We start from the raw sequence: 57,671 nt of genomic DNA, 5'->3' as shown, positions 1-57,671 counted from the left end.
TGGTTTCTTTTTCCATATTGATTTAATTGCTTCTAACACGATATCACCTCTATAGGAATATTATCGCATAAATATCACAAGAATTAAATTTTTACGATTTTTTTGTGATAATGGTTGACAACTTTGAAAATAATGGTTATTATTTAGCCATAAATTAAAAACGATGAAGAGAAGAGTAGATTTACCAAAACCTTCGTAGAGAGTCCAGTCTGGTGAAAATGGATAAGGTCAGTAGTTTATTGAAAATGGTCTTGGAGTTACATAATCGAATGAGTTATCTTTAGGTTATGTCGGTTTCACCCGTTACTGTGATAGAGTATGATAGTACTTGAAGAGGCTGCTATAGCGATATAGTGGTAAAATAAGGTGGTAACACGATGCATTCGTCCTTTGGGAGAATGTTTTTTTTATTTTATGGGGGTTAACTATGAATAAGATTGAATTAAAAAACATCACCAAAATCTTCAAAACTAAAGAACAAGACGTTCATGCAGTGAAAGACGTTTCACTGCATGTAGAAGAACGAGATATCTTTGGGGTAATAGGATTTAGTGGTGCAGGTAAAAGTACTCTGATTCGTTGTATTAATTTATTGGAACGACCAACAAACGGAGAAGTTTGGGTCAATGGAAAAAATCTTTTAGAATTAAAGCCAAAAGAGTTAAGAGAAGAAAGAAAGAAGATTGGAATGATTTTCCAGCACTTCAATTTAATGAGATCACGTACGGTAGCTCAAAATATTGCTTTTCCTTTAAAGGGAAGTGGATTAAGTAAAACTGAAATCCAAGCAAAAGTGAAAGAGTTATTGAATCTGGTTGAGTTAACTGACAAGGAACATGCATATCCTTCTCAGTTATCTGGAGGTCAGAAACAAAGAGTTGCAATTGCAAGAGCTTTGGCAAATGATCCAACGATTCTGCTGTGTGATGAGGCAACAAGTGCACTGGACCCTCAGACAACACAATCGATTTTAGCTTTATTGAAAGATTTAAATGAAAAGTTAAAGATTACGATTGTAATCATTACGCATGAGATGGCTGTTGTGAAGGCAATCTGTAATAAGGTTGCGATTATGGAAAATGGTCATGTGGTTGAAGAAGGTGGTATTATTGATATCTTTGCAAATCCAAAAAGTGAAGTCACAAAGAATTTCATCAATACAACAACTTCGATTCATCAGATTTATGAAATGATTGAAGAAGGGAATCCTTTGGTACAGTTAGAGAGTGATGAAGTAATGCTTCGATTAGTATATTCATCATCAAATACAAAAGAGGCTCTAATGGCGAATCTGGTAAAGAAGTTCAATGTTGAATTTAATATTATTTTTGGAAATGTTGAAGTACTGTCAAACCAGCCACTTGGTAATTTGGTTATAAAAGTAAAAGGTAATAAAGATGATGTAAATGCTTCAATCAATTACGTGAAAGAGCAAGGTGTAAAAGTGGAGGTGTTGAAATGATAGATACAATTGGATCAGCAATTTCAAATTTCTTCCAAACAGTACTGATGCAGGTGTTTGGGTTTATCAATCAATTCCTATCAATGGACAACATGTACAATGAAGCCATGGTAAAAGAGTTTGTTGAAGCAGTGTATGCTACATTACAGATGACGATTGTTCCAGGTATCTTTGCTCTAATCTTTGGAATGATCTTGGGAGTTGTAAGTATGGTGACTAGAAAAGGTGGAATTATGGAGAATCGAATTGTTTACTTTATTGTAGATAAATTCATTAACTTCTTTCGTTCAGTTCCATTCATCATTCTGATTGCATTACTTATTGCAGTCTCAAGACTTGTAGTAGGAACAATTATTGGAATTGAAGGAATGTATATTCCGTTAATCTTTGGAACGGTACCATTCTTTGCTCGCCAGATAGAGTCAGCAATGAGTGAAGTAGACAAAGGGTTAATTGAAGCAAGTGAAGCGATGGGGAACAGTCCATTGCAAATTATAGTTAGAGTATATTTAAAAGAAAGTATCCCTGGAATCGTAAGAGGAATTACCATTACTCTTATCTCGCTACTTGGATTAACAGCAATGGCTGGTCAAGTTGGTGGGGGAGGATTAGGTAACTTCGCAATCCGCTATGGATGGAGCAGACAAATGGGAGATGCTACATGGGTAACCGTAATCGTTATATTGATTATTGTAACTCTAATACAAGTAATCGGTAATTATATAGAAAAGAAAACAACACATTAGGAGGATATAGACATGAAAAAGTTATTTAGTTTAGTGTTAGTTTGTGGTTTGGTATTAACAGGTTGTGGATCAAGTGATGATGAAACAGCAAAAGATAATGATGAAAAAGAATTAGAAGTAATAAAAGTGGCAGCATCAGAAGTGCCACATGCGGAAATCTTAAATAGTTTAAAAGATCAATTAGAAGAAGAAGGATACAAGATAGAAGTAACTGTATTTGATGACTATATCTTACCAAATACTACTGTTGATGAAGGTGAATATGATGCTAACTTCTTCCAACATATTACATATTTAAATGAATTTAATGCAAGCAATGGAACTGATTTAACAGATGTAGCTGATATTCATTTTGAACCATTAGGAATTTATAGTAATGATACAACCGAAAAGAATGATGATTTCTCAATTGATGATGTAAAAGAAGGCGCAGTTATTGCTGTACCAGATGACGCTACAAATGAAGCACGTGCACTTCAGTTATTAGCAGCAAAGGGAATCATTGAATTAAAAGAAGATGCAGGAATAAATGCTACTACAGCTGATATTACTAGTAATCCTAAAAATATTGAAATTAAAGAAATTGTGGCTTCAGGAATTCCAACAGCATTACCAGATGTTGATTATGCAGTAATTAATGGAAACTATGCTCTTACATTTGAAGTGACTGATAAAGTCATCACAACAGAAGCTACTGATAGTGATATGGCAGAAGCATATAAAAATGTATTAGTTGTAAAAGTAGGTAATGAAGATAGTGATAAAACAAAAGCATTAGTAAAAGCATTAACAAGTAAAGAAACAAAAGAATTTATTGAAGAAACATATAAGGGAACTGTAGTACCTGTATTTGAATAATTGAAAAAAAGCGTGAAGACGCTTTTTTTGTGTTTGAGGATTTCGTAGAAATCCTCATCTTGTGATATAATGGTGGTCAAGGAGTGATAGCGGTGGAGTATTTTAAGAAAAATAAAGTGTTTATATTCTTAGTCGGTATTCTTGCCGTTAGTATTATAGCACTGGGGTTACAATTAATGAACAACAATGATAGCAGTAGTGCATATCAGCCCAATCAGACAGAAAAAGGAAGTACCAGTATTAACAGTTTTAATGTCGATTTGAATTCTTCTTTGGATCTTACCTTCAGTTGGAATATCAAAAGAGGTAGTGAAGTAATTGAGAAGGTAGAAATCTACCATGGTGATACATTGCTGCAAGATGTAACGGATAAAGCAATTTATTCATTGTCATTATTTCATAGTGGTATTCATACTGGAAATAATGAATTTACATTTAAAGTGTATTTGGATACTGGAACGGTATTACAGAAGAGTCAATATCATTATATTGATGAAGTACAAGACTTTGATATGTCGAAAGATATTGTAGATAATAAAATAAGATATACAGTTACGTATTATGATGATAAGGAACGTAAGGCTGGAACATTGATGGTGAATTTATCTCATAATCGTACAGGTAACATTCCAATTAACTTCGTGAGCACAAATGTACTTAGTGAAGAAGGTGGGTATGAAAAAGTTCAAGTTATTTATGAAATAGATATAAATGCATTAACTGAGACGAGTTATCAGATAAATTATACGTTTAGTTTCGATGACTATAATTTAACATTTAATCGAAGTGATACAATTGAGTTATAAGAAAATCCTCTGAATTTAGATTCAGAGGATTGCTTTATTATATAGATACTGAGTATAACAGATCTCCATATGAAGGGAATGGCCAGTATTCTTTTGAACAGTTTTGTTCAATTTCATCGGCTATTGCTCTTAAGTCTACCATTTTAACTAGTACACTTTGACAGTAGTAAGTTGCATTCTCAATTAAATCATCAATACCACCAGCTTTGATGATATCTTCAGCTAAGGCTTCTGTCTTGCGATATAAATCGCTTGCCAGGCGGCTTAGTTTTTTAATAAGAGCATCTTCTACACCATATTCCATATCTGCTGAGATTGATTTCTTAGTTGCAATACTTTCACTTAAGTCTTTAATATAAGCAAGTGTCGAAGGAATAATATTCTTTTTAGACATATTAACCATTGTTTCAGCTTCGATGTTGATTGCTTTAGAATATTCTTCTAATAAGATATCAATTCTTGATTGCATTTCATGTTTAGAATAAATGTTGTGTTTTGTAAATAGAGTCACATTCTTTTCATCCATGTAATGAGGTAATGCTTCTGGTGTAGTTCTGAAGTTATATAATCCACGTTTTTCAGCTTCAGTTACCCATGCTTCGTCATATCCATTACCATTGAAGATAATGCGTTGGTGATCAGTGAATGTCTCTTTGATTAAGTCATGTAGTTCAGAAGTAAAGTCTTCTGCTTTTTCTAAACGATCTGCAAACATTGCCAATGTATCAGCGACAATGGTATTAATCATAATGTTTGGACAAGAGATTGATAATTGAGATCCCAACATACGGAACTCAAACTTATTTCCAGTAAATGCAAATGGAGAAGTACGGTTACGGTCTGTTGTATCTTTAGGGAATGGAGGCAATGCATCCACACCAATGACCATTTTATTTTCACATGCTTTTTCACATGGACGATCTTCAATAATTGCATTAATAATTTCTTCTAATTCACTACCTGTGAATATTGATATAATTGCAGGAGGTGCTTCATTAGCGCCAAGACGGTGGTCATTTCCAGCACTTGCAACAGAGATTCGCAGTAAGTCTTGATAGTCATCTACAGCCTTTACAAGAGCTGCCAGTACTAACAAGAATTGCGCGTTTTCACTAGGAGTGTCTCCAGGTTCTAACAAGTTTTCTCCAGTATCTGTAGCCAATGACCAGTTGTTGTGTTTACCACTACCATTGATTCCAGCAAATGGTTTTTCATGTAGTAGGCAGACAAGGTTATTACGTAATGCAACTTTCTTCATAATTTCCATTGTTAATTGGTTATGATCAGTTGCAATGTTCGTAATGGTAAAGATTGGTGCAAGCTCATGTTGAGCAGGTGCAACTTCATTATGTTGCGTTTTTGCCAAGATTCCTAACTTCCAAAGTTCATCATTTAATTCTCTCATGAATTTTGCTACTTTTGGTTTTAACACACCAAAGTAGTGATCATCAAGTTCTTGTGTTTTTGGAGGTCTTGCTCCATATAGCGTACGACCTGTGTAAATTAAATCCTTACGCTTGTCCCAAAGTGATTTCTCAATTAAGAAATATTCTTGTTCTGGACCTACTGTAGTATTTACACGTTTTACATCTGTTTTTCCAAATAACTTTAAGATTCTTAATGCTTGTACATTTAATACTTCCTGAGATTTTAGAAGTGGGGTCTTCTTATCAAGTGCTTCACCTGTGTATGACATAAATACACTTGGAATACATAAGATTCCTTCTTTGATAAATGCATATGAAGTAGGATCCCAACCAGTGTAACCACGAGCTTCAAAGGTAGCTCTTAATCCACCATTAGGGAAACTAGATGCATCAGGTTCACCCTTGATCAGTTCCTTGCCAGAGAATTCCATGATGATACTTCCATCTCCACTAGGTGAAATGAATGCATCATGTTTTTCAGCAGTTATTCCTGTCATTGGTTGAAACCAGTGAGTATAGTGAGTAGCACCATTTTCTATTGCCCAGTCTTTCATGGCAGTTGCAATCGTGTTCGCACATTCTGGATCCAATGTCTTACCTTCTATAATCGTTGCCTTGTACTTTTTGTAGATATCTTTGGGCAACTTCGCTTTCATACAGCGATCATCGAATACTAAAGAACCAAAAATTTCTGTTACATTCGTCTTCATAATTCTCCTCCTGATAGTTCATTTTGATATAAACAAAAAAAGGAGCAGTAGGTGAAAAAACCTACAGCTCCTTTGCTGTTCATACAAAGAGTTTATACTGGTTTTGAGTTGTTGTCAAGACTAAGTTTGAAAATCATGAGGATTTTGGTTTATAGCGATAACTTGGATGAAAACGCTGGGTTGGGGGATAGAAAGAATCTTTGAAATATACAAACCCCAACTTTTCTAATAACTTCTTAGATGCAATATTATCAGGGGAATGTCCTGCATAAATTTGCTTGTCAGGAAACATTGAATGTATGTGATTTAAAATTGTTGAACTAGCCTCAAATGCATATCCTTTTCCCCAGAACTTTTCACGCAAATGGAAGCCCATTTCTAAATCATCTCCACCTTCAGCTGAGAATGGGCGAAACCCACAACAACCAATAAACTCATTATCTTCTAAGTTGAAGATAGGGTAGTACTGAATGCTATAATTCTTTTCATTGTTTATTTCTATTGTTAGTCGTTCACTAACTTCTTCATCACTTAAGGTTTTATCTGCATAGATAAATTTAGTGACATTAATATCCTGCCACAATTGTTTCGCTAATGGAAGATCATCTTCTTGCCACTTAGAAAAACCAATTCGTTTACTTGTAAGAAAATATGTATGCATAACTAGCCTCCTGTACTCTAAGTTTAATTATAAAAATTTATTACATTTTCGTAAAGAGATAATACACAAGAAAATTGAATTCCTGTAAAAAGAATTTATTCTTTTTAAAAACGACTAGTAAAAAGTTTTAAAATTTTCTTAGTTGACAGTATTGAATTTCGCATCTATAATTCACTCATAAGATTTTTATACGTGCTATAATGAAAATGAAATAAATAGGAGGTTACCATGAAAATCGATGAAATTTTGCACTATATTGAGTTTAATCATGTTAAATTTGTGCGGCTCGCATTCTGTGATATTTTCGGGACCCTCAAAAACTTGTCCATCAATGCAGAGGACTTCAAACAAGCGAATGAACAAGGGATTAACTTAGACGCGTCTGATGTTAGCGGTTTTATGAACTTTAAGAAAACGGATTTACTACTATTCCCAGATTTGGGAACGATGAGTGTTCTCCCATGGAGATCTTCTCATGAAAAAGTTGTTCGTTTTTTTTGTGATATCAAATACCTAGATGGAACACCGTTTGAAGGGGATGGAAGACAGTTTTTAAGACAGGCGATGGAAGCCTGTGAAGCATATGGATATACCCCTAAAATAGGGATTGAAAGTGAATTTTACCTGTTTGAAAATGATGATCGAGGAAAGCCTACCAATATTCCTTTTGATGATGCATCTTATTTGGATGTTACACCGTTAGATGGATGTGAAAATATACGTCGTGAAATCTGTTTGTCACTAGAGCAGATGAATGTAAAAACAACGATGAGTTATCATGAAAAAGGACCCGGTCAAAACGTTATCATATTCGAAGATGATTCAGCTTTAAAAGCTGCTGATAACATGGTGATTTTCAAGAACTGTGTAAAGAGTATTGCCTTGTTAAATGGCTTATATGCTTCGTTTTTACCAAGACCGTTAGAAGATGCGAGTGGTAGTGGACTACGTATAAAAGTGACCTTAAGTAAAAATGATCGAAATATCTTTAATGATGACTATGAAGTAGATATTGAAGAGCAACGTTGTTTTATTGCTGGAGTGTTGAATCGCGTGCATGAAATGAGCTTGATTTTGAATCCGATTAATAATTCCTATGAACGTTTAGGAAGAGAAAAAGCACCAAAATATATTACATGGGCAAAAGGGAACCAAAGTCAGCTTATCAGAGTAGATGAAAAGAAGGATGAATATTCTTATATTATGCTTCGTTCTGCGGATGCCAGTTGTAATCCATACTATGCATATGCGTTATTGTTATATGCGGGAATTGAAGGGATGAAAAATCATGAAAAACTGCCTGAGGATTACTCAAAAATTCCAGTGCAACAGTTACCAAAAGATTTAAAAGAAGCAATTGAAAGTTTAGAAAAATCAACGTTTATGAAAGATGTGATGAATCAGAAAATAATTGATAAATTCTGTGAAATCAAACAGCAGGAAGTGGATGACTATAATGAAGAAAAACGCTTTGAAAATGATCCGTATTTCAAGTTGATTTAATGAGGAAAGAGAGGAATGGTTATGGCAAGTTGTTTAATAATTTCCAGTTTAGATAAAAGTCTTGATGCACTATCGCAACTTTTAAAAGCCATTTCGGTCCAACAAATCGTTGCTTGTAAGAGTGGAAGTGAAGCAAGGCGTTTCCTTAGTAAACAACATTTTGATTTAGTACTGGTAAATACACCACTCTCGGATGAGTTTGGTCATGAAATAACTTTATATGCAGCGCAACATTCTACCAGTGGAGTTGTAATGCTGGTGAAAAAACAAATATTAGAAGAAGTCAGTAATAAACTGAATCCTTTTGGGGTGATGTGTATTGGTAAACCTTTGGATCGTCAGATGTTTACCCAGGCAATTTCACTTGCCATATCAACCAATAAGCGAATCAGTGGTTTTCATGATGAAAACGTACGATTGCATGAAAAGGTGGAGAATATTCAGTTAATCAGCAGGGCGAAGTATGCTTTGATGGAGTATTTGAATATGAGTGAACCTCAGGCACATCATTATATAGAGAAGAAAGCGATGGATAATCGTGTATCAAAAGAAGAAGTAGCAAAAGAAATACTAAAGACATATGGTTAGAAGGAGAACAGAATGAGAAAGTATATATTTGTAACTGGTGGGGTAGTAAGTGGTTTAGGTAAAGGTATCACAGCTGCTAGTTTAGGAAGATTATTGAAAGAACGTGGACTAAAGGTAATGGCACAAAAAATGGATCCCTACATCAATGTAGATTGTGGTACGATGTCACCTTACCAGCATGGAGAAGTTTTTGTAACTGAAGATGGTGCGGAAACCGATTTGGATTTAGGACATTATGAACGTTTTATCAATGAAGATTTGAATCGTTTTTCTAACCTAACAAGTGGGAAAGTATATTGGAATGTATTAAATAAAGAACGTAAGGGAGAATATCTTGGGGAAACCGTACAGGTAATTCCTCATATTACGCAAGAGATTAAGGATTTTATCTATGCAGTTGGTGATGAAGATGATGCAGATGTAGTCATCAGTGAAATTGGTGGAACAACTGGAGATATTGAATCACAGCCATTTCTGGAAGCAATTCGTCAGGTGAGTTTGGAAGTTGGTAAAGAAAACTGTTTGTTTATTCATGTAACATTGGTTCCTTATATTAAGAGCAGTGGAGAACATAAGAGTAAACCAACCCAGCATAGTGTAAAAGAAGTACAGTCATTAGGAATCGCTCCAGATATTATTGTATGTCGTAGTGATGAACCATTAGATGAAACAATACTAAAGAAGATTTCCCTATTTTGTAATGTGAAACCAGATTGTGTTATTCAAAACATTACACTACCAATTTTATATGAAGCACCATTAATGCTGGAGGATGCAAACTTCTCTGATATTGTTTGTAGGGAATTAAATTTAACTACACCAAAAGCAGATATCAGCAAATGGCGTGCATTAGTACAACGTATTAAGAATTGTGATAAACATGTGGATATTGCTCTTGTTGGTAAGTATGTGAAGTTACATGATGCATATTTATCAGTTGCGGAAGCACTGAAACATGGTGGATATGAAAATGATGCAGAAGTAGAGATTCACTGGATTGACAGTGAACAGCTAACCAAAGATACAGTAGCTGAAAAATTATCAGAAATGGATGGAATCATCCTTCCTGGTGGGTTTGGTGATCGTGGTATTGAAGGAATGGTGGAAGCCTGTCATTATGCAAGAGTAAACAATATACCTTACTTTGGTATTTGTTTAGGAATGCAGATTGCAACAATTGAATTTGCTCGTTATGGTTTGGGATTGAGTGATGCCAACTCAAGTGAGTTTACTCCTGATGGGTTAAACAATGTGATTGACTTGATGGATTCACAAATCAGTGTAGACCACAAAGGTGGTACGATGAGACTGGGTGCTTATCCTTGTCATATTAAGAAAGAATCAAAGCTATATGAAGCATATAAAAAAGATGATATTCAGGAACGTCACCGTCATCGTTATGAGTTTAATAACAAGTATCGTGATGACTTTATAAGTAATGGAATGGATATTGTAGGAACAAGCCCAGATGAACTGCTTGTTGAATCAATTGAATTTACTGATAATAAGTTCCATATTGGGGTTCAATATCATCCAGAATTTAAATCAAGACCAAACAAAGCACATCCTTTGTTTAGAGAATTTATTAAGCATTCATTAAAAAATAACTGTAATAAGTTATTTTTTTGATTTTTATCACAAAAGAAAGTCAGGTTGGTTTACCATTCGTACAGTTTTTGTGTATAATAGGTATGATAGTTTTTTACTATTATGTTTAAGAAGTTGAAAGTGAGAGGAAATAAATGGCTAGAAGAAACAAAGAGAAAAAGCAAAGAAAGCCAGTCAGTAAAGCTCGCAGAATAATCGAGGGGATTATTTTAGTTGTTGCTGTTTGTGTTTTTATCTATGCTGCAGTAAATCTGTTTAACATCTGGAAGGCGAATAGCGATGAAGCTGCTGAGACAGAACGTGTACGTGAAGAGATGAAGGTACCAACAACAGAAGAAGATTTAGATAACTGGTCTCCAGATTTTGCGAAATTACAAGAAACGAACCCTGATGTAGTTGGATGGATCGTTGTATTAGATACAGAGATTTCATATCCAGTTGTTAAGGGAAGCGATAATGAATATTATTTGGATCATACATTTGAAAAACAATCAAACTATGCCGGGGCAATCTTTATGGATTATAGAAACAAAGGAGATCTTAGTGATTTAAATACGTTTATCTATGGCCATAATGTTCACCATGGTACAATGTTTGCGGAATTAGCTAATTACATGGATCAGGAGTTCTTTGAAGGACATCCATATGTGTACTATTACACACCAACAGGAAACTATAAGTTACAAGTATTTAGTGCTTATGTAGATAAAGGAGATTCTCCTTCCTATCAAAATGGTGTGAATGTAACCGATGCGACAGCTTATCAAAGTTATATTGATTATGTAAAAGGATTAAGTCGCTATGACAGTGGTGTTGAAATGACTTCTACAGACCATATGATAACGCTATATACATGTAGTTATGAAAGTGGTGAAAACCCAAGTAATACGGATGTTCAATACATTGAAGACCGCTATTATATTCACTGTAAAGTTATTCAGGCTTTAACTGGTGAAATGCCAAACGAAAAATCAAATTAAGAAATCGAAAATAAGTAGCATCTGCTACTTATTTTTTGGTTGTATTATGGTATAATACTTAGCAGGAGTGATGTTTTTGAAAGTACTGATTGTAACTGGAGGCACAGGCGGGCATATTTATCCAGCACTGGCTCTGGCAGATTATATGAAACAAGAGGGGCATGATATAGTTTTTGTAGGTAACGATGATCGAATGGAAGCAACGATTATTCCTGAACATGGTTATCCTTTTTTTGCGTTACATACCAGTGGGTTTACTGGTAGTATTTTCAACAAACTGAAAGCTGGAATACAAAGTTTATTGGCTACGCGAAAAGCGAAAAAAATCATCCGCAGTGAGCAGCCGGAAGTCGTGATTGGATTTGGTGGGTATGTAAGTGTGCCAACAATTATGGCGGCGAACAAACTAAAGGTGAAGATAGTATTGCATGAACAAAATTCAATTGCAGGAGCTGCAAATCGTCTGTTGGCGAAATATGCAGATGCAGTTGTAATTTGTTATGAGAATGCGAGAAAAGATTTTCCTGACTGTAATGTACAGTTGTTAGGGAATCCAAGGGCTACTTACGCAGCGCAACGGATAACAGATGAAACATATTTTAAGACATTTGGATTACCAGAGGATAAACCTTTGGTTTTAGTTGTGATGGGTTCTCTTGGAAGCAGTAGTGTAAACACCATTATGAAAGATGTATTACGTGAAATCAAAGATGTTAATTTTTTATATGTAAGTGGTAAGAATAATTATCAGGAAACATATGATGAACTATCAAGTGATCATGTAAAGGTAGTTGATTATATTGATCAACTGGCTATTATTGATAAATTTGATTTAATTATCTGTCGGGCAGGGGCAACAACGGCTGCAGAAATTACTGCAAGTGGAATTTGTAGTATTCTGATTCCAAGTCCTTATGTCGCTCATAATCATCAGTATTTTAATGCAAAATCTTTGGTTGATGAAAAGAGTGCACTCATGATTGAGGAAAAAGACTTAAATACTAAGACACTTTATGATAAAATAAATATGGTTTTAAGTGATAAAAACCTTCGTGAAGAAATGAGTGAGAATGCAAAGGAACATGGGTTTCCTAATGCATGTGATGATATAGCAAAATTAATTGAGACATTATAGGAGTATTATGAAAATAGAAGAGTTATTGGAAACACATGGTGACTTAGAGTTAGATGCACCATTGAGCAAACACACAACATATCGTATTGGTGGTAGAGCAAAGTATCTTATCTACCCGAAAAGTGAGTTATCACTGATTCGTATTGTTGAAGTATGTAAAGCACAAGGACTTCCTTACAAGGTATTTGGTAAAGGGAGTAATTTATTATGTTCAGATAATTATTATGAGGGTGTAGTGATTTGTCTGGATCGTTATTTTACAGATTTTAATTTTGAAGAAGATGGTACTTGTATTGCACAGGCTGGAGTTTCTTTGATTATGTTATCAAATGGAGCGATGAAAGAATCACTGAGTGGACTTGAATTTGCCAGTGGGATCCCAGCTACGGTTGGTGGTGCAGTTGTAATGAATGCAGGTGCATACCGTAGTGATATGTCGGAAATTGTAGAACGTGTATATGTTTTACGTGACAATGAATGTGTATGGATTGAAAAAAGTGATTTAGATTATGGATATCGCCATTCTTTATTTCTTAACCACCCAGACTGGGTTGTTTTAGGTGTGGAAATAAAACTTCATGATGGAGACCAAAAGGAAATCCGTGATCTGATTGATTCAAGAAGACAACGCAGAAAAGATTCACAACCTTTGGAAAAGCCTAGTGCAGGAAGTGTGTTTCGTAACCCTAGTGATGCTCAGGCATGGGAGTTAATTGATAAGTGTGGACTTCGAGGTAAAAGTATTGGTGGCGCAAAAGTAAGCGAGAAGCACGCCAACTTCATTGTTAATGAAGGGGATGCTACTGCTGAAGATATAGATCAGTTAGTCTTGTTGGTTCAAAATGCTGTTTTTGAAAAATATGGTGTTCATCTAAAAATGGAAGTTGAGAAGTTTAATTGGAACGACGCAAAAATGACAAGTTAGACCAAGAAGAACTAGAACGAGTTTTAGAAAAAGATGAACAAGAAACAAGATATGATCGAGTAATAAAGCATCGTAAAAAATTAAAAAGAACAAGAAGAAGAATAAAGATATTAATTGCGTTAGTTCTTATTGCTACTATTGGTATTTATATGCTGACATCATTGTCTAATATTAAGATTTTAAAAGTGAATAATAATGTAATTTATTCACAACAGCAAATTCTTGATAAAGCAAGTTTGAAATATAGTGGTAAAATGGTTTTCCATCCTGTATACTTTATTGAAAAAGTATTGGAAGAGGATGAATTAATTAAAGATGTCAGTGTACGTAAAGATTACTTCAGTGGGTCAATTTATATTAATGTGACTGAAGAGAAGGTAATTGGGCAATACGCAGCTGACGGTAAGAATTATGTATTGCTGGCGAATGGAAAATCAGTAATACTTGATGATACACAGCTAGCGCTAATCAGTTCACCATATATTGTAGACTTAAATGAAGAACAACGAGAGTTATTAGCTGAAAGTTTATCAGAAGTAGATGATGAGTACATTAGTCTGATTTCGGAAATTCGTCATTATAGTACCTCTTATGATGATAATATGTTAGAATTGCTGATGCAGGATGGACATATTGTCCGTACTTCCTATAGCGATATAGATTTACTTAAGAATTATCGAGGAGTACTAGAGAAATATAAAAGCGATTTGAGATGTATTTATTTTGTGGATGGAAGTGTTCATTCAGGTAAGTGTGATTAATGTAGAGTAAATATAGTGAATATGTTATAATCAAGTGATAAGGAGTGATTTATATGTCAATAACAAAGAACACTAAATATGGAGATATAAATGTTTCAAAGGAAGCTATAACAACATTAGCTGGTGGAATTGTCAGTGAATGTTATGGTGTAGTAGGAATGGCTTCACAGAAGTTTTTAAAAGATGGTTGGGCAGAACTGCTACGTAAAGAAAATTTCTCAAAAGGAGTTGTTGTAAAAGAGAAAGATGGTGCTTTAGAATTAGATCTATATATCATTGTTTCTCATGGCGTAAAAATCTCAGAGGTTGTTTTAGAGGTACAGAAAAAAGTGAAGTACATGATGGAAAAAACTTTAGATGTAGATTTTGAAACAATTAATGTGTATGTCCAAGGGATAAAGGTTATAAAATAGGTGATGATAATGGAAAATATAAATGGTCTGATATTTAAAGATATGATTGAGAGTGGGGCTAATAATTTAGCGAATCACCATCAGGAAGTCGATACTTTGAATGTTTTCCCTGTTCCCGATGGGGATACTGGAACGAATATGTCTTTGACATTCACATCAGGGATGAATGATGCTCTGAAAGTTGATAGTGAATCAATCAATGATATTGCAAAAGCACTGTCTAAAGGATTGCTTATGGGAGCGAGAGGAAACTCTGGAGTTATTACTTCACAGATTTTTCGTGGTCTTTATCAAGCGCTTGAAGAAGATAGTGAAATTAATGGGTTGAAATTAGCAAATGCTTTTGTAAACGGGTCTAGAGTTGCTTATAAAGCAGTTATGAGACCAGTTGAAGGTACAATTCTTACGGTTATTCGTGAAGCGAGTGACTATACATTTGTTTATGCGAGTGAAAACTCATCAATCTCATGTGTTGATGTAATGAAGAAATTAGTTGAAGAAGCAAAAATATCATTAGATAATACACCAGAACTGTTACCAGTTTTAAAAGAAGTTGGTGTAGTTGATAGTGGTGGTGCTGGATTAGTATATATTTTAGAAGGATTTTTAAGTGCATTAGAGGGAACAGTGATTGCTCGTAATGAAAGCGAAGCAACAAATGTTGCTGCTGGAGCACAATTAGAAAGCGATGAATTTGGATATTGTACTGAGTTTATTGTTCGTCTTGACGAAAATAACCTTAAAACATTCAATGAAGATAAATTAAGAGAATCATTAAGTAATCTTGGAGATTCTTTAGTAGTAGTTCAAGATGATGACATTGTAAAGGTTCATGTTCATACATTAAAACCTGGAGATGCACTAAATCTAGGGCAGCGCTATGGAGAGTTTGTGAAGTTGAAGATTGAAAATATGCAAGAACAACACGAACACTTAACATTGGCGAAAGACGATGAAGCACAAGTGGCGTCGAAACCAAAACAAAAATATGCATTGATTTCTGTAGCTGCTGGTCAGGGGCTTATGGATATGTTCAAAGAGTTAAGAGTGGATACAATTATCTCAGGTGGACAAACAATGAATCCTTCAACCGAAGATTTCGTTGAAGCAATTAAGAAAATTAATGCAGATCATATCTTCATTATGCCAAATAACTCAAATATTATATTAGCAGCTCAACAAGCTGCGCAAGTATTAGAGGATTTGGATATTCATGTAATTCCATCTAAGAGTATTCCTCAAGGATTATGTGCATGTATGATGTTTAACCCAGAAGTTGATGTTGATGCAAATATTGCAGAAATGAGTGAAGCAGTCGAGAATGTAGTAACTGGACAAGTAACTTATGCAATCAAAGATACAACATTTGATGGAATTGAAATCAAAGCACATGATTACATGGGATTAAAAGAAAAAGATATTATCTGTAGTGTGAAAGATAAAATGGAAGCAACTAAGAAATTAGTAGATTCTATGGTGAATGAAGACAGTGAAATTGTTACATTAATCGCTGGTGAAGACACTACACAAGAAGAATTAGATGATATTACGAAATATATTGAAGATAAAGATGTAGAAGTTGAAGCTACAATGGGCAATCAGCCTGTTTATTCATTTATTATCGGAGTAGAATAGTCAAACAAAAATGCGTTTATTACAACGCATTTTTCTTTTACCATATATTCATAATGTACTGCATTCCTAAAGAGACTGCCGTGATACCTATCCAGCAAGACATACCTAGAAGAATAGGTTTACCACCACTCTTCACGAGTTTGACAATATCTGTATTAAAACCAATTGCTCCCATAGCCATAATAATAAAGAATTTAGATAGAGTTTTTAATGGAGTAAATACTTCTTGTGAAACTCCTGCTGATGTAGCAATTGTAGTAACTAAACTGGTGGCGATAAAGAATAAGATAAAGAAAGGGAATACTTTCTTTAGAGATATTTTTTCTCCGTTTTTTACTTCTGTATTCTTTGCTCTTCTTAATGCTAGAAACGCTGTAATAGGAATAATAGCTAGTGTCCTGGTAAGTTTTACAATTACGGCTTTATCTAGTGTTTGACTTCCAAGGTGATACATACTGTCCCATGTGGAAGCTGCTGCAGTAACTGATGATGTATCATTTACTGCAGTTCCTGCAAATACACCAAAGGCATCACCAGAGGTTGTAGAAAAACCAATTGCTGCACCTAACATTGGAAAAATAAGTGCTGCTATTACATTAAACAGAAAAATAACGGATATTGCTTGTGCCACTTCTTCTTCATTAGCATCAATCACTGGTGCAGTTGCTGCAATTGCAGAACCACCACATATTGATGATCCAACACCAATTAGAGTAGAAATTTTTTGTGGGATTACTAATACACGGTGTAGTATGTATGCAATAATGAGTGAAGTTGCGATTGTACAAATAATAATTGGTAAAGATTGTTTACCAGTTTGCAGTACAACTTCCAGATTCATTCCAAATCCCAGCAATATAACAGCATACTGAAGTATTTTCTTTGAAGTATATTTCACTCCATCGTTTAATGTATTTCTATTCTTTATAAAAATAGCTAATATCATTCCTCCAACAATAGCGATTACAGGTCCTCCGATTATTGGAAATTGATTTCCTAGAAGATAAGAGGGAATTGCAATTGCAAGACAGAAAAGAATTCCTCTCCAGTTTTTAGATATAAGTGTCATGAGTTCCTCCATATTTTTATCTTAATATTCTTATACTATATACAATAATCGTCATTTTGTTAAATTATAATAATTGATATAATCATAAATATTTGTTATGGTTATATCGCTAAAAAAGATGGAGGTAATTATGTTGGATTTTCGAATGGAGACTTTCTTAAAGGTTTGTGAGTATATGAATTTCACTCATGCTGCAGATGCACTTAATCTTACACAACCAGCTGTCTCGCAACATATTAAATATTTAGAAGAAGAATACGAAACCTCATTGTTTGTAAGAGATAAGAAGAAATTGGTTCTTACTTCTGCTGGTAAAATTCTTCGTTCCTCTTTAGAAACAATGCGTAATGATGAAACTACCTTAAAGCAAAGAATGCAGGCAAGTTTAGATGGAAGGAAAGTATTGACCTTTGGAGTAACGATGACAATTGGCGAGTATGCAATTGTTGATGCTCTTGCTAATTATATTAAACTTCATCCAGATACAGATATAAAGGTAAGATATGGGAATACTCAAAAACTACTTTCTTATCTGCATAATGGAGAAATTGATTTTGCGATTGTTGAAGGATATTTTAATACAGGTGATTACGATACTCGTATATATAAGTCAGAAGAATATATTGCAGTTGCTTCTAAAACACATAAGTTTAGTAAATCAATTAAATATTTAAAAGATCTTACTTCAGAACGTTTATTGGTAAGAGAACATGGTTCAGGAACAAGAGCAATCCTTTCAAAGACCTTAGCTATTAAAAATTTATCAGTTAATGATTTTAAGCATATTGTAGAGGTAGGGAATATACATACGATTGTAAATCTATTGTGTCAGGATTGTGGAATTTCATTTCTTTATAAGTCTGCAGTAGAAGAAGAACTCAATACTGGTGTTTTAAAGAAAATACCACTAACTGACTTTGTAGTTATGCATGACTTCACATTTCTCTGGAATAAAGATAGTGCTTTTTCTGAAGAATATGAATCTATTTTTAAAGAATTAAAGTCATATGATTGTTAGAATACGTAAAAAATAGAAAAAAGATAAAAATTTTACTTATTATTGAGTGTTAGAATGGAAATTTATTTCTAAACAAGTTAGAATATACTCAGAACAATTAAGATTGTTAAGGTAAAGGAGGATTTTATTATGGCTGATAACAAAAACTATGTATGTACAGTATGTGGGTACGTTTATGATGGACCTGACTTCAACGCTGAACCAGATGACTACGTATGTCCACTGTGCGGTGTTGGAAAAGACATGTTCGAAGTTCAAGAATAAAATAGATTATTGATAACGATCAAAAAAGACAGGCTTTGATCAACATTTCATTTATTGATATAATCCTTATAAAAGTAATATATCAATATCGCAATAATCGAAATGCAATTGAGAAGAGTTAAATTAAACCAAAACAAAACGCGTAGATTCTACGCGTTTTGTTTTATATATTCGATTGCAATTTGTACAGCGTTGGTTGCAGCACCTTTTCTTACCTGGTCACCACAGCACCATAGTGTTAATGATTTATTATTGTTTTGAGTTAAATCTTTACGGATACGTCCAACGTATACCAAGTCCTGATCACTTGTATCAAGAGGCATTGGGTATTGTTTGTTGTTTGGATCATCTACAAGTTTTACTCCATCAGCATTTGCTAATAGTTCTTTTGCTTTCTCAACATCAATTTCTTTATCGAAGAATAGTGTTAATGATTCAGAGTGTGAACGCATTACGGGAACCCGTACACATGTACAAGTTACATTTAACTCTGGATGATGTAGAATTTTTCTACCTTCATTTTGCATTTTCATTTCTTCACTTGAGTAACCCATTTCATCAAATCCACCAATTTGTGGAATTAAGTTGAATGCGATTTGGTAAGGGAATACTTGTGGTTCCACTTTTTCATCATTCATTACTTGCGTTACTTGTGTATTCAGTTCATTCAGTCCTGGAACTCCTGCACCTGAAACTGCTTGGTATGTTGATGCAATAATTGAATTAACAGTTGCATATTCATGTAATTTATTAATTGCTACTAAAGCGATAATTGTTGAACAGTTTGGATTTGCAATAATTCCATTGTTCTTTTGAATATCCTGGGGATTTACTTCAGGAACAACCAATGGAACATTATCATCTAAACGATAAGCACTAGAATTATCAATTACCACTGCACCTGCTTTTACTGCATGTGGAAGTAATTGTTCTGCAATATCATTTTCAACAGCTCCAAGCACAATATCCATACCTTCAAATGAATCTGGAGTTGCTTCTTCACAGGCGATTACCTGATCTTTGTACTGATATGTTTTACCAACGCTACGTTTAGAGGCTAATAGACGCAGTTTGTTGAGAGGGAAGTCTCTTTCTGCTAGGACATTCATCATCTCTTGCCCAACGGCTCCTGTGGCTCCTAGAATAGCTACATTGTATGTTTTCATTTAGATTCTCCTTTGTTACCTTCAAACTCATCATAGATGGCCTTAATTGTACGTTCATAATCATCATTATGAACACCTACAATAATATTCATCTCATCACTTGTTTGAGAGATAACTGATATATTGATATTTTCTCTACCGAGAGTAGTAAATAAACGACCACTCATACCAGTCTTACTTTTCATAAAACGAGATACAGTAGCGATTAATGAGATGTTATCAATAACGGTTAATTCATTTGGTTTACATTTTTCTTTGATCTGCAGTAATACATCATAAAGAATTGGTTTGATAGCTTCAGACTCAACTACGATTGAGAAACTATCAACACCAGTAGGTAAATGTTCAATACTTACACTATATTTCTCTAATACATCCAAAGCATTTTTAATTGTTCCTACTTCATTTGACATATGTGATTTTTTAACGGTAATAATAGAAAAATCTTTTTTACCAGCAATACCAGTAATTTCATTACCATTTGCTTCTTCATCTTCTACTGTGTCTACGATAATCGTACCAGCACTAGTAGGATCATTTGTATTTAAAATGTGAATAGGAATATTCTTATGTTTTACAGGGAAAATTGCTTCTTCATGTAAGACAGATGCTCCCATATAAGATAACTCTCTAAGTTCACTATAAGTAATTACTTCAATTTGTTTTGGTTTCTTTACAATTCTTGGATCAGCTTTTAAGATACCCGATACATCCGTCCAGTTTTCATATACATTAGCGTCAACAACATTTGCCATAATACTACCAGATACATCTCCACCACCTCTACTCATGATACGTAAAGTACCATCAGGTAATGAACCATAAAATCCTGGAATAACTAAACGAGGATAATCATTTACAATTTTATCAAATGCTTCTTTGATTTTTTTGTAATCAATTGATCCATCATAATTAAAGAAGATTAAATCTTTTGCATCAACAAACTCATATCCAAGGTGTTCTGCTAATAATAGGGCAGTTAAGTATTCACCACGACTTACCAAATAATCCAAATCAATATTCTTATCTAATTGCGAACGTAATAAATCTAAATCCTTTTGAATATCATATGAGAGGTTTAGCTCTTTTTTGATTGTCAGAAAACGTTCTTCAATCATATTAAAGATATGATCACAAGATATATTATATTTAATATGTGCATGACATAGATACAAAAGATCAGTAATCTTATTGTCATCCTTATTAACTTTACCACTTGCACTAACAACAACAAATCTTCTAGAATCATCTGCAAGAACAATATCTTTTACTTTTTGAAACTGCTGTGAACTAGCAACGCTGCTACCACCAAATTTTACAATTTTAATCATTTCTATTACCCCTCAAACTTTGCTACTTTAGCAACAAACACACCTTTGTCATTACACTTGTCTACTAATTCTCTTAATGCATCTGCATCAATTTCTTTTGTATGTAAATAATAGTTAGAAGCTACTTCTTCTACTTTATTAATATTAACATCTTCTACTTTTGTGTTTGTGCGAATGACGAATGCATTCTTTTGAACTGCTTTATAAGTTAACTGATTTGAGAAATCAAGATTATAAGCAGTATGAGGACATTCAATATCAATTACATCCTGAACGATTGCATTTGCTGTTGGTAATTTACCAGCACCTTGTCCATAAAACTTTAATGGACCAATGCTTTGACCATTCAGCGTTGCAATATTGAAGTTAGAATTAATATTTGCTTCAACAGCACTTTGATCAAATAGGTTCGGCATTACAAATGCTTCATAATGATTTTGATTCATTGTTGCTTCACCAATATATTTAATTGTAAAACCTAAGTTTTTAAAGTATTCAATATCCGCTTTTGTAATGTTACGAATTCCATAACATAAGAATTCTTTCATATCAACAAGTGCATTGAATGCAACAGCACTAGAAATTACAACTTTATTCTGTACATCATATCCATCAATATCAGCACTTGGGTCTGCTTCTGCATATCCCAATTCCTGTGCTTTCTTTAATACAACATCAAAGTCTTTTCCCTGACGGGTCATAGCATCTAATATATAGTTACCAGTTCCATTAAAGATACCATAGAAATGATGAATATCATCAATACGTTTTGCTTTCTTTAAACTTGCAATCCAAGGGATTCCACCACCAGTACTTGCTTCAAATAAGAAACGCACTCCATTTTTATTAGCAAGAGCAGTAAACTCTTCAATATGTGCTGCAACAACTGCCTTGTTGGCTGTTACTACATGTTTCTTGTTTGTTAATGCTGCGCTAATGAATTCATACGCAGGATGAATTCCACCCATTACTTCCACAACACAATCAATCTGTGGATCCAATACAATATCATTGATATCACTTGTGATGATATCTAGTTTGTCTTTGTTTTGTGGTAAATCCAATACTTTTACTACTTCTAAATCTTGAAGATCTGATGCTGTATATTGCTGGATAATCTCATATACTCCAGTACCAATCGTACCATACCCTAATATTGCAATTTTCATATTCTCCTCCGTTTATGTCTTTCGTAAAAAAACACTTGTTTTCTAATGAGAAACATTGTATCATAGGTAAAGTAAGAAAGCAAGGAGATATTTTTATGAATAAAGTTTATGAAAGTACACGAGACAAAAATGAAAGAATCGAGCCAGCAAAGGCAATCCTACAAGGGTTAAGCAACGATGGAGGATTGTTTGTATTAAGCGATTTAACATCAAGAAAGTTGGATGTTTCTTCATTAGCAGATAAAGACTATTATGAGATTGCACAAGATGTATTAACAGTATTTCTTGACGACTTCACAAAAGAAGAAATTAAGGACTGTGTATACAATGCATATAAAGGAAAGTTTTCAACGGATGAAATTACTCCGTTAGTAAAATTAAGCGATGCATTTGTATTGGAATTATTTAATGGACCTACGAGTGCATTTAAAGATGTTGGATTATCAATGCTTCCACAACTTACAAGTACATCATTAAAGAAAACAAACGCAGACTATGATGTTCTTATCTTAACTGCAACAAGCGGAGATACTGGTAAGGCAGCACTTGAAGGATTCAAGGATGTTGATAAAACGAAGATTATGGTGTTCTATCCAAATGATGGAGTTTCAAAAGTGCAGGAAACGCAAATGAAAACCCAACAGGGAAAGAATGTAAAGGTATGTGCAATTGAAGGGAACTTTGATGATGCACAAAGTGGAATTAAAAAGTTGTTTGTAGACGACGCATTCAAAGCAGAATTAGCAAAAGAAAATATTCGTCTGTCAAGTGCCAACTCGATAAATATTGGACGTCTGATTCCACAGATGGTTTACTACTTCTACGCGTATGCACAATTAGTAAAGACTGGTGAAATCAAAATGGGAGACAAGGTGAACTATATTGTTCCTACTGGAAACTTTGGAAATATATTAGCTGGGTATTATGCTAAACAAATTGGATTACCAGTAAATAAACTTGTTTGTGCTTCAAATGACAACAATGTATTATATGACTTTATTCAAAGTGGTGAATATAATCGTAAACGTAATTTCTTAAAGACAATATCTCCAAGTATGGATATTTTGATTTCTTCAAACTTGGAGCGTCTACTGTATTATGCTAGTGGATGTGACAATGCTTATATTAAGGAAATTATGGATGAATTAAATACAAAAGGTTCTTATAAAGTAAAAGAAGATGTATTGAAATCAATTCAAAAAGACTTCACTTGTGGTTATGCAACAAATGAACAAACGGCAGAAACAATCAAGACGGTATATGAAAAAGATGATTACTTATTAGATCCACATACAGCAGTAGCTTATAAGGTATTGTTGGATGACGTGGATAAGGAACATAAGAATGTTGTATTATCAACTGCTTCTCCATATAAATTTACTGATAGCGTGTATCATTCACTTCATAGTGATGATGCTGGTGATGAGTTTGAATTAATGAAGAAACTGAATGAAGAAACAGGAGTTGCAATTCCTAAGAACTTACAAGACTTAGATAAATTACCTGTACTTCATGAAGATGTAATTGAAAAAGATGAAATGAAGGAATATGTATTAAAAAATGTAAAGGAGATTTAATATGGTAAAGATTCAAGTGCCGGCAACAACAGCGAACGTAGGGGTTGGCTTTGATTGCTTAGGAATCGCTTTGAACCTGTATACTTATTTTACATTTGAGGAAACGGATGAATTCTCAATCAGTGGTTGTGAAGAACGTTTTCAAAACGAAGATAATCTTGTATATACTTCATTCTTAAAGGCATTAGCATATTTAAAGAAAGAAGTAAAAGGAGTATCGATTATCATTGACAGCAATGTACCTGTCTCAAGAGGATTAGGTAGCAGTGCTACTTGTGTAGTAGGTGGTGTGCTAGGGGCATATGAACTTACAAACACGGCAATTGATAAGGAAGCAATCTTAAACATATGTACAGAGATAGAAGGGCATCCGGATAATGTCGCACCAGCAATCTATGGGGGGTTGATGGCATCCTATCAAAGTGAAAAAAGTGTAATCAGTGTTCCTTATCTGGTTGATGAACGATTTCATTTTCTGGCACTTATTCCAGACTTTGAAACGAAAACAGAAGAAGCGAGAAAAGTATTACCAAAAGAATTACCATTTGCGACTGCAGTAAGAAACAGCGCAAAATTAAGTGTTGTGTTAAAAGGGTTTGAAATGTATGAATCAAATATATTGTCAGAGGTAATGAGTGATGAGGTTCATGAACCTTATCGAAAACCTCTGATTCATGAATATGATGAAGTCCGTGCGATTTGTGAGGAAATAGAAAGTGTGTGTTTCTATATCTCAGGAAGTGGATCTACGCTGATGAATGTGATGCGTGATACTGAGCAGGTGGAAGCAATCCAGAAACGTCTGGATAAATTAGAATATGGATGGAAATGCGTAATGTTGGATGTTGATCGAGCAGGAGCAAGTCTATGTTAGAAAACTTTTTAATTGTAAACAGGGAAGTATTACCTGAAGTATTTGATAAAGTAATTAAGGTAAAACAGATGATGGACAGTGGTGAATACACCCAGGTCAGTGATGCTGTAAAGAAGGTAGGCATTTCTAGAAGTGCTTACTATAAATACAAAGATCATGTGTTTGTACCTAGTACAAGTACTTTGTTGGAAAGAAAAGCATTAATTTCATTTGTGCTCAGTGATGAGCGTGGAATTTTGTCGGAAGCATTGAATACAATATCTAATTATGGCTGTAATATTATGACCATTAATCAGAACATTCCAATGCAGAAAAAAGCAAGTGTTATTCTCAGTATGGGAGTAAAAGAAATGAAAGGTGAAATCCATACACTTTTAAAACAATTAAGTGATATAAAAGGTGTATCGAAAGTAAATTTAATGTCAATTGAATAGACACTGCAATTTGTAGTGTTTTTTCATTTGTATGACTATGAAAAAAGTCAGTTATAGATTATAATAAGTTTGTTGTTTAAGGTTTTGAGATATGTTATACTTTAGGAAAGTAGTATAAAGGTGGAGGTATATTTGCTATGGGTATTGGACAAAAAATCAAAGAATTCATCTCACCAATGGATGAAGAAGAAGTAATTGAATATGACGAACAAGAAGTAGAGTCAATTTCTAGATATGAACAACCAAAGTCAAAAGCTGTATCAAAATTGGCTAGTGATACAAAAATGGTATTATTTGAACCAAGAGCTTATGATGAGGTGAATGAAGTTGCGAAACGTTTGAAAGAGAACCGTGCAGTTGTAGTTAACTTACATAAATTAACTAGAGAGTACGCTCAAAGAACGATTGATTTCTTATCAGGTGTTATTTACGCGCTAGATGGAACAATTGAAAAAATTGGAACAAACGTTATTTTATGTACACCAAGAACAATGGGCGTACATGGAAAAATCAGTTCTGAACAAAGCGCTGAAAGTGATGAAGAATAATCGACAACAAACATCGATACATTTTAAAGGGAATGAAGATTTTATCTCAAGGATAGAAGACTACTTGGATCAGGTAGGAACTTATCGTAAAGTTTTCACTCCTTTTTTGTCGTCTGTACAACAGGAAATTATAAGAAGTTATGTAGGTAAGAAAATGCAACTGTTATTTGATGGTGGATATGAGAATAGTGAGTATAAGAAGTGCTTAATCAGTTATGAGGACTTGGATATTCCTTTTCCAATTGTTTGTTTAAAAGCAGTTTATGATACAAAGTATTATTCGATCAATCATCGTGATGTACTGGGTGCGCTTATGCATTTGGGAATTGAGCGTAATCAGTTTGGAGATATTATCGTGGATAATGGAAATATCTTTATTTTTGTGAATCGAGATATTGCGAATTTTATTAAACTGGAATTAAGACAAGTAAAACGATGTGTTGTCGAGTTTAAAGAATATGATGAAGAAATTGTATTTGCAGTAGAATATGACTATAAAGATAAGGTTGTTTCATCATTTCGTTTGGATGTATTAGTTGCAGCAATTACAAATTTATCTAGAGAAAAAGCAAAAAAAATAGTACAGGAAGGACTTGTGAAAGTTAATCATGTTCCTCTTGAAGATTGCGCTTACTTATGCAATAATTATTGTACGCTGTCCATTCGTGGATATGGTAGATTCAAAGTTGAAGATTTAGAGCGGACAACACGAAGCAATCGTCATTGTATTCGTATTGGTAAGTACAGGTAAGGAGGTGCAGGATGCAATTTGATACTATGAAACAAGGCTATAATCGTTTTCAAGTTGATGATGCATTTGCAAAGGCTCAGGAAGAAATCGATGAACTTACAAAGAAACTGGAAGCCTACAAGAAACAAGAAGAAGATAGTGCTAGAAAGATTGAGTCATACAAACATAAGTATGAACAGTTACAACGAAATATTGATATAAAAGAGCGTGCAGCGAAAGATATGACCAAGATGGCATTACATGAAGCAAACAGCATTGTGACTAGTGCAAACAATAATGCCGATATGATTATAAAGGAAGCACTTATGAATGCTCGTACAATATTAATTAATATATCAAAACTGGGAATTGAAGCGAATGAAATTAAAACAAATCTGAATGAACAACTGGTATTATTATCAGATGCAATTGATGGATTTGACATTCCACCCATTCCTAATGTAGAATTAATGGAAAAGAAATACAAAGATTAAGACATGCTTGATGAAATGAAGTGCGCAGAGAATTGCTGGTTGGTGAAAAGCAAAGACAACATTCATGAAGATATCACTTAGGAGTAGCTTATCTGAAACTAGTAAGATAAGACGGGTCGCTACGTTACAGTAATGAAGAGCATCTTCGCTTGTAGAAGATGAACTAAGGTGGTACCGCGATTTATAGTCGTCCTTATGCGTTAAGGATGACTTTTTTATATTTAAGGAGGAAAAGAAATGGAATATAAAGACACGTTACTTATGCCAAAGACCGATTTTGAAATGAGAGGGAAACTTCCTACAAAAGAACCTAAATTTCAACAACGTTGGCTAGATGAAAAATTGTATGAAAAAATGTTAGAAAAAAGAGAAGGTGCAGAGCAATTCGTATTGCATGATGGGCCTCCATATGCAAATGGTGAAATTCACTTGGGACATGCGCTTAATAAATCATTAAAGGATGTAATTGTACGTTCTAGATTTATGATGGGTTATAAGACTCCATTTATTCCAGGTTGGGATACACATGGATTACCAATTGAAACAGCAATTCAAAAATTAGGTCATAATCGTAAAGAGATGAAAATCGAAGATTTTAGAAAGTTATGTTATGACTATGCACTTGAACAAGTAGAAAACCAAAAGAAAGGATTTCAGGCACTAGGTAGTATTGGTGACTATGATCATCCTTATTTAACGCTTACAAAAGAATTTGAAGAACATCAAATTAAAATCTTTGGTAAGATGGCAACTGATGGATTGATCTATCAAGGGTTAAAGCCAGTATACTGGTCTCCATCAAGTGAAACAGCGTTAGCAGAAGCAGAAATCGAATATAAGGATATTAAGAGTCCTACTATTTTTGTGAAGTTTGCGGTAAAAGATGGAAAAGGAATTTTAGAAAATGAAGATAACTTTGTTATCTGGACAACAACTCCTTGGACAATTCCAGCAAACCTTGCAATCTGTTTGAATCCAAGAATGGAATATGCACTTGTTGAAAGTGAAAAAGGAAACTTAGTAGTTTTAAAAGAGCTAATCGATAGTTTATGGGAAAAGTTAGAATTAAAAGAAAAGAAAATCTTAAAAACATTCAGAGGTGAACACCTGGAAGGGATTACAACAAAACATCCTTTTTATGACCGCGAATCATTAGTAATCATGGGTAACCATGTTACTGCTGATGCAGGTACGGGTTGTGTACATACGGCCCCAGGACACGGGGAAGATGACTTTGTGGTTGGAATGAAGTATGGACTTCCTGCGTTCTGTCCAGTTGATGAACAAGGTAAAATGACAGAAGAGGCTGGGGATTTCCTAGTTGGTCAATATGTGGATGATGCAAATAAGACAGTTACAATGAAACTGGAAGAATTAGGTGCATTATTAAAACTGGAATTCATTGTCCATTCATATCCTCATGACTGGAGAACAAAGAAACCAATTATCTTTCGTGCAACAACACAATGGTTTGCATCGATTGATAAGATTAGAAATGAATTATTAGCTGAAATTAAAGATGTGTCTTGGATTCCTGCATGGGGTGAAACACGTCTATATAACATGATTCGTGATCGTGGTGACTGGTGTATTTCACGTCAGAGAGCATGGGGAGTACCAATTCCAATTATCTATGCAGAAGATGGTACACCAATCATGGAACATGATTTATTTGAACACTTCTCTAAGTTGATTGGAGAGTTTGGAACAAACGTCTGGTTTGAGCGTGATGCAAAAGACTTGTTACCTGAAGGATATACACATCCAGGTAGTCCAAATGGAGAGTTCACAAAAGAAACAGATACTATGGATGTATGGTTTGATTCTGGTTCATCACATACCGAAGCGATGATTGCAAGAGGGCTTCCTTATCCAGCGGATTTATACTTTGAAGGTAGTGACCAATACCGTGGATGGTTTAACTCTTCACTAATTATTGGTACAGCAGTATATGGACATTCTCCATACAAGCAAATTCTATCTCATGGATTTGTTATGGATGAAAAGGGAGTGAAGATGAGTAAGTCGCAATGGAATGCAGTGAGTCCATCGAAAATTACTTCTCAATATGGTGCGGATATCTTACGTTTATGGGCAACTAGTGTTGACTACCAACAAGATGTTTCAATGGGAGATTCAATCCTGAAACAAGTGAGTGAAAACTACCGTAAGGTTCGTAATACATTTAAGTTTATTCTGGGAAACATTAACCCAAGTGATTTTGGTGAAGCTGATATGGTACCAGAAGATAAACTAAGTGTTGTGGATAAACATATCTTAATTTTACTTAATGATTTAAACCATGAAGTAAAAAACTTATATGTAACATATGACTATCCAATGATTACAACAAAACTTACAACATTTATGACAAATATGATGAGTGCGTACTACTTAGATTTCACTAAGGATATCTTATATATTGAAAAGAAAGATTCTTTAAGAAGAAGACAAGTGCAAACAGTACTATATAAAGTTTGTGATACATTATTAAAACTATGGGCACCAATTTTGGTTCATACTGCTGAAGAGATTGCAGATCACTTTGAAGCATATGAAGAAAGTGTGCATTTACAAGCATTTAATACACCTGATCGTATTGAGGATGATGAAGTGATTCGTGAAAAGATGGATCGTTTATTTGCCATCCGTAAAGATGTATTCAAGGCAATTGAAAACGTACGTAATGAAAAAGTAATTGGTAAACCATTAGAAGCACATGTAATCTTACATGTATATGACACTGATAAAGCATTGATGGAAGAAATCTTAGGTGATAATATTCACCAATGGTTAACGGTTTCTAAAGTTTCTTTTACAGAAGAAACACTGGATCAATATGAAGTTGCAGAAGTGAAAGTAGAAAAGTGTGAAGGAGTTGTTTGTCCTAGATGCTGGAACATCACTGATTCAACTGCAGAAGATGGTCTTTGTGAGCGTTGTCAGTCAGTTTTAGATTAAGTTTATCGAGGGGTTCTATGGAATCCCTTTTTCTTATTAAGAATTTGCGTTACAATAGGTAAGTAGAGGTGGGTATATGTTTAAACGAATTAAGGATTTTGAAGAAGCGTATTACATTATGGAAGAAGCTTTTCCAATTAGTGAACTGCGACCATATGAAAAAATTAAAGAGTTATATGAAAGAGATATAGTTGAAATTTATGGATACTATGAACCTGAGCTGAAAGGTGCGATGATTCTGTGGTTAGATAATAAATATTTAATGATTGAAAATTTTGCAGTAGATAAAAAAGCCAGAGGAGAAGGTATTGGTTCTAAAATGCTTCGTGAAGTATGCAAACAATTCAAGGATAAGAAAATAGTATTAGAAGTAGAAAAACCTTATGATGAAATAAGCAGAAGAAGAATTGAATTCTATCAGCGTAATGGGTTTGTACTATCGCAATATGGCTATATGCAACCAATTATCAATGAAAGCAAAAATGAAGTTCCTTTACTGCTGATGGCTTATCAGCGAGAAATAAGTGAACTTGAGTTTGAAGATATAAAGAATACAATTTATAAATTAGTGTACTGTAGCTACTAAAAAGGATATGGCTTATTTGGCCATATCCTTTATTATGATTGCGACAGAATCATGCAATTCAATTTCATCTAGTTTTTCAGTTAATAATCCAGTTTTTTTATCTCTACCCAAACATACAAAATTATTTGAGAAACGATTTACAATAAATGCGTATTCTTCATCAGGATCAAGAATGAAATCACGTGGATGTTCTCCATGCGTGCTTACATGTTGAAGAACTTCTGCACCTTGTTCATTTATCGCAAATACTGTGATGATATCTTCACCTCTGGTAGAAGTGTACAGATACTTCTCATCTTTGGTAATACGTATGGCAGCTGAAGTATTGTCTTTTCTTGGATGTTTCACATTCAATACGGATAACTGTTGTACTACTTCAAACTTTAGATTATCTTTTACATCCAAAACAAATAGCTCGTTGCTTAACTCAGTTAAAACATATAATTTTGTAGAATCTGAATTAAATACACAATGTCTAGGCCCACTACCTTTGGGGAAGAGGATTGTTTCAACTAAACCAAATTCATTGGCTGGATCATAGAACTGAACCATATCAGCTCCCAGTGAAACTACCACAAGATATTGCTTCCACATAAATGCCTGATGACATTTTGCATCTTCACCCACATAAATCTGATAAATAGGATGAAATCCTTTTTCAGTTTTCTTATAAATGTTTACAGTACCATCACCATAATTCGCAGAAAAGTACATATCTTCACTTTGCGAGACATAACATGCTTTTCCTTCTTTATCGATTACACTTTTAATTTTTGTTAGTTCATAATCTTTATCAATCGAAAAGGAAATAAGTCCAGCTTTGTTATCTTTGGTAATAATCGATACTAATTCATCTTCACCTTTATTGAATGAAAAATAATCTGGATGTTCAAATTCAGCAATTAACTCTAATGAAGTGAATTTATTTGTTTCTTTATCAAATGTAAATTTATGGATTCCTGGTTTCTCGTTTAATTTATGCCCACCAACATAACCAATAATTGTATTCATATAATATCCTCCTGTCCTCTATTCATTAGCATTTTATCATATTCTTGTATAAAAAGGCATGTCATTGAAATGATAGAGTAATCTTGATTAGGATTGTGCTACTTGTATAAGGATTATAAAATCGCTCTTGACAACAGGGGTGTGATTTATTAAAATAAATGAAACAACGAGGTTTTTATGCCATTTTTATGTGCGTAAGAACCTCTTTTTTGTTTTGTGGGAGGAATTTATATGAATAGAAAAGTTTCAAGATTATACGACCCTAGTTTCGAACATGACAACTGCGGTATTGGTGCAGTCGTTAACATTAATGGAAAGAAAACCCATCGTAGTGTTGATGATGCCCTTACGATTGTTGAGCGACTGGAGCATCGTGCAGGAATGGATGCAACTAGAGAAACAGGAGATGGTGTTGGAATACTAACCCAAATTCCTCATGCGTTTTTTAGAAAGCATGTAAAAGAAATTGCACTACCCAAAGAAGAGTTTGGGATTGGGATGTTTTTCTTTCCCAGCGAAAAATTAAACTGTGATAAAGCGAAAAAACTTTTTGAAGTAATAGCAAATAAAGAAGGATTAGAAGTCTTAGGATTTCGTAATGTAGAAGTAGATGAAAGTGTTTTAGGTAAGAAGGCACTGGACTGTATGCCAAATATTGTACAGTGTTTTATTAAAAAACCTAATGATGTTGAAGCTGGTTTGGCATTTGATCGTAAGTTATTTATTACACGTAAAATATTTGAACGTTCTGCATCAGGAACATACGTATGTTCTTTGAGCAGTCGTACAATAGTATACAAAGGAATGTTTCTAGTAGGACAATTACGTTCGTTCTACAAAGACTTGCAACATCCTGACTATGTATCGGCGATAGCATTGGTGCATTCACGTTTCTCAACCAACACAATGCCTTCTTGGCAGCGTGCACATCCAAATCGTTATATTGTCCATAATGGAGAAATAAATACAATTAAAGGAAATGCGAATAAGATGTTATCACGTGAAGAAAATATGAAATCTTCTGTACTGGGTAAAGATATGCAACGAGTACTTCCAGTAATTGATGCAAGTGGTAGTGATTCAGCGATGTTAGATAACTCACTTGAGTTCTTGCTTATGGCAGGTATTCCATTACCTAGAGCAGTCATGATGAGTATTCCAGAACCTTGGGATAATGATCGTAGTATCTCACAGTTAAAGAAAGACTTCTACCAGTACAATGCATGTCTGATGGAACCTTGGGATGGTCCAGCCTCTATCTTATTCTCTGATGGAGATATTATGGGTGCGGTATTAGACCGTAATGGATTACGTCCATCACGTTACTATATTACCAAAGATGGTTATATGATTTTGAGTAGTGAAGTAGGAGTGCTGGATTTAAAACCAGAGGATATTGAAGTAAAGGAACGTCTGCGCCCAGGAAAGATGTTGTTGATTGATACCAAAGAAGGACGACTAATTGATGATGAGGAGCTAAAGAATACATATGCTTCTTATCAGCCTTATGGAGAGTGGTTAGAGACGAATTTGGTAGAGTTGAAGAATATTCATATACCAAATCATAAAACGCCACAGTACAAGGGAAAAGAACTGGAAACAATGCAGAAAGTTCATGGCTATGCCTATGAAGATGTAAAAGATTATATTTTACCAATGGCTTTAAATGGAAATGAACCGGTAATTGCAATGGGTGCTGATTCGCCATTAGCAGTAATGGATCAGAAGAAACAGCCATTGTTTAATTATTTTAAACAGTTGTTTGCACAAGTAACCAATCCACCAATTGATGCAATTCGTGAAGAGATTGTAACAAGTACCAATATCTACTTAGGAACTGATGGGAATATTTTGGAAGAAAAAGCAGAAAACTGCAGATTATTAAAAATTAAGAATCCAATTTTAAGTAATTTAGATATGCTTAAAATTAAGAATATGAAGAAAGAAGGATTTAAAGTAGTTACCTTATCCACGTTGTATTATAAAAATACGTCATTAAAGGATGCAATTGATCATTTGTACATTGAAGCGGATAAAGCATTTCATCAAGGTGCAACTATTATCGTATTGAGTGATCGTGGTGTAGATGAAAACCACATTGCGATACCTTCATTACTTGCGACTTCCGCAATGAACCAGTATCTTGTAAGAACTAAGAAACGAATGAGTGTAGCGCTGATTATTGAAAGCGGAGAACCAAGAGAAGTTCATCACTTTGCGACATTACTTGGGTATGGTGCTTCTGCGATTAATCCATATTTGGTACACGATACAATTCAAGACTTAATTGATAACCAGTTGTTAGACAAAGATTATTATGCAGCAGTGGATGACTTTGACCACGCAGTATTACATGGAATCGTGAAGATTGCATCAAAAATGGGAATCTCTACGATTCAGTCTTATCAGGGATCACAAAACTTTGAAGCAATTGGAATCTCTAGTGATGTAATTGATAAGTACTTTACCAATACAGTTAGTCGTATAGAAGGAATTACGCTAAAAGATATAGAAGAACAACAAGATAAAATCCATGCTTCTGTATTTGATGAGTTAGGGCTAGATATTCCTTCGGGATTAGATAGTAAGGGAATGCATAAATTCCGTAGTGGAAAAGAAGGGCATTTATATAATCCTAAAACAATTCATTTATTACAGAAAGCCACAAGAGAAGGTGACTATACTTTATTTAAAGAGTATACACAGTCGATTGAAACAGAGATGGAAGGTACATCGATTCGAGGGATGCTAGACTTTAAATTTCCTAAGAAGAGTATTCCATTAGAGGAAGTGGAAAGTGTAGATTCAATCGTTACCAGATTTAAAAGTGGGGCGATGTCATATGGATCAATTTCTAAAGAAGCACATGAAACTCTAGCGATAGCTATGAATATGTTGAAAGGGAAGTCCAATTCAGGAGAAGGTGGGGAAGACAAAGAACGTTTTACTCCATTAAGTGATGGTACTTCTAAATGTAGTGCAATCAAGCAAGTTGCATCTGGAAGGTTTGGTGTTACCAGTGAGTATCTGGTAAATGCTCAAGAAATTCAAATTAAAATGGCACAAGGTGCAAAACCAGGAGAGGGTGGACAGTTACCTGCGGAAAAGGTATATCCTTGGATAGCGAAAACAAGGCATTCTACACCAGGAGTGCAACTTATTTCACCACCACCGCATCATGATATTTATTCAATCGAAGATTTGGCACAATTAATCTATGATTTAAAATGTGCAAACAGAGATGCAAGAATATCAGTGAAACTAGTTTCTGAAGCAGGTGTAGGAACAATCGCAGCAGGAGTTGCGAAAGCAGGTTCTCAAGTAATTCTGATTTCAGGATACGATGGAGGAACTGGTGCCGCTCCTAAAAACTCAGTATATAATGCTGGATTACCATGGGAACTTGGATTAGCTGAAACCCATCAGACATTAATGATGAACGGGTTGCGTAGTCGTGTGCGTGTAGAAACGGATGGAAAATTGATGAGTGGTAAAGATGTGGCAATCGCTTGTCTGCTTGGTGCAGAGGAGTTTGGTTTTGCGACTGCACCCCTTGTATCAGTTGGCTGTGTGATGATGCGTGTATGTAATCTGGATACTTGTCCAGTTGGTGTTGCTACCCAAAATCCTGAATTAAGAAAACGATTCAATGGAAAACCAGAGTATGTCGTAAACTTTATGCGATTCATTGCAGAAGAGTTAAGAGAATATATGGCAAAACTAGGATTTCACAGCATTGATGAAATGGTTGGTAAAAGTGATTTGTTAATGGTGAAGGAACATCTTGGTGAAAGCAAAGATATGATTTCTTTGAAACAAATACTGGAAAATCCTTATAGTAAATCTAAACATCAGATATTTAATAAAAAGGATATTTATGATTTTGAACTTGAAAAGACAAAGGATGATGCAATGATTCATGAGTTTAAAGAATCAATTAAAAAACAAGAAAAGAAGGACTATCATTTAAAGGTAGATAATTTAAATCGTGCCTTTGGTACCATGCTTGGTTCTTACATCACAAAAAATACTACAAGTGAATTACATGATGATACCTATGTAATTGATTGTGATGGTTCTGGAGGACAATCATTTGGTGCATTTATTCCTAAAGGATTAACGCTATCGTTATCAGGTGATGCAAATGATTATTTTGGAAAAGGGTTATCTGGAGGAAAACTGATTGTTTATCCAAATGAAAAAAGTACTTTCAAAGCAGATGAAAATGTAATTATCGGAAATGTTGCATTCTATGGAGCAACTAGTGGAGAAGCATACATTGCAGGAGTTGCTGGAGAGCGATTTGCGGTACGTAATTCAGGTGTGACTACAGTTGTAGAAGGTGTAGGCGATCATGCTTTAGAATACATGACTGGGGGCAAGGTGTTAATTCTTGGAAGTTGTGGACGCAATATTGCTGCTGGAATGAGTGGAGGATATGCATACATCTTAGATGAACAGAATGATGTATATGCAAAAATCAACAAAGAAATGGTAGATATGAGTGTTGTGCAGGAAAAGCATGATTTAAATGAAATAAAAGAAATGATTAAGACACATGTGAAACATACAGGTTCAAAAAAAGGAACAATGATTTTAAATAACTTTGAAGCATATCAATCAAAGTTTAAAAAAATTATGCCGTATGATTACAAAGAAATGATATCGCTTATTAAAAAATATGAAGAACGTGGATTAAGTAATGAGGAAGCTCAAGTAGAAGCGTTCTACGAAAAGAAAGGAAGGTAATGAAGATGGGAAAAACTGGTGGGTTCTTAGATTATCAAAGAGAAAATACAAAAGATATAGAACCAAAACAACGAATTAAAAACTATAGTGAATTTCATCTTCCATTAACCAAAGAAGAACGAAAGAATCAGGCTGCTAGATGTATGGACTGTGGGGTTCCATTCTGTCAGTTTGGACAGGTAATTAGTGGAATGCCAAGTGGCTGTCCACTCAACAATCTAATTCCAGAATGGAATGATCTGATTTATCGTGACAACTATGAAGCGGCATTGGCTAGGTTATTGAAAACCGACTTGTTTCCTGAATTTACTTCAAGAGTCTGTCCTTCGCCATGTGAGAAAGCATGTACCTGTGCTTTGAATGGTGATGCAGTCACAATTTGTGAGAATGAAAAATCAATCATTGAACATGGATTCAAAGAGGGGTTGATTCGTCCTAAAAAAGATATTGTTCGCAGCGATAAGAAAGTTGCAGTTATCGGTTCTGGTCCTAGTGGACTGGCGAGCGCATGGCAACTCAATCGACGCGGACATCGGGTAACTGTACTTGAACGAAATGATCGTTTAGGTGGGTTGTTGATGTATGGAATTCCAAATATGAAATTAGAGAAGCAATATGTAGATCGACGTATTCAATTAATGAAAGAAGAAGGTATTCGCTTTAAAGTGAATGAATCAATTGAAAGTAAGCAAGAGGCAGAAGAATTACTAAAAGAATTTGATAGTGTAGTAATTGCCTGTGGCGCTAGCAATCCTCGTGATATTAAAGTGAAAAATCGTGACAGTAAAGGTATTTACTTTGCAGTTGATTACTTAAAAGAAGTTACCAAATCATTAATGGATAACAAAGAGAGTGATAACTTTATCAGTGCTAAAGGTAAACATGTATTAGTCATTGGTGGTGGAGATACTGGTAATGACTGTGTTGGAACTAGTATCCGTCAAGGGTGTAAAAATGTAGTTCAGTTAGAAATGATGGCAAAGCTTCCAGATGAACGAACGGAAAGTAATCCATGGCCTGAATGGCCAAAGGTTTCTAAAACTGATTATGGTCAGGAAGAAGCCATTGAAGTGTTTAAGGTAGATCCTAGAGTTTATGAATCAACAGTGAAAGAGTTTGTGAAAGACAAACAAGGAAATGTGAAAGAAGCAATCATTGTGAAACTGGAATGGGTAAAGGGTGAAGATGGAAGAATGCAAATGCAGGAAGTCAAAGGTAGTGAGTATACAGTTAAATGTGATTTAGTGTTAATTGCTGCAGGATTTCTTGGTGTTCAATCACCAATTGCGACTGCATTTGATATTGAACTAAATGAACGTACGAATGTGAAAGTGGCAGAAGGTAGTTGTAAAACAACGAAAGAAAAAGTGTTTGTTACTGGTGATGCCAAGCGAGGGCAATCACTTGTTGTTTGGGCAATTAAAGAAGGAAAAGATACTGCTAGAGAAGTTGATGAGTATCTGATGGGATATACAAATATATAATTAGAAGGGGCTTAATCATATATGATTGAGCTCTTTTCTTTAGGTGAAAACAGTTTTGAGTTAGTTTTGTGTAACTTTTCGGGCATATCACTGGACAAGTTGAAAAAAATAAAGTTATATTATTTATTAGGAGGTAATTATATGAAGAAATTAGAAATAAAAGATCTTCATGTTTCTATAGATGAAAAAGAAATATTGAAAGGAGTAAATCTAACGGTCTGCGAGAATGAAATACATGCCATTATGGGACCGAATGGTAATGGTAAATCAACCCTCTTGTCTACGATAATGGGAAATCCCAATTATGAAGTGACAAAAGGAACAATCACATTTAACGGTGAGAATGTACTGGAGATGGAAGTTGATGAGCGTAACAAGGCTGGACTCTTTCTAGGGATGCAATATCCTGTGGAGGTATCTGGTGTTACAAACTCTGACTTCATGAGAGCTGCAATCAATGCGCGAAGAGAAAAACCAATTCCCTTATTTACATTTATTAAGGAAATGGAAGACGCGATAGATAGATTGCAGATGAACCCAGACTTAGCTCACCGTTTTTTAAATGAAGGATTTAGTGGAGGAGAGAAGAAGCGTAATGAAATCTTACAGATGTTACTGCTGAAACCAGATATTGTAATGTTAGATGAAATTGATTCCGGGTTGGATATAGATGCATTACGGATTGTTGCGAAAGTAGTAAAAGAAGAAATTGGCAAGCGTAATTGCGGTCTTATGATTGTATCGCATTATGAGCGTTTCTTTGAACTTATTCAACCAACACATTCACATGTAATGATTGATGGAAGAATTGTACTTGATAGTGATGGCAGTTTAGTAAATCGTATTGATAAATATGGATACGATTGGATTGAAAAAGAATTAGGCATTGATTATAAAAATATGGAAAGTAATGAATAGGTCGTATGTTTATGAAAGAGACAAATTTAGAAATCAGAAGTGATACATTTGTTGAATGTGATGAAGATACAAAAACGACCTTTGATGTATATGTTGAGAATAGCTTAAATCTTAAAATAGAAAATAAACCAAACAGCGAAAGTTTACTGATTGTTAATATATATGGAGAAGGAATACTTGATTTGAATATAACGGTAGCAGAGGATTCTCTGTTAACTTATTTATGGGTCAATTATAGTGATGATAAACTAGAAATAAAAGAAACGTTTGATTTAAAACGGAACTCTGATCTTTTTGCTAGTTTTATAGAATTTTCTAATGGAAAGCATAAGAAAGTCACAACATTTGCTTTGAATGAACAAGGTAGTAATGTTCATGCCAGAAGTGCAAATATTATTGAAAATGAAATGGATTGGAAGATGTATGCTCATCATTTTGATCATCATACAACGGCTCAATTAGATAATTATGCTGTAGGTTTAGAAAACAGTGTATTCAATATGAAAGTGGTAGGGCATATATTCCAAGGGCATAAAAAATCAGAAACGCATCAGGTTACAAGAGTATTAAATCTCTCAAACCACTTACAATCAAGTGTTGCACCAGAGTTGTTGATTGATGAAAATGATGTCGCTGCATCACATGCATGTACAATGGGACAACCAAACCCAGAAGAAATCTATTATTTGCAATCAAGAGGATTATCAAAAGGTGAAGCGTTAAAGCTATTAATTTTAGGATACTTGTTAATTGCAGTTGAAGATATGGAAGATGACGTGAAGGAACATATCACTGACCTGATTCATAATAAAATTGAACAAGTATGGATAGCGTAAGGTGGTGAAACGATGAAAGAAAATAAAGAACAAGTCAGTGACTACGATTTACTCCCAGATGAAGAGTATGCATATGACTTTAAGGATAAAGATATATCGGTTTTTAAGACTTCTGCAGGGTTAAGTGAAGAAGTTGTAAGAACAATATCAAAAATGAAAGAAGAACCAGAGTGGATGCTTGAAAAACGTCTGGAAGGGTATCGCGCCTTTATGGAAATGGATGATCCAACGTTTGGTGTTGATTTCACGAAAATTGACTGGAATAGTTTTGTGTATTATGTAAAACCAAGTGATCGTCCTAAAACAAAGTGGGATGATGTTCCAGATGAAATTAGAACAACCTTCCAGAGATTAGGAATCCCAGAAGCAGAAAGAGACTTTCTTGCGGGAGTATCAACACAGTATGAAAGTGAAGTTGTCTATCAAAGTATGTTGAAAGAGGTAGAAGATAAAGGTGTTATTTTTATGGATACAGATAGTGGTTTAAAGAAGTATCCAGAAATATTCAAAGAATTCTTTGGGACAATTGTACCTCATGATGACAATAAATTAGCAGCGTTAAATACTGCATGCTGGTCTGGTGGAGCATTTATCTATATTCCTAAAGGAGTAAAGTTAGATCGACCACTACAATCTTACTTTAGAATTAATTCGGAAGGATTAGGTCAGTTTGAACGTACTTTGATTATTGTTGATGAAGGTGCTGATGTACATTATGTAGAAGGTTGTACTGCTCCAATCTATTCGAAGGATTCACTACATTCTGGTGTTATTGAAATTATTGTACATAAAGATGCAAAATGCCGTTATACAACAATTCAAAACTGGTCTAGTAATGTATTAAACTTAGTTACACAACGAGCGTATGTACATGAGAATGGTACAATGGAATGGATTGATGGAAACATTGGTTCAAGACAGACGATGAAATATCCTTGTTGTGTACTTGCTGGAGAACGAGCGCATGGAATGGTAATTTCAATTGCAGTTGGTAGCAAAAACCAATTACAGGATGCAGGAGCGAAAATGATTCATTTAGCTCCATATACACAAAGTTCGATAATATCGAAGTCTGTATCAAGAAATGGTGGTGCAGTTAATTATCGAGGAATTGTGAAACATGATGAAAAAGCCTTGTATGCAAAAACCAAAGTAGAATGTGATACCTTGATTTTAGATGATATTTCAACAAGTGATACCAAACCCCTGAATGTTGTGAATAACAGCAAGTCGATTGTTGAACACGAAGCATGTGTAACCAAGATATCAGAGGAAGAGATATTCTATCTGATGAGTAGAGGGTTAAGTGAAGAGCAAGCATCAGAAACCATTATTATGGGATTTCTAGAACCATTTACTAGAGAGTTGCCAATGGAATATGCGGTAGAGTTGAATCAGCTAATGCGAATGCAGATGGAAGATTCTGTAGGTTAGTTAAATATTTATGAAGGAGCAGTCATTGATTGCTTCTTTTCTTTTGTCAAGAAAACTTGTCACAATCTATTGACAAGAAAACTTGGCAGTAGTATGATATAGGTGTCAAGAAAACTTGTCAAAAAAAGGAGGGTGGCTGTGGATAGAGATGAAATACTGAAGAAGAGTAAAGAGAGTTTCAAAGGAAAGAATCTGTATGAACGTTATTTGGATGAAAAATCATTTTATTATGGTTACTTAGTTTCGATTGCTGGAACTTTACTTCTTGCAACGATACTGATGCTTAGCAACCCGGAAGTTCGAATTGATATTTTAGGAATTCATTTTCATGCTTATTATATTATCTTGTGGCCAGTAGGAATTTCTTTTATCTTTATGTCATTTCAGAAAGCGCGTATTTCAAACAATCGAATGTATGCTTTAACTGGTGTATATGTATTAATCTTCTTAGTCGTTACACTGATTGGGTATATCGGATGGTTTGGAATATGATAAGGTGATATCTTGGATGGCAAATTAATATTAAGGAATCACCTTAAAGAAGCCAGGTTAGAAAAAGGTTGGTCACAGGCGGATCTAGCAGATTGGGTTGGAGTTTCTAGACAGACAATTTCTTCAATTGAAACAGGGCAGTTTAATCCAACTGCAAAGTTAGCACTTATCTTGTGCATTGCGTTGGAAAAGAAATTTGAAGATTTATTTTATTTTGATTAAAAAAGGAGGTAATCTATGGATACAGTTTTTTATGGATGGATTATTATATTCTTCGTAATATGTGCCGTTGAGGTCGCAACACAGCAGCTTGTAGCTATTTGGTTTGCTACCGCGAGTCTAATTTGTGTATTCTTAAGTTATTTAGGTATTGACTTTTCTATACAATTAGTAGTATTTATAATTATATCGGTTGCAACACTTATAGTTTTAAGACCATATGCAATGAAACGACTAAATACAACGACAATTTCTACAAATGCTGATGAAATTATTGGAAAAACAGCAATTGTAATGAACGATTTTGATCCTTTAACAAAAGAAGGGCGTGTATTAATCGAAGGTATGGACTGGGCAGCAAAAACAAGCGATGACCTTGAATTAACAAAAGGTATGGAAGTTGTTGTAAAACAGATAGAGGGTGTAAAGGTTATTGTCACTCGGGAGGAAAGATAATATGGAATGGATTATTTTATTGGTATTTGTAATTGCAATTATTGCATTCGTTGGATTCCACGTAAAGATTGTTAATCAATCGGAATCTTATGTAATTGAACGTTTAGGTACATATCGCGTTACTTGGACAACAGGACTTCACTTTTTAGTTCCATTTATTGAAAGAATCGCAAAGAAGATTTCATTAAAGGAACACGTGGTAGATTTTCCACCACAACCAGTTATTACAAAAGATAACGTTACAATGCAAATTGATACAGTTGTATATTTCCAAGTAACAGATTCTAAATTATATGCATATGGAGTAAACAACCCAATGATGGCGGTTGAAAACTTAACTGCTACTACATTACGTAACTTAATTGGGGATTTGGATTTAGATGGTACATTAACATCTAGAGATGTTATTAATACACAAATGCGTTCAATCTTGGATGAAGCTACGGATAAATGGGGAATTAAGGTTAACCGTGTGGAGGTTAAGAACATTCTTCCACCACGTGAAATTCAAGATGCAATGGAAAAACAAATGAAGGCAGAACGTGAAAGACGTGAATCAATCTTAAGAGCAGAAGGGGAAAAGAAATCCCAAGTATTAATTGCTGAAGGTAAGAAAGATGCTACAATTCTTGAAGCGGAAGCATTCAAGGAACGTCAAATCCGTGAAGCAGAAGGTCGTCAAAAAGCGATGATTCTTGAAGCGGAAGGACAAGCACAAGCAATTCGTGAAGTTCAACAAGCAACTGCTGATGGACTTACTGCAATGTCTCATGCGGAAGTTAATGCTGGAACAGTTAAGATTAAAGAACTTGAAGCACTTGCTAAAGTTGCAAATGGTAAATCAACAAAATTAATTATTCCTAGTGAAATTCAAAAGCTAACAGGTTTAGCTGCTTCACTTAAGGAAGTAATGGGTTCTGATACACCAGCTGAATAGTAAACGAATATTCAATCAACAAACATCACAAATAGTGGTGTTTGTTTTTAGATGTGATACAATAACCACATCTAAAAATGGAGGTAAGCAAATGAAGTGGGATTCAACACTATACGATAACAAACATCATTTTGTATCAGAGTATGGAATGGACCTGATTAATCTGGTACCAATTAATGATACAAATGCAATTTTGGATATTGGTTGTGGAACTGGTGTATTGTGCAATACACTTTCAAAACGATGTGGTTATATACTGGGGATTGATGGTTCAAATACAATGATTGAGAAAGCGAAACATCAATATCCAAACCTAGATTTCAAATACATGGATGCACTAGAAATCAATGATAAAGAACGATGGGATGTTGTCTTTTCAAATGCGGTGTTTCATTGGATAAACAATCAAGATTTATTGATAAAGAATATTTATCGTTCTTTGAAGGATGGGGGAATTTTGGTTTGCGAATTTGGTGCTTATGGAAACATTCAAAAAATTGAAGAAGGATTCACCAAAGCAGTTGCTGAGTATGGGTATGAGTATCATTCAAAGTTTACCTTTCCTACAGTTGAATCATTTCAAAGGATATTAGAGAAACATGGTTTTAAAATAGAAGTGATATATGATTACGATCGTCCAACGCAACTAGATGCAGGAAGAAGTAGTTTAGATTTATGGATTCGTCAGTTCTATCAGAATGAACTTGAAAATTTTGACGAAAACATCCAGAAAGAAATCCTGGAGTTATTGGCTAAATATGTTGAAAAAGACTTATGGGATGAAACGAAGTGGATATTAGATTATCGACGTTTAAGAGTCGTTGCTTATAAATAAATCATCTGAAGGAAACTTCTTTTTTTCTCATTCAGATATGGTATGATATTACATAGAAAAGTGGTGGGTATATGCGAGTAGCTGATATATATATTGAATATAGTGCTTCTGCGATTGATCGCAGTTTTCGCTATGCCTGCGAAGACCCTTCGGTTGAAGTTGGAATGCGAGTAAAAGTAAATTTTGCAGGGCGTGATGTAATAGGATTTGTAGTTGCAGTCAGTGAGATGGCCAATGAGGATGTAGCAAATTTAGGATATTCACTTTCCTATGTGAAAGAGCGAATAGATGAGTATCCATTGTTGAATGAGGAAGCGTTTGATTTAGCATCCTATATGGCAAAGATTTGCGTTGCCCCTTTGATTAGTTGTTTTCAGGCTATGCTTCCAGCAAAGTTAAAACCAAAATCAACCGACCATCATGTACGAACAGAAGTATATGTTACCTTTGTTCAGGAAATGATTGTAAAAGGGAAACGTCAGCAAGATGCAATCGAGTATATGAGAGAGCATAAGAAAGTAAAACGAAGTGAGTTTAATCAGCACTTTAGTTGCCTGAAACGTTTAGAAGAATTAGGTGTTGTAGAATTATCGCAAGAAGAGCGAAGTGCTGACTTGGATGATGTAATTGAAACTTATTCGCCTATGGATTTGAATCAAGAACAACAGACAGCTGTGGATATGATTAGAAGTAAAAAGGGCTATGGTGTTCACTTGTTACATGGAGTAACTGGAAGTGGAAAAACAGAAGTGTTTTTACACTTGGCAAAAGAAGTGCTGGATGAAGGGAAACAAGTATTGATTTTAGTTCCTGAAATTTCATTGACTCCACAAATGGTTTCCAGAGTAAAGGGAAGATTTGGTAAAGCAGTTGCAATCTATCATTCTTCTTTGAATAACCAAGAGAAATACGAACAATTTAAATTAGTGTTCGAAAAAAAGGTATCTATTGTTGTTGGTACTCGAAGTGCTGCCTTTATGCCATTTGATAATTTAGGATTAATTATTATGGATGAAGAACATGATCAAAGTTATAAGCAAGATAGTACACCACGTTATCATTGCCGTGATATTGCAATTAAACGTGGGGAATATCATAACTGTCCAGTTGTGCTGGCAAGTGCCACACCTTCATTGGAATCATATGCACGTGCTTATAAAGGTGTTTATCAATTGGTGGAACTAACAAAACGTATTTATGACAATGTTCCCGAAACTAAACTAATTGATATGAAGCAAAGTATGCGAAGTAGTGGAAACTATTTGGTTAGTAAAGAAATGCGTGAAGCAATAGAAGAGCGATTAGCTAAAAATGAACAGGTAATTATTCTGTTGAATCGCAGAGGGTATGCACCAATATTACGTTGTGTTGATTGTGGTGAAGTAAAGAAATGTCCTCATTGTGATTTAGCACTTAACTATCATAAAACAAGAAATGAACTTGTCTGTCATATGTGTGACTATCATGAACCATTTGTTCAGGTATGCAGCAAGTGTGGAAGTACAAGACTAAAATATATGGGATTTGGTACGCAGAAGTTAGAAGAACATTTACAAGAAATGTTTCCAAGTTCTAGAATCTTACGAATGGATGCGGATACAACAAGACATAAGAATGCCCATGAAAAGTTATTAACTAAGTTTGGTAATCATGAATATGATATTTTAGTGGGAACTCAAATGATTTCAAAAGGATTGGATTTCGAAAATGTGACATTAGTGGGCATTCTGAATGGAGATGCACTGCTATCACGCAGTGATTATCGAAGTGTTGAATTAACCTTTGACTTATTAGTTCAAGCCAGTGGTCGAAGTGGTCGAGGTGAAAAAAATGGGGAAGTTCTAATTCAGGTGTATGATTGCAAACATTATGCAATTACCTGTGCCCAAAACAATGACTATTCAACGTTCTTTAAGAAAGAAATGCAATTTCGTCATTTAGGTAACTATCCTCCATTTTCATATCTGGCAAGTATTATTTTTTCTTCATTAAAAGAAGAGCAGTTACATGATGAAGTGATGACAATTGCTGACTCGTTATCAGTGAGTGATGTAAAGAAATTGGGACCGGTTGAATTATTAAGAAGAAATGATGAGCATCGAATGCGAATTGTATTTAAGAGTAAAGATTTTGAAGCACTACTTCAAGTAGTGAGAGAAGTACAGAACAAACATATGAAGTATAAACACAAATCTAAATTAGAGATTGATATCAATCCTTTATACATGGAGTAGGAGAATTTATGGATGCAAGAAAAAAAGCATATTTAATGTTGATAGATATATGTATACACAAGAAATACTCTCATCTTGTTTTGAAAGATGGAATGAGAGATTTTGATACAAAAGATAAAGCATTCATAAGTAACATTGTGTATGGGACTTTACAGAATTATCGTTATCTGGATTATCAGTGGAAAGTATATTGTGAAAAGATTGTGAAAAAAGAAATTGAGATTCTAATTAATATGAGTGTTTATCAATTACTTTATTTAGAACGAGTTCCAGCATTTGCGATTACCAATGAAGCGGTTGAAATTGCAAAAGGCAAATATGATGGAAGATTTGTAAGTTTTGTAAATGCAATCTTGCGCAAAGTAATAAAAAATGGAAAACGTGAAGTTACAGGTGATGCAGATGAAAAACTAGCGATTGAAACTTCATTTCCACTTTGGATTGTAAAGATGTGGAACAAGCAATATGGAACTGAAGTATGTGAGAAGATTTGTCGTGATGCATTAAATGTACCTAAACAAAGTGTACGTGTAAATACCATTAAAAATTCAAAAGAAGAGTTTCTTTCAAAGTATGAGGGTTATCATAATGGTGAACTGAGTGATGTAGCACTTACCTTCGATAAAGGGAGTGTTGCAAGTAGAGAAGAGTTTAAATTTGGTTATATCAGTGTGCAAGATGAGGCTAGTCAGATGATTGCGCCTTTCTTGAATCCAAGTGAAGATGATTTGGTATTGGATATGTGTGCAGCTCCTGGATCGAAAACAGGGCATATGGCAGCACTTATGAACAATCGTGGAAAGATTATTGCTCTTGATGTACATGAGCACCGTGTTGAGTTGTTGAAAGCGACAATGCGCCGGTTAGGTTGTATCAATGTTGATGCACAGACTTGTGATGCAACAAAAGCAAGTGAGCAATTTGAAAACGAAAGTTTCGACAAGGTTTTAATTGATGCTCCTTGCAGTGGGTATGGTGTACTAAAAGGAAAAAGTGATATTAAGTATCATATGCAAAGCGATGATATGGATGGAATCATAGCGATTCAGAAAGAATTGCTAGATGAAGGAATTAAGTTGTTAAAAGCGGATGGAATAATGGTTTATTCCACATGTACGCTAAATAAGAAAGAAAATGAATTACAAATCAAGCAGTTTTTAGAACGTCAGGAGAACATGGAATTGATTGAAGAGAAAACCATTTTCCCTTATGAATATAACTGTGATGGATTTTATATGGCAAAATTGAAAAAGGTTTCTTAATCTGTAATGATGTAAAGAGAGCCAATTGATGCTATAATATACAAAATAAATAAAGGTAAAATATGAAAAGTTTATATGATTTAAATTACGAAGAAATGCAAGACTTTGCACTGGCTCAGGGCTGGAAAAAGTTTCGAGGCAAACAAATATTTAAATGGCTTTATCGCAATCGGGTAACTGATTTTGATGCGATGAGCGATTTAAACTTACAAACTAGGGATACACTGAAAGAGAATTTTGTGATATCTTCTTTAGAGTTGGTAAAGAAACAAGTATCTAAAGATGGCACTGCCAAGTATCTGTTTTCGCTGGAAGATGGTAGTTTGGTAGAAACCGTTTTAATGGTATTTGATTATGGAAAAAGCGTATGTGTAACAACGCAGGTTGGTTGTAGTATGGGGTGTACATTCTGTGCAAGTGGATTACTAAAGAAACAACGTAACCTTACAACTGCAGAAATGGTTGCACAGGTAATGTATATTCAAAAAGAATTAGATGAAGAAGAGGATCGTGTAAGTCATGTTGTTGTAATGGGAACAGGTGAACCATTTGATAACTATGACAATGTAATGAACTTCTTAAGTATTATCAATGAAGATAATGGTTTAGCAATTGGTGCAAGACATATTACAATTTCAACATGTGGAATTGTCCCAATGATTGAAAAGTTTGCGAAAGCACAATATCAATATAACCTTGCAGTATCCCTGCATGCACCAAATGATGAATTGCGTAATGAACTGATGCCGATAAATAAGGCATATCCTTTAAAGGCATTGATGGATAGTTTGCATACTTATGAGAAACTAAACAATCGCAGATTAACATTTGAATATATCTTATTAAAAGGTGTAAATGATCAGAAGATACATGCAAAACAACTTGCAAAGTTACTGCATGGTCATCATTATTACATCAATCTGATTCCTTATAACGCAGTAGATGAACAAGGGTATCAGGGTGTTGATCGAGAATCAGCAATGGAATTTTATGACACATTAATGAAACTGGGTGTTCGTTGTACGATACGTAAAGAACACGGAAGTGATATAGATGCAGCATGTGGACAGTTACGTGCAAATGAGATGAAGAAAGGAAAAGCAGTATGAAAATATATGGTAAAAGTGAAACTGGGCTGATTCGTAAACAAAACCAGGATACCTATTATTACAACACAAACGATAGCGGTGAAAGTTTTATTATCGTCTGTGATGGAATCGGTGGTGGTAATGCTGGTGATGTTGCAAGTCTTTTAGCTAAAGAATCATTAGAACAATCCTTTTTGGATAAAAAAGTATATAAAAGTGATAAAGAAAATAATGTATGGATAAAAGATGCGATAGCAAAAGCCAATGATCTTATTTTCACTCAATCAACAAGTTCTCTGGATTACAAAGGAATGGGAACAACAGTTGCTGGAGTATTGATAACAAAAAAGTCAACATTTATCTTTCACTGTGGTGATAGCAGAGTCTATGCTATATATGATGAATTAATTGCTTTGACAGAAGATCATAACTTTGCAAGTGAACTTGTTCATTCTGGAGAAGTAAGTGCCAGTGAGGCCTCTAGACATCCTAGAGGAGGCATGTTAACGAAAGCTTTAGGTATTTGGAATAAAGTGGTTCCTACAATTAATAAAATCAAAAAGGATTACAAATTATTATTAGTGTGTAGTGATGGGTTACATGGGTTTGTATCCTCATCAATTATTTCCAATATACTAGAGCAAAATTGTTCAATCGAAGATAAAGTAAATGAGCTAATTGAGGCGAGTATCAAAACTGGTGGATTTGATAACGTTAGTGTTGTTGTAGCTGAGAAGGAGGACAACTAGAATGAGTGAAAAAAATATGATTGCGAACCGATATATGGTAGTGACATCACTTGGTTCTGGTGGAATGGCAGATGTTTATCTGGCGATTGACACTATTTTAAACCGAGAAGTTGCAGTAAAAGTGCTTCGTGGAGATGCTGGAAGTGATCCAGTATCACTACTACGTTTCCAAAGAGAAGCAAGTGCAATTTCTAAATTACATCATCCAAATGTAGTGGAAGTATACGATATAGGTGAATATGATGGAAAAAACTATATTGTTATGGAGTATATTAGAGGAAAAACATTAAAACAACTAATTCGTCAGCGTGGAGCACTTCCTGTGGATGAAGCGGTTGCGATTATGAAACAATTAGTAGATGCAGTGAATCATGCACATGAAAACAACATTATTCACCGTGATATTAAACCACAAAACGTATTAATCAAAGATGATGGTACAGTTAAGATTACTGACTTTGGGATTGCATTGGCACATGATGCAGTGCAGTTAACTCAAAGCGATTCTGTTCTAGGTAGTGCACATTATATTGCACCTGAGACAACAAGAGGAGAAACGGCTACTGTACAAATTGATATTTATGCACTTGGGATTGTATTCTATGAACTGCTAACAGGAAGTGTTCCGTTTACTGGAGAAAACCCTGTACAGGTTGCAATGAAACATATGCGTGAAGAATTGCCATCAGTACGTGAGTTTAATCAGACGATTCCTCAAAGTGTTGAGAATATTATTATTCGTGCAACAGCAAAGAATCGTGTTTATCGTTATGCAAGCACAAAAGATATGACGTTTGATTTGAACATGTGTCTGATGAAAGAATTTGCAAATGTTGATAAGGTTGTATTTGATGAAGCAGAAGAACCCTCAAGTGGGACGATGGTGTTTGATGGAACAGCAAAAACGAAAATTCCAAAAGAGGATACAGATAAAAAAGATGGTAAAGATAAAAAGGACGATAGTAAGAAGAAACGACGTAATAAAATTATTCTTGCAGTTGTAGCAGCATTGGCACTATTAGGTGCTGGTGGAACGCTTGCTGTTTATTACATGGGAATTGTCGATGGATTTAGTCCTGTAGAATATGTGAATGTTCCTAATTTAGATGGCTTAACTAAAGAAAAAGCCGAAGAGTTACTAGCACAATACGGATTAGAATTATCTGAGGATATTACTTATGAGAGGACAAACGATGTTGCTGAAAATTTAATATATGAGCAATCTCCAAAATCGGGAGAACGGGTAACCGAAGGTTCTAAAGTGAAAGTGACCATTAGTACAGGAACTTATTTTATTGTTGGCAATTATGTAAATATGTCATTAGAAGATGCAGAAGCAGCAATGGCTGGTGCAAAAATTGAAGTTTTGAAAGATTACGAAGAACGCACGGATATAGCAGCAGGAATCATTTTGGAACAGTCACTTTTGACTGAAGGTGAAGCGATTGATCCGACGATTCCAAAACAGATACGCTTTAAAATATCCAAATCAATTAGTATTCAACTTGTGAATTATAGTGGAATGAGTACAGAAGCAGCAAAACAATTACTTGAGAATCAAGGTGTAAAGGTTGAATTAATTGCTCAGGATGTTCCTGAAGGTTTGGTTGAGTATAAATTTAATGTAGTAATTAGCCAAAGTCCTAAATCAGGAGAACACTATACTCAGACCACGGACAGTACTGTAAAATTGTACTATTATGAGAAAAACAATGAAGATCAAAATCAAGAACAAGAAAATGAAGAATAGGTAACTATGAGAAGAAAAGGAACAATTATCAGAATTATTTCAAATCAATATCAGTTATATGCAGATGGTGAGATATATGATGCAATAGCAATGGGGAAACTGCGTAAAGGGCAGAGCCCGATTGTAGGTGATATTATTGATTTTGAAGAATTTGAAGATAAGTATGGGATACAAAAAATATACCCTAGAAAAAACGAATTGGTGCGACCATTAATTGCGAATGTTGATCAGGCAATTATTGTAATGAGTGCAAAAGATCCAGATTTTTCTACGGTATTAATTGACCGATTGATATTTCTAATATCATATGCTGGGATTACTCCACTACTTTGTGTAACAAAAATGGATTTAGTTCCAGATAAAAATGATGAAATTTATCAATATATTGAAGACTACAAAAAAAGTGGTTATGAAGTGGTGACAACTGGAAAAGATTTTGATACAAAAGAAATTGAAAATCTTTTTACAGGAAAAATAAGTGTGCTTACTGGACAAAGTGGTGCAGGCAAATCTAGTCTGTTGAATCGAATAGATGATCAGTTGCAGATAAAAACGCAAGAGATATCCAAAGCGCTTGGAAGAGGAAAACATACCACAAGACATACTGAGTTATTTTATATCAATGGCGGATGGATTGCTGATACACCGGGGTTTTCATCATTAGATTTTGAAAGTCTGGATGTATTGACATTAGCACATAGCATTGAAGATTTTAAACCTTATACAGGGTTATGTAAATTTAATGATTGTGTTCATATCAATGAACCAAAATGTGCTGTAATTGAAGCAGTAGAGAGAAAAGAGATTGTCGATTATCGATATCGACATTATTTAGAAGTTGTAAAGATGATTAAAGAGACAAAAAAATAGGAGAACATTATGAAAAGTGAGATTATAATTGCTCCATCGATTTTATCTTTGGACTATAGTGAGGTAGACAGACAATTAGAAGAGTTAATGGCAAGTGATGCAAAATGGTTACATTTTGATGTGATGGATGGTCACTTTGTGCCTAATCTGACCTTTGGTCCAGATATTTTAAGAGGCTTTAAAAAGAAAACATCCTTATTTATGGATGTACATATTATGGTGGATGACCCAACCTTTGTATCAAAGATTTTTATTGAACAAGGTGCAGATATGGTTACTTTCCATTATGAAGCAATGAACTCGATTGAAGAGTGTATTGTTTTATGCAAAGAAATTCAAAAGCAAGGATGTAAATGTGGAATCAGTATTAAACCAGCAACACCAGTAGAAGTGTTAGATTCAATTTTGGAATATGTTGATTTGGTTTTGATTATGAGTGTGAATCCAGGGTTTGGTGGACAATCATTTATGGAAGATTCATTAGAACGCATTGCATATCTTGATAACAAACGTAAAGAGGATCAATACAACTATCTGATAGAGGTTGATGGTGGTATCAATGATGTAACAGGTAAGAAGTGTATTGATGCAGGAGTGGATGTTCTTGTAGCTGGTAGCTATGTATTTAAAGGGAACATCAAGGAGAAGGTGAAAAGTTTACAATGTCAAAAGTAATGTTGGTTGCTAACAGAGCAACGTCAATCAAAAAAGAAAAAGACTTTCATTATATTGGAGTAGATGGTGGTGCTCTATTGTTAAGTGAGCAAAACATTACAATGGATTATGCAATTGGTGATTTTGATTCTGTTGGTGAAAAGCGAAGAACTGAACTTGAAAAGATTACAACAATTGAACACCTTCCAGTTCGAAAGAATGAAAGCGACAGTGAATATGCAATCAAGTTTGCATTAGAACGATATGATGAAGTTTATATTACTGGAGTCAGTGGAGGTCGTCTGGATCATTTCTTATCGGTATATCATATGCTGGCATTTCAGGAGTATCATTTCACAATTGTTGATGAGCAAAATCATATTAGTAAACTAGAGCAGGGAACTCATCATATTCAAAAACATAAGAAATATTTATCTTTGTTTGCGGTATGTGAAAGTGAAATAACGATTACAGGAGTTGAATACCCACTGTATGATCGCAAACTGAATCTTCATGATATCTATACTCTATCAAATGAAATTATTGATACAGAGGCGATTTTAGAGATAAAAAAAGGTACTCTGATTGTAATTCAAAGCGCAGACAAAAAAAACACACTTGATTAAAGTGTGTTTTAATTAGATAGCTTTCTTTGCTTTTAATGTTTTTAAAGCACGAGCGGAAACGCGGATTTTCTTTGGCTTTCCATCTACCATCACTTTTACTGTTTGCAAGTTTACGTTCCATTTACGTCTTGTAGCATGCATTGAGTGAGAACGTTTATTTCCTGATAATGGCCCTTTGCCAGTAATTGCACAAACTCTTGACATCTGAAATCCTCCTTTCGTACTTTTTACTGCTTGGTTATAATATCATCTATTAAAATAAAAATCAAGAAGAAACTGAGTATTTTCTTTGATTAATGTTATTTGGTGTGTTTTACTTTCTTTGTTTTCTATGAAAAAACTTGTTTTTTTGTATAATGAAATATGATATCATATAGTATAGTAAGGATGGAGGTAAACAATGCAAGCAAAACAGTATTATGCTAGTATTGAATTAGCAGAAGATGAGCTTCGGTTAATTGTTGGTGAATTTTATATGTCACGCTTCAATATACTGAAAGCTGAGAGAGTTAAAACCTCTGGGATTGAGAATAAAAAAATTATAGACCAGGACAATGTTACTTCAGCAATTGTGAAGGCACTTGATGATATTGAGAAAGCACTTGGTTTTAGAATAAAAAGTATTATATTATGTATTCCTTCTGTGGATGTAAAATGTATTAAGCGACGTGTAAACATTCCAATTGAAGAAGGTAGTAAACGAATAAGACTTGCACATGCAAGATTAGGTGTTGAAAAAGCGATTGATACATTTCAAATGCCAGGGTATGAATTTGTGAATATTGGATCTATTAAATATACAAATGGAGGAATTTCTTCAAGAACGATTCCATTAGATGAACAAGCGGATGTACTTACAATGGATGTTGACTTTATCTGTGTAAATCAGAAAACAGTTTATTCTTATGTAACATGTATTGAATCTGCTGGTATTGTTGTTCAGGATATATGTTTAGAGAATTATGCAATTGCTGAAGAGTCAGCGATTATTGAAAGTTCAATGAATAACTATGTGGTATTACTGAACTTAGAAAAAAGTGAAACAGGATTTGCTTTATTCTACAAAGGGCGATTGTTAGGATGTGAAGCTTTGAATTATGGATACAGTAGAATTGCTAATGCAATTCGAAGAAAGTTTCGACTCAGTTATCGTGAAAGTATGACATTGCTGAAAGAATCAGCGATTTATGCACCAAAAGACTTAAATGATTCAATTGTTTATATCTGGTCAGAAAAAGACGATCATCGTCAAATCACCAGAAAAGAAATTTATGAAGCAATTGATGAAGAGTTAAGTAGTTGGATAGAAGATGTAAATAGTGCAAATGAAATGATTGCAGAGAACCCAGCCTCAAAAATGGTGATTAGTGGTTCAGGTGCAGATATTGTTGGTTTAGAAATATTAAATGATCGTTTTAATCTAGAAACCAATGTATATCTTCCAACAACAGTTGGAGTGAGAAAAGGTTGTTATGCAGCTACTCTAGGTTCTATCTATTGCCATAAGAAATGGCAGGAACTGCTGAATGCGCAGTCGGATACAGTAGAGTACAGTGCAACAAATACTAGAGAAATGCAAAAAGATGAGGACAATGCTTTTACAAAGAAACTAAAAAGGATATTATTAAATAAATAGCAGGAAAGAGAGGAATGTGCGGTAATGAGTGAAACAGAATTCAAAAAAGTAGTTACGATTAAAGTCTTCGGAGTTGGAGGCGGTGGTTGTAACGCTGTAAATAGAATGGTAAATGAAGGAGTTCAGGGTGTTGAATTCTTTGTGGCAAATACAGATTTACAAGTTTTGGGGACTTCACCTGTAAAGAACCAAATTGTATTGGGTATGAATGTTACAAAAGGTCAAGGTGCTGGATCGGATCCTGAAATTGGACGTAAAGCAGCAATGGAGACAGAAGCAGAGATTCGTGAAGCAATCAAGGGTAGTGACATGGTATTTGTTACTGCTGGACTTGGTGGTGGTACTGGTACTGGGGCAGCTCCATTATTTGCAAAGATTGCAAAAGAGGAAGGTGCACTGACTGTTGGTATCGTTACAAAGCCATTTAGCTTTGAAGGTGGTACGCGTACAAAACAGGCAGAAGCTGGATTACGTGAGTTAAAAGAAAATGTAGATTCATTAATTATAGTATCTAATAATAACTTATTAGAGGTAATCGGAAGAAAACCTTTAATCGAAGCATTTGAAGCGGCAGATAATGTGCTTCGCCAAGGCGTTCAGACAATTACTGATTTAATTGCTGCGCCAGCTCTTATTAACTTGGATTTTGCAGATGTAAAATCAATTATGAAAGAACAAGGGAAAGCACTTATTGGTGTTGGTATGGCTGATGGTGAAGATAAAGCAAGAGTTGCAGCAGAGAAAGCAATTCAATCACCATTATTGGAAGCAAAAATTACTGGAGCGAAGAAAGCTATTATTAATATTACAGGTGGAGAATCAGTTAGTTTATACGATGCTGATGATGCTACCCAATTTATTAAAGAAGCTGCTGGTGGTGATATCGATACAATTTTCGGAGTTGCTATCAACCCTGCATTGCAGGATCGTATTATCGTAACTGTAATTGCTACAGGATTTGATGAGCCAGTTGCGATTAAAAAGCCAGAAGCGAAAGAAATCAAAGTGGAAACATTTGATTTTGCTCCAAAGAGTACAACGACTACAACATCGAAACCATCATCTTTAGAAGTTGAAGACATTGATGATGAGGATGATGGAATTCCAGTATTCTTTAAGAAAAGGTAAATTAAAAATGGAGGAGACTCCATTTTTATAATGTTTATATCAAAGGGGGACAAATATGAGTGATAAGAACATAACCGAAGAAAAGAACAGTTTATTAGTTCAAATTGATGAAAAGCCAAAACCGTCGATTTGGGCGCTGATGAGTATTCAGCATGTATTTGCAATGTTTGGTGCAACAATCCTTGTACCTATACTTACTGGATATCCAGTATCAGTAGCAATCTTTGCTTCTGGGGTAGGAACATTGATTTATGTATTTTGTACGAAAAGAAAGGTTCCAGTATACTTAGGGTCATCATTCGCATATATTGCAGCTGTAATTTATGCTGTCCAAGCAATGGGTGGTGATATCTCGGCTGCTCAAACCGGACTAGTATTAGTAGGATTAGTTTACGTAGCAGTTGCACTTATTATTAAAGTGGTCGGAAAAGACTGGATTGATAAAATTCTGCCTCCAATTGTTATTGGACCAATGATTGCAGTTATTGGTTTAGGGTTAGCAGGTAGTGCGATCTCTAATGCTGGTTTTGTAAAAGGTGGAGAGTTCAATGGAATTGTAGTTGCAATTCTTACATTCTTAACAGCAGCATTCATTTCCACAAAGGCAAAGGGATTCTTTAAGATTATTCCATTCCTATGTGCAATTGTAGTTGGATACTTCTTTGCTTGGTTGTTGCCAACGCTAGGGTTTGGACCGGCTATTATAGATTTCAGTGCTTTTGAAACAGCAAGTTTCTTCCAAGTTCCTGAATTTGCATTCCCGTTTGCACTTGGAGACTTCAAACAATATGATTTATATTTTGGACCAGAAACACTTGCGATGCTACCAGTAGCAATTGTAACGATTTCTGAACACATTGGAGACCATACAGTATTAGGGAAGATTTGTGGTAAAAACTTCTTGAAAGACCCAGGTCTTGATCGTACGTTGATGGGTGATGGTATCGCAACGGCAGTAAGTGGATTTATTGGTGGACCAGCCAATACAACTTATGGTGAAAATACTGGAGTTATCGGTATGACGAAAATTGGATCTGTATATGTTATTATGGGTGCAGCAGTTATTGCCATTGTATTATCATTTAGTGGATATGTATCTGCAGCGATTCAAACAATTCCTAATTGTGTATTAGGAGGAATGGGAATTATGCTATATGGAGTTATTGCTAGTAACGGTCTTCGTGTATTGGTTGATAACCAAGTAGACTTTTCTCAACAAAGAAATCTTATCATTGCAAGTGCAATGTTAGTCATTGGATTAGGTGGGGCAGTATTCCCATTAGGTGAAGTAGCAGAATTATCTGGTACAGCTTTAGCAGCAATTGTAGGGGTTGTGTTGAATCTGATTTTACCAGCAGCTGATGCTGAACATGAAGTAGAGTTATAAAATACTAAAAAACATTGATGTTAAATATCAATGTTTTTTTCTTTCTATATATAGTGTAGTTGTAATTAAGGTATAAGAAAAGGAACATCCATGGATGTTCCTTAATTCTTACTATGGTGCCCGAGGCCGGAATCGAACCGGCACGGTATTGCTACCGGTGGATTTTGAGTCCACTGCGTCTACCAATTTCACCACCCGGGCAACTGCTTATTTATTATATATTGTTTTGCATTAAATATCAATAAAAAAATATTTGGAAAAAAAAGTAAATTTTTGTTCTTTTTGGGGTTTCATTATTATTTAATATGTGATATTATAAATAGGCTTTCCACTGGAAGGTTAGTGCTTAGAAACATCTTAAAAAAGAAAATAAAAAAGATGAAAAAAAAGTGTTGACATAAGGTGTAAAGATTTGGTATTATAAACAGGCACGGTTGGAAGACATTGGTCGAAAAACAGTGCAAGGTAGATCTTTGA

At 34.6% G+C, this 57,671-nt stretch carries 53 protein-coding genes, 1 tRNA gene and 2 other annotated features (1 of these 56 running past the window's edge); of the genes, 44 read left to right on the top strand and 10 right to left on the bottom strand.

Features of this window, described 5'->3' with window-relative positions:
* Window positions 1-39, bottom strand: the 5' portion of a protein-coding gene (locus tag J2S15_RS13295; protein WP_307409109.1) for an alpha/beta hydrolase. Its footprint begins 690 nt before the window's first position; only the first 39 of its 729 coding nucleotides appear in the window; it begins with the start codon at window positions 37-39; the stop codon falls past the left edge of the window.
* A 115-nt stretch (window positions 40-154) separates the two neighbouring features.
* Window positions 155-394: a binding site (T-box leader), on the top strand.
* Window positions 395-427: 33 nt separating this feature from the next.
* On the opposite strand from J2S15_RS13295, the gene J2S15_RS13290 reads away from it, so the two are divergent.
* The 4 genes from J2S15_RS13290 (at window position 428) to J2S15_RS13275 (ending at window position 3,872) form a co-directional block, all read left to right on the top strand.
* Entirely contained in the window at window positions 428-1,462 is a 1,035-nt protein-coding gene (locus J2S15_RS13290; RefSeq protein ID WP_307409108.1) for a methionine ABC transporter ATP-binding protein, read from the top strand.
* Window positions 1,459-2,208, top strand: coding sequence for a methionine ABC transporter permease (locus J2S15_RS13285; protein ID WP_307409106.1), 750 nt, complete (start codon window positions 1,459-1,461; stop codon window positions 2,206-2,208). Before J2S15_RS13290 ends, J2S15_RS13285 begins: the two co-directional genes overlap by 4 nt.
* Before the next feature lie 12 nt (window positions 2,209-2,220).
* Complete coding sequence (locus J2S15_RS13280; RefSeq protein ID WP_307409104.1) at window positions 2,221-3,066, top strand: MetQ/NlpA family ABC transporter substrate-binding protein; 846 nt, start codon at window positions 2,221-2,223, stop codon at window positions 3,064-3,066.
* Between the two features lie 92 nt (window positions 3,067-3,158).
* On the top strand, window positions 3,159-3,872 hold the full coding sequence (locus J2S15_RS13275) for a hypothetical protein (RefSeq protein ID WP_307409102.1): 714 nt from the start codon (window positions 3,159-3,161) through the stop codon (window positions 3,870-3,872).
* Window positions 3,873-3,909: 37 nt separating this feature from the next.
* On the opposite strand, the gene J2S15_RS13270 is transcribed toward J2S15_RS13275, so the two are convergent.
* Both J2S15_RS13270 and J2S15_RS13265 read right to left on the bottom strand, forming a co-directional pair.
* Window positions 3,910-6,009 (bottom strand): glutamine synthetase III family protein, encoded by a 2,100-nt coding sequence (locus J2S15_RS13270; protein WP_307409100.1) that lies wholly within the window; start codon window positions 6,007-6,009, stop codon window positions 3,910-3,912.
* Window positions 6,010-6,142: 133 nt separating this feature from the next.
* Window positions 6,143-6,670: a GNAT family N-acetyltransferase gene (locus J2S15_RS13265; protein ID WP_307409098.1), complete on the bottom strand. Its 528-nt coding sequence runs from the start codon at window positions 6,668-6,670 to the stop codon at window positions 6,143-6,145.
* A gap of 228 nt (window positions 6,671-6,898) precedes the next feature.
* Between J2S15_RS13265 and J2S15_RS13260 the strand changes: the two genes are divergently transcribed.
* The 9 genes from J2S15_RS13260 (at window position 6,899) to J2S15_RS13220 (ending at window position 16,218) form a co-directional block, all read left to right on the top strand.
* The gene (locus J2S15_RS13260; RefSeq protein ID WP_307409096.1) at window positions 6,899-8,173 is read left to right on the top strand and encodes a glutamine synthetase family protein; all 1,275 of its coding nucleotides are present in this window, start codon (window positions 6,899-6,901) and stop codon (window positions 8,171-8,173) included.
* A 21-nt stretch (window positions 8,174-8,194) separates the two neighbouring features.
* Entirely contained in the window at window positions 8,195-8,761 is a 567-nt protein-coding gene (locus tag J2S15_RS13255; RefSeq protein WP_307409093.1) for an ANTAR domain-containing response regulator, read from the top strand.
* A gap of 12 nt (window positions 8,762-8,773) precedes the next feature.
* Complete coding sequence (gene pyrG, locus J2S15_RS13250; RefSeq protein WP_307409091.1) at window positions 8,774-10,390, top strand: CTP synthase; 1,617 nt, start codon at window positions 8,774-8,776, stop codon at window positions 10,388-10,390.
* A 113-nt stretch (window positions 10,391-10,503) separates the two neighbouring features.
* Window positions 10,504-11,349, top strand: coding sequence for a class B sortase (srtB, locus tag J2S15_RS13245; RefSeq protein WP_307409089.1), 846 nt, complete (start codon window positions 10,504-10,506; stop codon window positions 11,347-11,349).
* Window positions 11,350-11,419: 70 nt separating this feature from the next.
* Window positions 11,420-12,484, top strand: coding sequence for an undecaprenyldiphospho-muramoylpentapeptide beta-N-acetylglucosaminyltransferase (gene murG, locus J2S15_RS13240; protein ID WP_370872541.1), 1,065 nt, complete (start codon window positions 11,420-11,422; stop codon window positions 12,482-12,484).
* A 7-nt stretch (window positions 12,485-12,491) separates the two neighbouring features.
* The gene (murB, locus tag J2S15_RS13235; RefSeq protein WP_307409085.1) at window positions 12,492-13,409 is read left to right on the top strand and encodes a UDP-N-acetylmuramate dehydrogenase; all 918 of its coding nucleotides are present in this window, start codon (window positions 12,492-12,494) and stop codon (window positions 13,407-13,409) included.
* Window positions 13,382-14,170: a cell division protein FtsQ/DivIB gene (locus tag J2S15_RS13230; protein ID WP_307409083.1), complete on the top strand. Its 789-nt coding sequence runs from the start codon at window positions 13,382-13,384 to the stop codon at window positions 14,168-14,170. Before murB ends, J2S15_RS13230 begins: the two co-directional genes overlap by 28 nt.
* Before the next feature lie 53 nt (window positions 14,171-14,223).
* Complete coding sequence (locus J2S15_RS13225) at window positions 14,224-14,583, top strand: Asp23/Gls24 family envelope stress response protein (RefSeq protein ID WP_307409081.1); 360 nt, start codon at window positions 14,224-14,226, stop codon at window positions 14,581-14,583.
* A 9-nt stretch (window positions 14,584-14,592) separates the two neighbouring features.
* Complete coding sequence (locus J2S15_RS13220; protein WP_307409079.1) at window positions 14,593-16,218, top strand: DAK2 domain-containing protein; 1,626 nt, start codon at window positions 14,593-14,595, stop codon at window positions 16,216-16,218.
* Window positions 16,219-16,255: 37 nt separating this feature from the next.
* On the opposite strand, the gene J2S15_RS13215 is transcribed toward J2S15_RS13220, so the two are convergent.
* On the bottom strand, window positions 16,256-17,287 hold the full coding sequence (locus J2S15_RS13215) for a YeiH family protein (protein WP_307409077.1): 1,032 nt from the start codon (window positions 17,285-17,287) through the stop codon (window positions 16,256-16,258).
* A 130-nt stretch (window positions 17,288-17,417) separates the two neighbouring features.
* Between J2S15_RS13215 and J2S15_RS13210 the strand changes: the two genes are divergently transcribed.
* Window positions 17,418-18,305, top strand: coding sequence for a LysR substrate-binding domain-containing protein (locus tag J2S15_RS13210; RefSeq protein ID WP_307409075.1), 888 nt, complete (start codon window positions 17,418-17,420; stop codon window positions 18,303-18,305).
* Window positions 18,306-18,434: 129 nt separating this feature from the next.
* Window positions 18,435-18,569: a rubredoxin gene (locus J2S15_RS13205; protein ID WP_307409073.1), complete on the top strand. Its 135-nt coding sequence runs from the start codon at window positions 18,435-18,437 to the stop codon at window positions 18,567-18,569.
* A gap of 149 nt (window positions 18,570-18,718) precedes the next feature.
* On the opposite strand, the gene J2S15_RS13200 is transcribed toward J2S15_RS13205, so the two are convergent.
* The 3 genes from J2S15_RS13200 to J2S15_RS13190 are packed head-to-tail and all read right to left on the bottom strand — an operon-like array spanning window position 18,719 to window position 22,235.
* Window positions 18,719-19,735, bottom strand: a complete 1,017-nt coding sequence (locus J2S15_RS13200) for an aspartate-semialdehyde dehydrogenase (protein WP_307409070.1) — start codon at window positions 19,733-19,735, stop codon at window positions 18,719-18,721.
* Window positions 19,732-21,066 (bottom strand): aspartate kinase, encoded by a 1,335-nt coding sequence (locus tag J2S15_RS13195; RefSeq protein WP_307409068.1) that lies wholly within the window; start codon window positions 21,064-21,066, stop codon window positions 19,732-19,734. The genes J2S15_RS13200 and J2S15_RS13195 overlap by 4 nt, the downstream gene beginning before the upstream one ends.
* A 5-nt stretch (window positions 21,067-21,071) precedes the next feature.
* Window positions 21,072-22,235 (bottom strand): homoserine dehydrogenase, encoded by a 1,164-nt coding sequence (locus J2S15_RS13190; protein WP_307409066.1) that lies wholly within the window; start codon window positions 22,233-22,235, stop codon window positions 21,072-21,074.
* 95 nt (window positions 22,236-22,330) lie between these two features.
* On the opposite strand from J2S15_RS13190, the gene thrC reads away from it, so the two are divergent.
* The 8 genes from thrC (at window position 22,331) to J2S15_RS13150 (ending at window position 30,439) form a co-directional block, all read left to right on the top strand.
* On the top strand, window positions 22,331-23,812 hold the full coding sequence (thrC, locus tag J2S15_RS13185) for a threonine synthase (RefSeq protein ID WP_307409063.1): 1,482 nt from the start codon (window positions 22,331-22,333) through the stop codon (window positions 23,810-23,812).
* 1 nt (window position 23,813) lies between these two features.
* Window positions 23,814-24,686, top strand: a complete 873-nt coding sequence (gene thrB / locus J2S15_RS13180) for a homoserine kinase (RefSeq protein ID WP_307409061.1) — start codon at window positions 23,814-23,816, stop codon at window positions 24,684-24,686.
* Complete coding sequence (locus tag J2S15_RS13175; RefSeq protein WP_307409060.1) at window positions 24,680-25,120, top strand: ACT domain-containing protein; 441 nt, start codon at window positions 24,680-24,682, stop codon at window positions 25,118-25,120. The genes thrB and J2S15_RS13175 overlap by 7 nt, the downstream gene beginning before the upstream one ends.
* A 137-nt stretch (window positions 25,121-25,257) precedes the next feature.
* Window positions 25,258-25,668: a cell division protein SepF gene (locus J2S15_RS13170; protein ID WP_307409058.1), complete on the top strand. Its 411-nt coding sequence runs from the start codon at window positions 25,258-25,260 to the stop codon at window positions 25,666-25,668.
* Entirely contained in the window at window positions 25,622-26,419 is a 798-nt protein-coding gene (locus J2S15_RS13165; RefSeq protein ID WP_307409056.1) for a YlmH family RNA-binding protein, read from the top strand. Before J2S15_RS13170 ends, J2S15_RS13165 begins: the two co-directional genes overlap by 47 nt.
* 11 nt (window positions 26,420-26,430) lie before the next feature.
* Entirely contained in the window at window positions 26,431-26,892 is a 462-nt protein-coding gene (locus tag J2S15_RS13160; protein ID WP_307409054.1) for a DivIVA domain-containing protein, read from the top strand.
* Window positions 26,876-27,090: a binding site (T-box leader), on the top strand. It overlaps the preceding gene by 17 nt.
* 39 nt (window positions 27,091-27,129) lie before the next feature.
* Entirely contained in the window at window positions 27,130-29,853 is a 2,724-nt protein-coding gene (gene ileS, locus J2S15_RS13155) for an isoleucine--tRNA ligase (protein ID WP_307409052.1), read from the top strand.
* 76 nt (window positions 29,854-29,929) lie between these two features.
* Window positions 29,930-30,439, top strand: a complete 510-nt coding sequence (locus J2S15_RS13150) for a GNAT family N-acetyltransferase (protein WP_307409050.1) — start codon at window positions 29,930-29,932, stop codon at window positions 30,437-30,439.
* A gap of 12 nt (window positions 30,440-30,451) precedes the next feature.
* Here the strand turns inward: J2S15_RS13150 and J2S15_RS13145 are convergent, their stop codons facing one another.
* Complete coding sequence (locus J2S15_RS13145; protein WP_307409048.1) at window positions 30,452-31,450, bottom strand: lactonase family protein; 999 nt, start codon at window positions 31,448-31,450, stop codon at window positions 30,452-30,454.
* Between the two features lie 231 nt (window positions 31,451-31,681).
* Between J2S15_RS13145 and gltB the strand changes: the two genes are divergently transcribed.
* The 18 genes from gltB to J2S15_RS13055 all read left to right on the top strand — a co-directional run bounded on the left by gltB (window position 31,682) and on the right by J2S15_RS13055 (window position 53,043).
* Complete coding sequence (gene gltB, locus J2S15_RS13140; protein WP_307409046.1) at window positions 31,682-36,199, top strand: glutamate synthase large subunit; 4,518 nt, start codon at window positions 31,682-31,684, stop codon at window positions 36,197-36,199.
* 5 nt (window positions 36,200-36,204) lie between these two features.
* Entirely contained in the window at window positions 36,205-37,683 is a 1,479-nt protein-coding gene (locus J2S15_RS13135; RefSeq protein WP_307409043.1) for a glutamate synthase subunit beta, read from the top strand.
* 141 nt (window positions 37,684-37,824) lie between these two features.
* The gene (sufC, locus tag J2S15_RS13130) at window positions 37,825-38,601 is read left to right on the top strand and encodes a Fe-S cluster assembly ATPase SufC (RefSeq protein WP_307409041.1); all 777 of its coding nucleotides are present in this window, start codon (window positions 37,825-37,827) and stop codon (window positions 38,599-38,601) included.
* Window positions 38,602-38,612: 11 nt separating this feature from the next.
* Complete coding sequence (locus J2S15_RS13125) at window positions 38,613-39,437, top strand: SufD family Fe-S cluster assembly protein (protein WP_307409040.1); 825 nt, start codon at window positions 38,613-38,615, stop codon at window positions 39,435-39,437.
* A gap of 12 nt (window positions 39,438-39,449) precedes the next feature.
* Window positions 39,450-40,871 (top strand): Fe-S cluster assembly protein SufB, encoded by a 1,422-nt coding sequence (gene sufB / locus J2S15_RS13120; RefSeq protein ID WP_307409038.1) that lies wholly within the window; start codon window positions 39,450-39,452, stop codon window positions 40,869-40,871.
* Between the two features lie 138 nt (window positions 40,872-41,009).
* Window positions 41,010-41,363 carry a hypothetical protein gene (locus J2S15_RS13115; protein ID WP_307409035.1) on the top strand — a complete coding sequence of 118 codons (354 nt, stop codon included), beginning with the start codon at window positions 41,010-41,012 and terminating at the stop codon, window positions 41,361-41,363.
* A gap of 12 nt (window positions 41,364-41,375) precedes the next feature.
* Complete coding sequence (locus J2S15_RS13110) at window positions 41,376-41,585, top strand: helix-turn-helix transcriptional regulator (protein ID WP_307409034.1); 210 nt, start codon at window positions 41,376-41,378, stop codon at window positions 41,583-41,585.
* Window positions 41,586-41,600: 15 nt separating this feature from the next.
* Entirely contained in the window at window positions 41,601-42,038 is a 438-nt protein-coding gene (locus J2S15_RS13105; RefSeq protein ID WP_307409032.1) for an NfeD family protein, read from the top strand.
* 1 nt (window position 42,039) lies between these two features.
* Window positions 42,040-42,975, top strand: a complete 936-nt coding sequence (locus J2S15_RS13100) for an SPFH domain-containing protein (protein WP_307409030.1) — start codon at window positions 42,040-42,042, stop codon at window positions 42,973-42,975.
* 91 nt (window positions 42,976-43,066) lie between these two features.
* Complete coding sequence (locus tag J2S15_RS13095; protein ID WP_307409028.1) at window positions 43,067-43,810, top strand: class I SAM-dependent methyltransferase; 744 nt, start codon at window positions 43,067-43,069, stop codon at window positions 43,808-43,810.
* A gap of 71 nt (window positions 43,811-43,881) precedes the next feature.
* Window positions 43,882-46,044: a replication restart helicase PriA gene (gene priA / locus J2S15_RS13090; RefSeq protein ID WP_307409026.1), complete on the top strand. Its 2,163-nt coding sequence runs from the start codon at window positions 43,882-43,884 to the stop codon at window positions 46,042-46,044.
* Between the two features lie 8 nt (window positions 46,045-46,052).
* A complete protein-coding gene (rsmB, locus tag J2S15_RS13085; RefSeq protein WP_307409025.1) occupies window positions 46,053-47,306 on the top strand; it encodes a 16S rRNA (cytosine(967)-C(5))-methyltransferase RsmB in 1,254 nt (417 codons plus the stop codon).
* A 62-nt stretch (window positions 47,307-47,368) separates the two neighbouring features.
* Window positions 47,369-48,415, top strand: coding sequence for a dual-specificity RNA methyltransferase RlmN (gene rlmN, locus J2S15_RS13080; RefSeq protein WP_307409024.1), 1,047 nt, complete (start codon window positions 47,369-47,371; stop codon window positions 48,413-48,415).
* Window positions 48,412-49,143 carry a protein phosphatase 2C domain-containing protein gene (locus J2S15_RS13075; RefSeq protein WP_307409023.1) on the top strand — a complete coding sequence of 244 codons (732 nt, stop codon included), beginning with the start codon at window positions 48,412-48,414 and terminating at the stop codon, window positions 49,141-49,143. The genes rlmN and J2S15_RS13075 overlap by 4 nt, the downstream gene beginning before the upstream one ends.
* Before the next feature lies 1 nt (window position 49,144).
* The gene (gene pknB, locus J2S15_RS13070; protein ID WP_307409021.1) at window positions 49,145-50,893 is read left to right on the top strand and encodes a Stk1 family PASTA domain-containing Ser/Thr kinase; all 1,749 of its coding nucleotides are present in this window, start codon (window positions 49,145-49,147) and stop codon (window positions 50,891-50,893) included.
* A gap of 6 nt (window positions 50,894-50,899) precedes the next feature.
* A complete protein-coding gene (gene rsgA, locus J2S15_RS13065) occupies window positions 50,900-51,763 on the top strand; it encodes a ribosome small subunit-dependent GTPase A (protein ID WP_307409019.1) in 864 nt (287 codons plus the stop codon).
* A 9-nt stretch (window positions 51,764-51,772) separates the two neighbouring features.
* A complete protein-coding gene (gene rpe, locus J2S15_RS13060; protein WP_307409017.1) occupies window positions 51,773-52,438 on the top strand; it encodes a ribulose-phosphate 3-epimerase in 666 nt (221 codons plus the stop codon).
* Window positions 52,426-53,043: a thiamine diphosphokinase gene (locus tag J2S15_RS13055; protein ID WP_307409014.1), complete on the top strand. Its 618-nt coding sequence runs from the start codon at window positions 52,426-52,428 to the stop codon at window positions 53,041-53,043. Before rpe ends, J2S15_RS13055 begins: the two co-directional genes overlap by 13 nt.
* A gap of 12 nt (window positions 53,044-53,055) precedes the next feature.
* Here the strand turns inward: J2S15_RS13055 and rpmB are convergent, their stop codons facing one another.
* Window positions 53,056-53,247: a 50S ribosomal protein L28 gene (gene rpmB, locus J2S15_RS13050; protein ID WP_307409012.1), complete on the bottom strand. Its 192-nt coding sequence runs from the start codon at window positions 53,245-53,247 to the stop codon at window positions 53,056-53,058.
* Window positions 53,248-53,443: 196 nt separating this feature from the next.
* Here rpmB and J2S15_RS13045 point away from each other — a divergent pair, with 196 nt between their 5' ends.
* From J2S15_RS13045 to J2S15_RS13035, 3 genes are all read left to right on the top strand, one after another.
* Complete coding sequence (locus J2S15_RS13045; protein ID WP_307409010.1) at window positions 53,444-54,679, top strand: cell division protein FtsA; 1,236 nt, start codon at window positions 53,444-53,446, stop codon at window positions 54,677-54,679.
* Between the two features lie 24 nt (window positions 54,680-54,703).
* Window positions 54,704-55,807 carry a cell division protein FtsZ gene (gene ftsZ / locus J2S15_RS13040; protein WP_307409009.1) on the top strand — a complete coding sequence of 368 codons (1,104 nt, stop codon included), beginning with the start codon at window positions 54,704-54,706 and terminating at the stop codon, window positions 55,805-55,807.
* Between the two features lie 139 nt (window positions 55,808-55,946).
* Window positions 55,947-57,194 carry a solute carrier family 23 protein gene (locus J2S15_RS13035; RefSeq protein ID WP_370872551.1) on the top strand — a complete coding sequence of 416 codons (1,248 nt, stop codon included), beginning with the start codon at window positions 55,947-55,949 and terminating at the stop codon, window positions 57,192-57,194.
* A gap of 114 nt (window positions 57,195-57,308) precedes the next feature.
* Here the strand turns inward: J2S15_RS13035 and J2S15_RS13030 are convergent.
* Window positions 57,309-57,395: transfer RNA gene (locus tag J2S15_RS13030), tRNA-Leu, on the bottom strand.
* Between the last annotated feature and the right edge of the window lie 276 nt (window positions 57,396-57,671).

This window comes from Breznakia pachnodae (assembly GCF_030814225.1).
Lineage (GTDB): Bacteria > Bacillota_I > Bacilli_A > Erysipelotrichales > Erysipelotrichaceae > Breznakia > Breznakia pachnodae.
This window is presented reverse-complemented; position numbering and strand designations above follow the sequence as displayed.

Coding starts and splice junctions, on each gene's coding strand:
- J2S15_RS13290 (WP_307409108.1), top strand. CDS start 428: ATGAATAAGATTGAATTAAAAAACATCACCAAAATCTTCAAAACTAAA.
- J2S15_RS13285 (WP_307409106.1), top strand. CDS start 1,459: ATGATAGATACAATTGGATCAGCAATTTCAAATTTCTTCCAAACAGTA.
- J2S15_RS13280 (WP_307409104.1), top strand. CDS start 2,221: ATGAAAAAGTTATTTAGTTTAGTGTTAGTTTGTGGTTTGGTATTAACA.
- J2S15_RS13270 (WP_307409100.1), bottom strand. CDS start 6,009: ATGAAGACGAATGTAACAGAAATTTTTGGTTCTTTAGTATTCGATGAT.
- J2S15_RS13265 (WP_307409098.1), bottom strand. CDS start 6,670: ATGCATACATATTTTCTTACAAGTAAACGAATTGGTTTTTCTAAGTGG.
- J2S15_RS13260 (WP_307409096.1), top strand. CDS start 6,899: ATGAAAATCGATGAAATTTTGCACTATATTGAGTTTAATCATGTTAAA.
- J2S15_RS13255 (WP_307409093.1), top strand. CDS start 8,195: ATGGCAAGTTGTTTAATAATTTCCAGTTTAGATAAAAGTCTTGATGCA.
- pyrG (WP_307409091.1), top strand. CDS start 8,774: ATGAGAAAGTATATATTTGTAACTGGTGGGGTAGTAAGTGGTTTAGGT.
- srtB (WP_307409089.1), top strand. CDS start 10,504: ATGGCTAGAAGAAACAAAGAGAAAAAGCAAAGAAAGCCAGTCAGTAAA.
- murG (WP_370872541.1), top strand. CDS start 11,420: ATGTTTTTGAAAGTACTGATTGTAACTGGAGGCACAGGCGGGCATATT.
- murB (WP_307409085.1), top strand. CDS start 12,492: ATGAAAATAGAAGAGTTATTGGAAACACATGGTGACTTAGAGTTAGAT.
- J2S15_RS13225 (WP_307409081.1), top strand. CDS start 14,224: ATGTCAATAACAAAGAACACTAAATATGGAGATATAAATGTTTCAAAG.
- J2S15_RS13220 (WP_307409079.1), top strand. CDS start 14,593: ATGGAAAATATAAATGGTCTGATATTTAAAGATATGATTGAGAGTGGG.
- J2S15_RS13215 (WP_307409077.1), bottom strand. CDS start 17,287: ATGACACTTATATCTAAAAACTGGAGAGGAATTCTTTTCTGTCTTGCA.
- J2S15_RS13210 (WP_307409075.1), top strand. CDS start 17,418: ATGTTGGATTTTCGAATGGAGACTTTCTTAAAGGTTTGTGAGTATATG.
- J2S15_RS13205 (WP_307409073.1), top strand. CDS start 18,435: ATGGCTGATAACAAAAACTATGTATGTACAGTATGTGGGTACGTTTAT.
- J2S15_RS13200 (WP_307409070.1), bottom strand. CDS start 19,735: ATGAAAACATACAATGTAGCTATTCTAGGAGCCACAGGAGCCGTTGGG.
- J2S15_RS13195 (WP_307409068.1), bottom strand. CDS start 21,066: ATGATTAAAATTGTAAAATTTGGTGGTAGCAGCGTTGCTAGTTCACAG.
- J2S15_RS13190 (WP_307409066.1), bottom strand. CDS start 22,235: ATGAAAATTGCAATATTAGGGTATGGTACGATTGGTACTGGAGTATAT.
- thrC (WP_307409063.1), top strand. CDS start 22,331: ATGAATAAAGTTTATGAAAGTACACGAGACAAAAATGAAAGAATCGAG.
- thrB (WP_307409061.1), top strand. CDS start 23,814: ATGGTAAAGATTCAAGTGCCGGCAACAACAGCGAACGTAGGGGTTGGC.
- J2S15_RS13175 (WP_307409060.1), top strand. CDS start 24,680: ATGTTAGAAAACTTTTTAATTGTAAACAGGGAAGTATTACCTGAAGTA.
- J2S15_RS13170 (WP_307409058.1), top strand. CDS start 25,258: ATGGGTATTGGACAAAAAATCAAAGAATTCATCTCACCAATGGATGAA.
- J2S15_RS13165 (WP_307409056.1), top strand. CDS start 25,622: ATGGAAAAATCAGTTCTGAACAAAGCGCTGAAAGTGATGAAGAATAAT.
- J2S15_RS13160 (WP_307409054.1), top strand. CDS start 26,431: ATGCAATTTGATACTATGAAACAAGGCTATAATCGTTTTCAAGTTGAT.
- ileS (WP_307409052.1), top strand. CDS start 27,130: ATGGAATATAAAGACACGTTACTTATGCCAAAGACCGATTTTGAAATG.
- J2S15_RS13150 (WP_307409050.1), top strand. CDS start 29,930: ATGTTTAAACGAATTAAGGATTTTGAAGAAGCGTATTACATTATGGAA.
- J2S15_RS13145 (WP_307409048.1), bottom strand. CDS start 31,450: ATGAATACAATTATTGGTTATGTTGGTGGGCATAAATTAAACGAGAAA.
- gltB (WP_307409046.1), top strand. CDS start 31,682: ATGAATAGAAAAGTTTCAAGATTATACGACCCTAGTTTCGAACATGAC.
- J2S15_RS13135 (WP_307409043.1), top strand. CDS start 36,205: ATGGGAAAAACTGGTGGGTTCTTAGATTATCAAAGAGAAAATACAAAA.
- sufC (WP_307409041.1), top strand. CDS start 37,825: ATGAAGAAATTAGAAATAAAAGATCTTCATGTTTCTATAGATGAAAAA.
- J2S15_RS13125 (WP_307409040.1), top strand. CDS start 38,613: ATGAAAGAGACAAATTTAGAAATCAGAAGTGATACATTTGTTGAATGT.
- sufB (WP_307409038.1), top strand. CDS start 39,450: ATGAAAGAAAATAAAGAACAAGTCAGTGACTACGATTTACTCCCAGAT.
- J2S15_RS13105 (WP_307409032.1), top strand. CDS start 41,601: ATGGATACAGTTTTTTATGGATGGATTATTATATTCTTCGTAATATGT.
- J2S15_RS13100 (WP_307409030.1), top strand. CDS start 42,040: ATGGAATGGATTATTTTATTGGTATTTGTAATTGCAATTATTGCATTC.
- J2S15_RS13095 (WP_307409028.1), top strand. CDS start 43,067: ATGAAGTGGGATTCAACACTATACGATAACAAACATCATTTTGTATCA.
- priA (WP_307409026.1), top strand. CDS start 43,882: ATGCGAGTAGCTGATATATATATTGAATATAGTGCTTCTGCGATTGAT.
- rsmB (WP_307409025.1), top strand. CDS start 46,053: ATGGATGCAAGAAAAAAAGCATATTTAATGTTGATAGATATATGTATA.
- rlmN (WP_307409024.1), top strand. CDS start 47,369: ATGAAAAGTTTATATGATTTAAATTACGAAGAAATGCAAGACTTTGCA.
- J2S15_RS13075 (WP_307409023.1), top strand. CDS start 48,412: ATGAAAATATATGGTAAAAGTGAAACTGGGCTGATTCGTAAACAAAAC.
- pknB (WP_307409021.1), top strand. CDS start 49,145: ATGAGTGAAAAAAATATGATTGCGAACCGATATATGGTAGTGACATCA.
- rsgA (WP_307409019.1), top strand. CDS start 50,900: ATGAGAAGAAAAGGAACAATTATCAGAATTATTTCAAATCAATATCAG.
- rpe (WP_307409017.1), top strand. CDS start 51,773: ATGAAAAGTGAGATTATAATTGCTCCATCGATTTTATCTTTGGACTAT.
- J2S15_RS13055 (WP_307409014.1), top strand. CDS start 52,426: ATGTCAAAAGTAATGTTGGTTGCTAACAGAGCAACGTCAATCAAAAAA.
- rpmB (WP_307409012.1), bottom strand. CDS start 53,247: ATGTCAAGAGTTTGTGCAATTACTGGCAAAGGGCCATTATCAGGAAAT.
- J2S15_RS13045 (WP_307409010.1), top strand. CDS start 53,444: ATGCAAGCAAAACAGTATTATGCTAGTATTGAATTAGCAGAAGATGAG.
- ftsZ (WP_307409009.1), top strand. CDS start 54,704: ATGAGTGAAACAGAATTCAAAAAAGTAGTTACGATTAAAGTCTTCGGA.
- J2S15_RS13035 (WP_370872551.1), top strand. CDS start 55,947: ATGAGTATTCAGCATGTATTTGCAATGTTTGGTGCAACAATCCTTGTA.